This window comes from Nocardioides aequoreus, assembly GCF_000720335.1.
Lineage (GTDB): Bacteria > Actinomycetota > Actinomycetes > Propionibacteriales > Nocardioidaceae > Marmoricola > Marmoricola aequoreus.
In genome coordinates this window covers 671,867-728,723 of record NZ_JOJN01000002.1, presented here as the reverse complement: position 1 = coordinate 728,723, position 56,857 = coordinate 671,867, and the positions used below count along the sequence as shown (strand labels likewise).

The following is a 56,857-nucleotide window of genomic DNA, read 5'->3' as shown; positions in this document are numbered from 1 at the left end:
GCTCCCCGGCCAGCTGCTGCACTCGCGGGGCGTAGTCGTCGGCCAGGACGCCGGGGTTGCGCACGAGCAACTTCTGCACCGGCTGCGAGGCCAGCTCGGCCACGGCCTCCCGGCGTACGTCGGGCGCCAGCTCGTGCTGCGGGCGGTAGGTGTGCTCGACCGCGAAGCCCTCGAGCCGCTCGACGGCGAAGCTCGCGTCGGCGAACTCGGCCCGCACCGCCCGCACGACCGCGGCCACGTCGTCGGGCGCGATGGTGCGCTGCAGCCGGGGCTCGCCGGCGCCGACGTCCCAGACCAGGGCGCCGTTGGCGACGATCACCAGTCCGTGGCGGCCGACGTGCTCGAAGACCTGAGCGGCCCAGCGCAGCGGCCGACCGGTGACGAAGACGACCGGCAGGCCCACCTCGTGGGCCCGGGCCAGGGCGGCGGCGGTGCGCGGCGAGACGGTGCCGTCGTTGCGGAGCAGGGTCCCGTCGAGGTCGGTGGCCACCAGGCGCGGCGTGGCCGCCCGGCCCTGGGCGGGCCGGCGGGCGGGCCGGCGGGCGGGGGCCGGCGGCGGGATCGCGGCGGTGCCCGGGAGCGGCCGGACCATCACCAGCTCGCCGCCCTCGCGCGACCCGCGCAGCCCGGTGAAGCCGGCCCGGCTGACCAGGCGCATCGCGGCCGGGTCGTCGGGACGCACGGCCGCGCGCACGCGCACGCCGAGGCGGTCGGCCTCGGCGAGCAGCCCTGCCAGGGCCTCGCGGGCGGCGCCGTGGCCGCGGGCGTCCTCGACCAGGCGTACGACGGCCTCGACCTCCGTGACGCCGTCCTCGGCGGCCTCGGGCGGGCCGACGAGTCCGGCGCACCCGATCGTCGCGCCGTCACCGGCGCGCACGACGTGGCGCGGGCCCCAGCCGTGGGGCGGGTCGGCGGCGAGCGCGGCGAGGTCGCGGTCGCCGGCGCCGGGGTAGTCGGGGTGCCAGGAGATCCGGCGGCGCCCGGCGAGCATGCCGGCGGCGTCCTCCGGGGTGACGAGCGGCAGCCGCAGCCGGGAGGTGGTGACGCAGTCGACCGGCTCGCCCGCCTCCCCGGTCAGGGGAACCACCGCCGGATCTCGGTGGCCGCGCCGTCCTCGTCGACGGTGCCGGTGGAGGCGTCGGCGCTGTCGTGCACCACCTGCGGAGCCTGGCCCATGGCCACGCCGCGACGCGACCAGCGCAGCATGTCGAGGTCGTTGCGGCCGTCGCCGATGGAGAGCACGTCGTCGGACGTGAGGCCGAGGTGGTCGCAGACCAGCTGCAGCCCGGAGGCCTTGGAGACGCCGGGGGGCTGCAGGTCGAGCCAGGCGGTCCAGCCGATGAAGTACTCCGTGCCCTGCAGCCCGAGCCGCTCGGCGGTGGCGATGAAGTCCTCCACCGACGCCGAGGGGTCGCGGATGATGACGCGGCTGACGGGGTCGCCCACGATCTGCTCGATCGGGGTCTCCAGCATCTCGCCGGAGAGCTCGCCGGGCGGGAAGGGCCGGCTGACCTTGTAGCCGACGCCCCGCTCCTCGACGGCGACGAGCGCCTCCGGGTGCTGCTCGAGCACGGCGTGCACGGTGGCGCTCGCGTCGAAGGTGGTCTCCTCGACCACCTCGAAGGGTGGGTAGCGCGAGACCACCGCGCCGTTGGAGGAGACCAGCCAGAGCGGCTCCTCGCTGCCGGCGGGCAGGTCGAGGAGGTCGGCGACGGGCAGCATGCCGTGGGGGGAGCGCCCGCTGGCCAGCACGATGTGGGCGCCGGCGTCCTGCGCGGCGCGCACCGCGGCGTACACCGCGGGCGAGACGAGCTCGCGCAGCTGGCCCTGGCCCTCAACCCACTGCAGCAGCGTGCCGTCGATGTCGAGCGCGACCAGCCGGGGCTGCCAGGCGTCGGGGAGCGGCGCGGCCTCAGCCAAGGACCGGCTCCAGCAGCTCGCGCCCCTGCAGGTAGGGCTGCAGCGCGGCCGGTACCCGCACCGAGCCGTCGGCCTGCTGGTGGGTCTCGAGCAGCGCGACGATGGTGCGGGGGATGGCGGTCAGGGTGCCGTTGAGCGTGGCGACGGGCTTGACGTCGCCGCCCTCGAAGCGGCCCCGGATGCCGAGGCGGCGGGTCTGGAAGTCGGTGCAGTCGGAGGTCGAGGTCAGCTCGCGGTAGCGGCCCTGCGTGGGGATCCAGGCCTCGCAGTCGTACTTGCGGGCCGCCGAGAGTCCGAGGTCGCCGGCGGCCACGTCGATCACGCGGTAGGCGAGCTCGAGCTTGTCGAGCCACTCCTTCTCCCAGCCCAGCAGGCGCAGGTGCTCCTCGGCGGCGTCCTCGAGGGTGGTGTAGGTGAACATCTCGACCTTGTCGAACCAGTGGACGCGGAAGATCCCCCGCGTGTCCTTGCCGTGCGAGCCTGCCTCCTTGCGGAAGCAGGGGCTGAACGCGACGTAGCGCCGGGGCAACGTCTCGGCGTCGAGGATCTCGTCGGAGTGGTACGCCGCCAGCGGGACCTCCGAGGTGCCCACCAGGTAGGTGTCCTGGCCCTCGATCCGGTAGACGTCGTCGGCCGCCTGCCCGAGGAAGCCGGTGCCCTCCATGGCGCGCGGACGCACCAGCGTGGGGGGCACCATCGTGGTGAAGCCCGCGCCGCGCGCCTGGTCGAGCGCCATGTTGACCAGCGCGAACTCCAGGTCGGCGCCGGCGCCGGTGAGGTAGTAGAAGCGCGAGCCCGACACCTTGGCGCCCCGCTCGATGTCGATGGCGCCGAGGATCTTGCCGAGCTCGACGTGGTCGCGCGGGGTGAAGCCCTCGGCCTCGAAGTCGCGCTTGGTGCCGTGCTCGGAGATGACGGCGTAGTCGTCCTCCCCGCCGGCGGGGGCCTCCTCGGCGGCGGGGTTGGGGATCGCGAGCAGCGCCTGGCGCCACTCCTCGTCGGCCTCGGTCTGCGCGGTCTCGGCGGCGCGCACGTCGGCCGAGAGCGTCTTCGTGCGCGCGAGCAGCTCGGCCCGCTCCTCGCCCTGCGCCTGGGGGATCTGCTTGCCCAGCTGCTTCTGCTCCGCCCGCAGCCGCTCGAAGTCGGCGATGGCCGTGCGCCGCGCGGTGTCGGCCGCGAGCGCCCGGTCGACGGCGTCGCCGGAGAGCCCGCGCTTGGCCTGGGCTGCCTTGACGCGGTCGGGGTCGTCGCGGAGTACTCGTGGGTCGATCACCCGCCGAGCGTATCGAGCGCGCCCGCCCTCGCCGTACCGAGTTGTGCGTGGGGTGGGTCCGGCTGCGCCGCCGCCGGACTTTCCGCGGGGAAAGACCCCCGCGCCCGCGTTTCCGCGCCGAAGGCACCCGACACGCCGACGTACGACGATGCGATCGCGCGGAAACCGTCGTCGAGGTGCTTTCCCCGCGGAAAGCGCGGGGACGGCTCGACACCCGCGCCGCCCCGCGCCGTACGCCGCCCGCGGGGTGACGGTCCTCTCACGCGGGCGCGGGCGTGCGGGGTTTGCTGCGGGGGCTGCGTGATACTCACTGACCGTGAGTGACCAGCAGCAGCGGCGACGCGCGCGTGTGATCGGGGCCGTGACCTGCCTGGCGCTCTTCGGGGTGCTGCTCCTGCTGGTGGTGCTCGAGTGGCCGCCGCTGCGCGAGCTCGACGACGCGGTCGGCGCGGGGCCGCACGGGCTCACCGAGCAGCACGGCTGGCTGGAGGCCTTCTGGCGCGGGGTCAGCGCGACCTTCGACACGCTGCCGCTCACGGCCGCGACGATCGTCACCGCCGCGGCGCTGGTCTGGAAGGGCTATCGCCGGGCGGCGATCTGGACGCTCGGCGTGATGACCACGGTGTGGCTGGCGACCACGGCCATCAAGCTGCTGGTCGCGCGCGAGCGCCCCGACCTGGCGCTGCTGCAGCTGGAGAGCTTCTCCTACCCCTCGGGCCACGCCAGCGGCATCGTCGGTGCGGCCGGCGTCACGGTGGTGCTCACGACCATGCTCGTGCGCCGTGCCAACGTGCGGCGCCTGGTCACCGGCCTCGCCGTCGTCGTGGTGCTGCTCGTGGGGGCCGACCGGCTCTTCCTCGGCGTGCACTTCGTCTCCGACGTGCTGGGCGGCTTCCTGCTCTCCGGGGCGATCGTGCTGGGCTGGCGGGCGGCGTACGACCCGAAGCCGCGGAGCATCGCCGAGAAGGCGGTGCCGCTGCCGCAGGCGCTGCCCACCGAGCGCAAGCGCCTGGCGGTCGTGCTCAACCCGGTCAAGGTCGACGACGTCGGCCGCTTCCGCACGCTGGTGGAGGAGCTGGCGGCCGGCGCGGGCTACAGCTCGGTGCAGTGGTGGGAGACCACGCCGGAGGACACCGGCTACGGCATGGCGCACGAGGCGGCGGTCTCCGGCTGCGACCTGGTGCTCTCGGTGGGCGGCGACGGCACGGTGCGAGCCGTGTGCGAGGAGCTGGCGGGCACCGGCATCCCGGTCGGCATCGTGCCGGCGGGCACCGGCAACCTGCTGGCCCGCAACCTCGACCTGCCGCTCTACCTGCGCTCCGCCGTCGACGTCGGCCTCAACGGCCAGGACCGCGCGATCGACATGGTCGAGGTCTCGGGCGACCAGATGGAGGACACCACCTTCCTCGTCATGGCCGGCATGGGCTTCGACGCCGCGATCATGGAGGGCGTCAACGAGCAGGTGAAGGCCAAGGTCGGCTGGCTGGCCTACGTGTGGTCGGCACTGAAGGCGCTGATGTTCCCCGCCATCCGTGTCGACGTCTCCGTCGACGGCGGCGACTTCACGCGGCACCGCGCCCGCACCGTTGTGGTCGGCAACGTCGGCAGCCTGCAGGCCGGCATGCCGCTGATCCCGGACGCCGCCATCGACGACGGCCAGCTCGACGTGGTGCTGCTCTACCCGCGCCGCTTCCTGTCCTGGATCCCCCTCGCGGCGCGCGTGCTCAGCCGCAGCGCCCGCACCGACGAGACCATCACGCGGATGACCGGCCGCGAGGTCGTCGTCCGCGCCCACGCCGAGGCGCCCCGCCAGCTCGACGGCGACCTGATCCAGCCCGGCCGCGAGATCCGCGCCCGCTGCGTGCACGGCCGCCTGCTGGTGCGCGTACGCCGCTGAGGTCACACCGACCTCACGTCGCCAGGAAGTCTGCCGCTTCGCCAAGCGCACAACCTTGGCGAGGTGGCGAAGTCACTGGTTGACCAGTGACTTTGCCCGCCCACGAGCCGCCCGCAGCCGGCCCGAGGTCAGGGGCGGGCGTGGGAGAGGGCGTCCTGCTCCTCGGGGGAGAGCTGCTGGTCGCACTTCCAGTCGGCGATGCTCTTGGCGTAGGTGCGTGACTCCGCGCGACCCTGGATCGAGGTCAGCAGCACGCCGCTGCCGGCGTCGTCGAGCAGGGCGAGCGACCAGGAGAGCTGCCCGCCGGTGTCGGTGAAGGCGTCGTAGCGCACCACGGCGACGTGCCGCATCGACTGCGCGCCCTCGCGCCGCAGCGCAGCGACCTCGCGGCGCAGGGCCTGGACGTCGGTCGGGAGGTCGCCCTCGTCGACCGGACGGCGCCGCGCGCCACCGCGGCCGCGCCACGCCACGACGAGCGCGGCGACGGCGACCAGCAGGGCGAGCACCGCGAGGAAGGTCTGCACGCGACGAGGGTAGGCAGACCCTCCTTCTCGCCGTACGACGGCACGCCCGGCGGACCGAGGGCGCCGTGGGAAACTCCCCCGGTGACGACCCCCGCCAGCCGGATCGCCTACCAGGGCGAGCCGGGCGCCAACTCCCACCTGGTCTGCCTGGAGCACTACCCCGACCTCGAGGCCGTGCCCTGCGCCTCCTTCGAGGACGCCTTCGCCGCGGCGGCCAGCGGCGAGACCGACCTCGCGATGATCCCGATCGACAACTCGATCGCCGGCCGGGTCGCCGACGTGCACCACTTCCTGCCCGACTCCGGGCTGCACATCGTCGCGGAGCACTTCCTGCGCATCCAGTTCTCGCTGATGGCGCTGCCGGGGGCGACGCTCGACTCGATCCGGACCGTGCACAGCCACGTGCACGCCCTCGGCCAGTGCCGGCGCGTGATCCGCGAGCTCGGCCTGCGACCGATGATCTCCGGCGACACGGCAGGAGCCGCGCGCGAGGTCGCGGAGTCCGGCGACCTGACCCAGGCGGCCATCTCTCCGCCGCTGGCCGCCGACACCTACGGCCTGCAGGTGCTGCGCGACGACGTCGAGGACGAGGACCACAACACCACTCGCTTCGTGGTGCTCTCGCGCGACTTCGTGCAGGCGGAGGCGGGCCGGGGGCCGGTCGTCACGTCGTTCGTCTTCAACGTGCGCAACCTGCCCGCCGCGCTCTACAAGGCCCTGGGCGGCTTCGCGACCAACGGGGTCAACATGACCAAGCTCGAGAGCTACATGGTGGGCGGCCACTTCACCGGCACCCAGTTCCTCGCCGAGGTCGACGGCCACCCCGACGACCTGCCGGTGAAGCGGGCGCTGGAGGAGCTGCGCTTCTTCACCACCGACGTCAAGCTGCTCGGGGTGTACGCCGCCGATGCCTTCCGGGCCCGCTGAGCCCTTGTCGAGGGTCGGTTCGCGGCCATTTGCCGCATCTGCGGCGCCCGGTGATCTAGTCCGCCCGGCGTCGGTGGCGGCGAGGTCGTTGCCAGCGGTGGCGCCGGGGCGCTGACCTAGGGGGCACCACTCGCTCGAAGGGCCCACCGCCATGCACGCTGCCTACAAGGGACTCGCACACGCCATCGCCGGACTCGTCGCCTTCCAGGCCGCGGTCATGGTCTTCGCCATCTCCGGCCTCTACGTCTGGGTCCAGGACGGCAACACCCTCCAGGCCTCCGACATGGGGGAGGACGGCGGCCTGGAGTTCACCGGCGTCATCGGCTTCATGCTCCACGGCATGGTCGGCATGATCCTGATCCCGCTGGTGGCGCTCGTGCTGCTGATCGTCTCCTTCTTCGCCAAGGTCCCCGGCGGCGTCGTGTGGGCGGCCGTGGTGCTCGGGCTGGTCGTGCTCCAGGTCGCCCTCGGACTCTTCGGCCACAGCACGCCGTACGCCGGCCTGCTCCACGGGCTCAACGCGATGGTGCTCTTCGTCGTCGCGCTGCAGGCCGGCCGCCGGGTGCCGAGGTCGCAGCCGGCCGAGGCCGACCGCGTCGCGGCGTGACTCGGCGGCTCTCCCGCCCATGAGGAGCCGGCTCCGGCTGCTCCTCGCCGTCGGGCTCACCCTCGCCCTGGTGCTGCCCCTGGGCTGGATGTGGTGGGACAGCCGGCTGCCGGCGTCGTACTCCGTGGCCGACATGGGCGTGCCCGACTACGGCGGCGGGCCGGGCTTCGCGCACCTGCACGGCGGCGCGGTCGCGCTCGCCGCCGACGACGGCACCCCCACCGTGAGCGTCGACGACCTCGACACCGACGCCTCCGGGGAGCCCGACGTGCGCGTCGACCTCGTCGCCGCGCAGGGCACGGTCGGGCTCGCGAGCGGGGAGGAGGTCGAGGGCTTCACCCTCGACGGAGGCTCGCCCGGGCCGCTGATCGAGGCCACGGAGGGCGACCTCGTGGAGGTGACGCTGCGCAACGACGACGTCGAGGGCGGGATCACGCTGCACTGGCACGGCGTCGACGTGCCCAACGCCCAGGACGGCGTCGCCGGCGTCACCCAGGACGCCGTGATGCCCGGCGCCTCGCACACTCACCGCTGGGTGGCGCCGGCCGCCGGCAGCTACTGGTACCACTCCCACCAGCTCTCCCACGAGCAGGTGCGCGGCGGCCTCTTCGGCCCCCTCCTGGTGCACCCCCGTGCGCGTGACGACGCCCTCGACGTGATCGGGATGGCCCACTCCTACGGCGGCCTCAAGACCGTCAACGGCAGCACCGAGGACACCCGGGTCGAGGCCGAGCCGGGCCGGCGGGTGCGGCTGCGCGCCGTCAACACCGACAGCGACCCGATCCAGGTCTGGTCGAGCGAGACCGCGCGGGCGGTTGCCGTCGACGGCGTCGACGTGCACCGCCCCGGCGATGTCGAGGACCGCGCCGTCACCCTGCCCGCGGGCGGGCGGGTCGACCTGGTGGCCACGGTGCCGAACGACGGCACCGCGCTCCGGCTGGGCTTCGCCAACGGCCTCGGCGTGCTGGTCGGGCCACCCGACGCGTCCCCGCCGGACGACGCGCAGCCGGAGCGGACGCTCGACCTGCTGACGTACGGCGCCCCGGCCGACCTCGGCTTCGACCCCGAGGAGGCCGACCGCACCTTCGACTACTCCATCGGTCGTCGCCCCGGCTTCGTCGACGGGAGGCCCGGGATGTGGTGGAGCGTCAACGGCGAGCTGCTGCCCGACCTGCCGATGATGATGGTGCGCGAGGGCGACGTGGTGCGGGTGCGCTACTCCAACCACAGCGGCGAGGTGCACCCGATGCACCTGCACGGCCACCACGCCGTCAACCTCTCCCGGGACGGGGAGGTGGCCACCGGCAGCCCGTGGTGGTTCGACTCCCTCGACATCGCCCAGGGCGAGAGCTACGAGGTCGCCTTCGTGGCCGACAACCCCGGCCTCTGGATGGACCACTGCCACAAGCTGGTGCACGCGCGCGAGGGTCTGGTGACGCACCTGATGTACGAGGGCGTCACCACGCCCTACCGCCTCGGCGACGACAGCGGCAACGTGCCCGAGTGAGCGCCCGTTAGCGTGCGGGGATGAGCGACGAGCCCCGCACCGCCGACCTGGGCTACGCCCGCGTCGACCTCGACCGCGCCGGTCGCACCGGCGACGCCGAGGTGGTCTACGGCGCGGGCAAGACGCCGTCGCAGGTCGTCGGCATCCTGCGCACCCTGCACGAGCGCCACCCCGACCGGGCGGTGCTCGCGACCCGGGTCTCGCCCGAGGCGCTCGAGCTGGTCGGCCACGAGCTGCCCGAGGCGGTGCGCCACCCGGAGGCGCGTGCCGTCGTGCTCGGCGAGCCGCCGGAGCCACGTGGCCGGGTCGCGGTGGTCAGCGCCGGCACCTCCGACGCCCCGGTGGCCGCGGAGGCGGTGCTCTCGGTGCGGGTGCACGGGGCCGGGGTCGACCGGATCGACGACGTGGGGGTCGCCGGCCTGCACCGCCTGCTCGACGTGCGCGAGCGGCTCGTCGAGGCCGACTGCCTCGTCGTGGTCGCCGGCATGGAGGGCGCGCTGCCCAGCGTCGTCGGCGGGCTCTGCGGCGTCCCCCTGGTCGCCGTGCCCACCAGCGTCGGGTACGGCGCCTCCTTCGGGGGCCTCGCGCCCCTGCTCGCGATGCTCAACTCCTGCGCCCCCGGCGTGACCGTGGTCAACATCGACAACGGCTACGGCGCCGGCGTCTTCGCCGCGCGGGTGGCGCGCAGCGCCCGGGAGCGCGCGTGAGCGGCGCCGGCAGCGTGGTCTGGGTCGACGCGGGTGCCGGGGCGAGCGGCGACATGCTGCTGGGCGCCCTCGTGGGGGCCGGCGTGCCGCTCGGGGTGCTGGCCGACGCGGTCGACAAGGTCGCCCCCGGCCAGGTGCTGCTCCGCGAGGAGCGGGTACGCCGCGGCGGCCTCGCCGCCACCCGCTGCCACGTCGAGGTCGCCGACGACGCCCCCCACCGCAGCTGGCGCGACGTCGCCGCCCTGCTCGCCGCCGCCGGCCTGCACGAGGACGTGCGGGCGCTCGCCCACGACGTCTTCGAGCGGCTCGCCGAGGCCGAGGGACGCGTGCACGGCGTCGATCCCTCCGAGGTGCACTTCCACGAGGTCGGGGCGCTCGACGCGATCGCCGACGTCGTCGGCGTCTGCGCGGGCGTGGCGCACCTGGCGCGCGACGGCGTGTGGCCACGGGTGGTCTGCTCGTCCGTGGCGGTGGGCTCCGGCTCGGTGACCGGCGACCACGGACGGCTGCCCGTGCCCGCGCCCGCGGTCGCCGAGCTGCTGCGCGGCGTGGCGTCGTACGCCGGACCCGGCGGCGGCGAGGCCTGCACCCCCACGGGCGCGGCCCTGCTCACCGCGCTGGCCGACGCGTGGGGACCTCAGCCGGCGATGGTGGTCGACCGCGTCGGGGTCGGCGCGGGGGCGCGCGACCCCGAGGGTCACGCCAACGTCACCCGGGTCCTGGTCGGCACCCCCGTCGCCCTCGACGGCCCGGGTGCTGGCCATGGAGCTGGCACCGTCGTGCTCGAGTGCAACGTCGACGACCTCGACCCGCGGGTCTGGCCGGGCGTGCTGACCGCGCTCCTCGACGCCGGCGCCGACGACGCGTGGCTGACGCCGATCCTGATGAAGAAGGGCCGCCCCGCCCACACGCTGAGCGTGCTCGTGGGTGCCGAGCAGGTCGACCGCGTGCGCCGCGAGGTCTTCCGCCAGACGCCCACGATCGGGCTCCGCGAGGTGGCGGTGGTCAAGGAGGCGCTCGAGCGACGCCTCGTCGCGGTCGACGTGGAGGGGCACCCCGTGGAGGTCAAGGTGGCGCTGCTCGGCGGGGAGGTGGTCAACGTGCAGCCGGAGTTCGAGCACGTGGCCGACGCCGCGCGCGCCCTCGGCCTGCCGGTGCGCACCGTGCTCGCCCGCGCGGCCGCACGGGCGCAGGAGATCTCCTAGGCTCGCGGCATGACCGACACCGTCCGTCCCGGCGTCGACAGCGAGGTCGGGCGGCTGCGCACCGTGCTGCTGCACCGCCCGGGTCCCGAGCTGAAGCGGCTGACGCCCCGCAACAACGACCAGCTGCTCTTCGACGGCATCCCCTGGGTCTCGCGCGCCCAGGAGGAGCACGACGCCTTCGCGGAGGCGCTGCGCTCCCACGACGTGGAGGTGCTCTACCTGACCGGGCTGCTGACCGAGACGCTGGCCCTCGACGAGGCGCGGCACCGCGCCGTCGAGGGCGTGACCGCCTCGCTGCGGCTCGGCGACACCCTCCGGGACCACCTGCGCGGCTGGCTGGGCGAGCTGGCGCCCGAGGCGCTCACCGACGTGCTCACCGCCGGACTGCGCAACGACGAGGTGCGCGGCGGGGCGGGCCTGGTCACCAGCCTGCTGGCCGACGACGACTTCCTGATCGACCCGCTGCCCAACCTGCTCTTCACCCGCGACTCCAGCGTGTGGATCCGCGACCAGGTCGCGGTGACGTCGCTGGCGATGCCGGCGCGGAGCCGGGAGACCCAGCTGACGCAGCTGATCTACGCTCTGCACCCGCGCTTCGCCGGCACCACCACCATCCACGGGTGGCACCGCGAGCACGTGGAGGGCGGTGACGTGCTGCTGCTGGCGCCGGGCGTGCTGGCGGTCGGCGTGGGGGAGCGGACGACGCCCGCCGGCGCCGAGCGGCTGGCCCGGCAGGTCTTCGCCGACGGCAGCGCCCACACCGTGCTGGCGGTGCCGATCGCGCAGGACCGCGCCACGATGCACCTCGACACCGTCTGCACGATGGTCGACGTCGACACCTTCACGATCTACCCAAACCTCGCCGACCACCTGGTGGCGCACACCGTGACCCCGGGCGAGGAGGGGCGGCTCGAGGTGGCCGCGGCCGAGCCCTTCCTCGTCGCGGCCGCCAAGGCGATGGGGCTCGACACCCTGCGCACCATCGACACCGGGCTCGACCCCGTCACCGCCGAGCGCGAGCAGTGGGACGACGGCAACAACACCCTCGCCATCGCGCCCAAGCTCGCGGTGGCCTACGAGCGCAACGTCGAGACCAACGCCCGGCTCGAGGCCGCCGGCATCGAGGTGGTGGCGATCGCGGGCTCCGAGCTCGGGTCGGGACGGGGTGGGCCGCGCTGCATGTCGTGCCCCGTCGCGCGCGACGACCTCGCTCCGGCGTAGCTCGCCAGGACAGCGCCACTGCGGGTCGCCCGGTAGGTTCGTCCCGATCCGTCATCGCGAGACCGGACCCACCTCCGGCCACACCGGAAGGACCACCCATGCGCCGCACCCTCGCCCTCGTCGCCGGCTCGCTGCTCGTGCTCAGCGGCTGCGGCGGTCAGGCCGAAGTCAGCACCGACGACCTCGAGGAGCAGATCACCACGCAGCTCACCGAGAAGGTGGGTCGGGCGCCGGAGAGCGTGACCTGCGAGGACCCGCTGCCGGCTGAGGAGGGCGAACGCGTCCGCTGCCTGCTCAAGGACGGCGAGACCGAGCTCGACGTCGACGTCACTGCCTCGGAGGTCGACGGCGACAACGTCAGGTTCGACATCCAGGTCGAGGAGGCACCCAACTAGTCGGGTGTCGCCCTCACGGATCCGAGGAGACGCGTGCGCTGTGAGTCGACGCGCTGAGCACCGCTAGTCGTGCTGCCAGACCTTGACCGACGACAGGACCAGCAGCGCCGCCAGGAGCGGGACGAGGACGGCGCTCGGGACGACGCCGAGCAGCAGACCTCCGACGACGGTGCCTGCGACGGATCCGCCTGCCATGGCGAGCAGGAAGTGCTTGTTCGCGGCCAGCACGGTGAAGGACTGGTCGCGGCTGTAGCGGGCGAAGGCGACGAGCATCGTGGGGAGCGACACGGCCAGCGACAGGGATCCGGCGATCTTGATGTCGACGGCGTAGAGCATCACGATGGCGGGGATCAGGAGCTCGCCTCCTGCGACGCCCATGAGCGCCGCCACGACGCCGATGGCGACGCCTGCGACGACTCCGGCGACGACTTGCCAGGGGCCGTGGAGGCCGGCGGGCTCGAGGTGTCCGAGGTGGGTGACGACCAGCACGGCGGCGATCCCGACCAGCAGGACGGCGAGCACTCGGTAGAGGGTCCTCGAGCGCATGCGGGTGGCCCAGGTGGCGCCGACCCAGGCGCCGACGAGGCTGCCGAGGAGCAGGTTCGCCACGATGGCCCACTCGTCGACGACTCGGTCGAGGGGGACGCCGAGGAGTCGGGCCGGCAGGGCCGTGGCGACGACGACGAGGCTGAGGGCCTTGTTGAGGATCACGGCCTGCAGGGCGAGGAAGCCGAAGACCCCGATGAGCAGCGGGAGCCGGAGCTCGGCGCCGCCGAGCCCGATCATGCCGCCCAGGACGCCGACCGCGGCGCCCAGCGTCGCGGCGAGCCACAGCGACGGACGGCCGCGTCGCGCGGGGGTGAGGCGTGCGGCCGCGGGATTGGTGTCGTCAGCCTCGCCGGAGGGCTGAGCGGGCTGCGGTGGTCGGGGCCCTGGCACGGGTCGAGAGTAGGACCCCGGCACCCGACGGGCTCTCCGGTCGAGCGCGAGCCCACGGACCACCCGGGAGAGAGGCCGGACACGGGCGAGACCGTCCGCGGGTCGAGACGCCCGGGACATGAGATGCCCGGGACATGAGATGCCCGGCCGGTGTTGACGGGGGGGACAACATCGGCCGGGCACCTAGAAATGTACGGCATCGCGGAGCCCGTCCACAACCTGGACGTGGCAGGACTCCGCACGCGGGTCGTGCGGGCTACCGGACGGTCAGCTGACGGCTCGCCAGACCGGCCCGGGCCGCGCGCTCCTCGGAGGTCAGCGCGGCGTCCTCGGCGAGCGCCTGCTGCAGCCTGCCGGCCAGGGCGTCGAGAGGCTCCTCGATCGCCTCGGCGCCGGTGCCGCGCGGCAGGTCCCACACGGGGACGACGAGCCCGTGGGCGCGGAACATGCCGATCAGGCGGTCGCCCTCGACGAGGGAGTCGGTGCCGGCCGCGTGCAGCCGGGCCAGCGCGGTGAGCACGTCGTCCTCGGGCTCCGGCAGCACCCAGCGCAGGTACTCGCGCTCGCCCATCTCGGTCCAGTACGCCGCCGCCACCGAGGTGAGCCGCACCGTCGGTGAGGCGGCATCGTTGGCCTGCTCGAGCACGGCCGCCATGGTGCCGTCGTCGTCGACGTCGGCCAGCCAGTAGTCGAAGCCCTCGTGCACCTGCACCGTGAGGGGCTCGTCGGCCACCAGGTCCTGCAGCCGCGGCCCGTCGCCAGGAGCCTCCGGCAGGCCGACCAGGCTGCCCGGCTCGGCCTCGAGTGCCCGCTCGAGCACCGCGCCGAGGTCACGGCTGGGGTCGCCGTAGGAGTGCTGCACCTGCATGCCGAGCCACACCGTGCCGTCGTCGCGCACCATCGCCGGCGCGGCGCCGGGCAGCAGCGAGCAGAGCAGCACCGAGCGCTCGTGCTCCTCGCGCAGCGACAGCGGCGCCGTCGCGGCGGGCACGAACTCCTTCAGCGCGACCAGGTCGGTCTCGGCCGCCAGCCCCGCGAAGGGGCGCGCGACGTACGGCGTGGTGCCGTCACCGCTGCCGTGGCAGGCCTTGTAGCGCCGTCCGGAGCCGCAGGGGCACGGCTGGCGGGGGCCGACCGCACCCTCGGGGCCGCCCTGCTCCGTCGGGGTGGCGTCGGACCGCTGACGTCGTGACTTCTTGCCCATGCGCGCAGCCTAGGGTGCGCACCGACGACGTCCTCAGTCGAGCGGCACCTCGGCGTGCACCGTCGTACGGCGACGGTCGGACTCGACCCACCAGCGCCGCGCCAGGATCTCGACGATGGCCATGCCGCGTCCGCTGGTGTCGCCGATGCCGGCGTCGAGCACCTCGGGCGTGGAGTGGGCCCCGCCGTCGGTGACCGCGATGCTCAGCGTCGCCGCCTCGCGCTGACGCCACTCCACGCGCAGCATCTCGTCGTCGAGAGGTCGCGCGTGACGAACGGCGTTGCCGACGAGCTCGCTCAGGAGGAGCCGCGCGTCCTCGCGGCGTTCGTCCTCGGCCTCGATCTCGTCGAGCCACGCCTGCAGGCGGCCGCGAGCGATGCCCGCGCTCTCGGCCGTGAAGGGCAGGTCGATGGAGACAGGGGCTGGGGTCTGTGCCGGTTCGAGCGTCATGGTCATGCGGACCTCCACGTAACCGGGACACGGTGGGGGAGTTCCCGTGTCCTCGCGGCCAGCCTGCCCAGCGCCTCGCGGTGTCAAACTCCGAGGTGTCGACGCATCCGTGCGGGCTCGTCGGTGATGATCGCCTCGATGCCGAGGTCGGCGCAGAGGTCGGCATCGGCGGGGTCGTTGACCACCCAGCAGTGCACCGAGCGGCCCTTGTCGCGGATCCACGACCGCACCAGCCCGGGGTGGCTGCGGACGGTCTCGATGCCCGGACCCAGGATCCAGTGCGGCTCGACGAAGGGCTTGACCCTGGCCCAGTGCTGACGCCGGTCGTCGACCAGCATCACCAGGTCGAGGTCGGGCGTGAGCCGCTGCATCCGCCGCAGCGCCACCCAGGAGAAGGACATCACCTGCACCGGCGCGCCCTTCGCGGTGAAGCCGAAGTCGTCGAGCAGCTCGGCCAGGCGTCGCTCCACGAGCCCGGCGTAGCGGGTGGGGTGCTTGGTCTCGATGGCCATCCGCACCGGCCGGTCGTAGTCGAGGGAGGTCTCGATCAGGCGGCGCAGCGTCAGGATCCGGCCGCGCTCGGGGTCGGTGTCGGGGGCCTCGTCGTCGAGGTCGGCCCAGGGGTTCTTCCAGGTCGCCATGTCGATGCGCTCCAGCTCGGCCAGCTCCATGGCCGAGACCACGCCGCGGCTGGCCGCGGTGCGGCGCAGGTCGCGGTCGTGCACGCAGACCAGGTGACCGTCGGCGGTGAGCCGCACGTCGCACTCCAGGCCGTCGGCGCCGGCGTCGAGTGCGGCGACGTACGCCGCCAGGGTGTGCTCGGCGTGCTCCGAGCTCGCTCCGCGGTGGGCGACCACCAGCGGCGTCTGCCGGGCCATGGGTCGAGTCTGCCCACGCACGCGCCCCGGTGCACGGCCATCCGGCGCGCGTGTCTAGTCCGCGCGCGCCACCGTGACGCCGGTGAGGGTGACGCCGTACGCCGTCTGCAGCGCCGCCGCCTGCTCCTCCACCTCGGCCTTGCGAGGACGTCGCGTGCCGGCGAACCAGCGCACGTCGAGCCGGCGCAGGGTGCCGGAGCCGTCGAGCCGCCACGCGCCGGTGAGCCGGCCGTCGACCATCAGCGGCGCCTGCAGCAGGCCGTTCTTGATGTTCCACAGGTGGGCGAGGTGCTCGGCGGTCACGAAGCGGTCGCGCCGCTTGGAGTCGTAGGCGCACAGGGTCGCGTCGAACTCCGGCAGCAGCCGCACGCCTGGCGGCTCGACGGGCCCGGGGGCGCCGGGCAGCTCGTGGTAGTCGCGGCCGTCGGGACCCTGGTGGGTGACCAGGTCGGCGACGAGGCGCGCCAGCACGGTGTCGACGACGGTCAGGCCGAGCCCGGCCCACCAGGCCAGGTCGTGGCGGCTCGACGGTCCGTGGCACTCCAGGTGGCGACGCACCAGCGCGTCGAGCGAGCCCTCGACGTCGGCGAGCACCTCGGCGCGCGGGCCGAGCAGCGTGGCGGCGGTGCGGTAGCCGGGCCGCCCCTGGCCCTCCCAGCCACCGGTCAGCGGGCGGCGCACGAGGCCGCCGTGGCCGAAGGAGAGCGAGCGACCCGCGGTGTCGTCGATGCGGGCGTCGTGTCCCGCGTCGTGTGCGTCCAGCCAGCCGCGGAGGTGGTCGTGCAGCTCCTGGGCGGTGCGCCACTCCCGCGCCGCGTAGGTCTCGATCGCCTCCCAGACGTCCTCGACGCGGTGCTCGGCCAGCCGCCAGGTGCGCTCGTAGAAGCGGTGCTGCCCGTAGCGGATCGCGACCTCGAGCAGCGCGTGGTCCTCCGGCGTCGACGTGTGCACCGTGCCGCGGAGGTTGCTGCCGCGCACGATCGCCCAGGACTCGTACGTCGCGCTGATCGTGTCGCGGGTGACCCCGGGCAGCCGCGCCGCGAGAGCGACGTACGGCGACCGCGCCGTCTGCGCCTGCACCGGCCCGATGGCGTGGAGCGCGCGGACCACGGCGTCGACGCCGCGGCCCTCAACGTTGGGGAGCTGCCGGGCCAGGGAGCGGGCGCCGAGCTCCTCCCAGGTCACGCTCACTGTCCCTGTCTCCTCAGGAACTTCCCGAAGTGCGGCACCGTGAAGGCGACGGTGCCGCGCTCGCCGGAGTAGACGAGGCCCTTCTTGATCAGCCCGTCGCGGGCGGGGGAGAGCGACTGCGGCTTGCGGCCCAGGGTGCGGGCGACCTCGGCGGTGGCCACGGCGCCGTCGCCCACCTGCTCGCCCAGGTCGGCCATCGCGACCATGTAGTCGCGCTCCGCGGGGGTGGCGCGCTCGTAGCGGGCCCCGAAGAAGCCGACCGCCAGCTCGGCCTCGGCCTCGGGGGCGGCCTGCACGACGTCGGCCCAGGAGATCGGGGAGCCGAGCGCGGTGTCCCACACGACCTTGCCGTAGGCCTGCACGAAGTAGGGGTAGCCGTCGGTGAGCCGGTAGAGCTCCTCGAGGGCCTCCCGCTCGTAGGTCGCGTCCTCCTCGGCCGCGGGGAGCGTCCACGCCCGCTCGGCCATCTCGCGCGGCAGCCGGTCGACCGCGACGTAGCGGAAGAGCCGCTCGGCGTAGGACTTGGAGGCGGCCAACGCGGCCGGCAGGTGGGGCAGCCCGGCGCCGACCACCACCAGGGGGGCGCCCTGCTGGCTGATCTCGTGGCAGGCGCCGCAGAGGGCGGCGAGCTCGTCGGTGGCGACGTCCTGCATCTCGTCGACGAAGAGCGCGATGCCCACCCCCAGGTCGCGGGCGAGCGACCCGGCGTCGGTGAAGAGCTCGACCAGGTCGAGCTCGAGGTCGCCGGAGTCGGCCCGCCCCTTGACCGCGGCGACCTCGGTGGGGGGCTGCCAGCGCGACCCGGTGGCGCGGGCGCCCTTGCGCTCCTCGAGGGTGGCGCGCAGGGCGAAGGCCTTGAGCACGCCCGTCACCTCCTCGACCCGCTCCGGGTCGCGGTGGCGGTGGGCGACCTCCCGCAGCGCCGCGTGCAGCGCCTGGGCGAGCGGCAGCCGCAGCGACTGGTCGGGGCGGGCCTCGAGCTTGCCGGTGCCCCACGCCCGCTGCACGGCGAGGCTGCGCAGCGCGTTGAGCAGCACGGTCTTGCCGACGCCGCGCAGCCCCGAGAGCACCAGGCTGCGGTCCGGACGGCCCGCGGCCACGCGCTCGAGGACCACGCCGAACTGCTGCAGCTCGCGGTCGCGACCCGCCAGCTCGGGAGGTCGCTGGCCGGCGCCGGGGGCGTAGGGGTTGCGCACGGGGTCCACGATCGGACCGTATCGGGGTGTCTAGCCCTGGGGCTAGACATCGCTAGCGTGTCGTAGCGGCGAGTCCGGCGCTGAGCGTCGTCAGCAGCGAGGCGACCTCGTCGCGCGCGAGCCGGAAGGTGCCCAGGCACTCGTTGGCCCGCCACAGCGAGAGAATCACGATGTCGGAGCCCGTCTCGGAGGTCTCCCACCGCACCACCAGCGCACGGTCGTGCCGGTCGGCGTCCAGGAAGCAGGCCGTGCCCTCGGGCATGTGGGCCTGGCGGACGGGCGCGGTCATAGTCGATTCTGACCCGTCGACCCCTCGCTGACCAGGCCTGTCTGGTCCAGCCGCGCAGTACGGTGGGGGGCGTGCCTGAGCTGCCCGAGGTGGAGGCCCTGGTCGGCGACCTGTCGCGTCGCCTGGCCGGCAGGGCCGTCGTACGCGTCGACGTCGTGGCCTTCAGCTGCCTGAAGACCTACGACCCACCCGTCACCGCCCTGTCCGGCGGTCTCATCGAGGGGGTCTTGCGGCACGGCAAGTTCCTCGACCTCGACGTCTCCGGCACCCACCTGGTGCTCCACCTGGCGCGGGCCGGCTGGATCCGGTGGAAGGACGACCCGCCCGCCACCCCGCCACGTCCGAGCAACAAGTCGCCGCTCGCCGCGCGGATCCTGCTCTCGCCGGGACCCGACGGGGGTGGCGAGGCGGCGCTCGACGTGACCGAGGCCGGCACCCGCAAGAGCCTGGCGCTCTACGTCGTGCGCGACCCCGCCGACGTCGAGGGGATCGCCCGGCTCGGGCCCGACCCGCTCGTCGGCGACTTCACCATCGACACGCTCCGCGAGATCCTCGCCGCCGCCGGCCGGGCCCAGATCAAGGGCGTGCTGCGGCACCAGAGCAACATCGCGGGCATCGGCAACGCCTACTCCGACGAGCTGCTCCACGCCGCGCGGATGTCGCCCTTCAAGCCGGCCAACAGCCTCGACGACACCGAGCTCGAGACGCTCTTCGAGGCGATCCGCCGTGTGCTCGGCGACGCGGTCGCCCGCTCCAGCGGCCTGGCCGCCTCGGAGCTGAAGGGCGAGAAGAAGAGCCACATGGCCGTGCACGGCCGGGCCGGCCAGCCGTGCCCGGTGTGCGGCGACACCGTGCGCGAGGTGAGCTTCGCGGACTCCGCGCTGCAGTACTGCCCCACCTGCCAGACGGGCGGCAAGCCGCTGGCCGACCGCCGGATGTCGCGCCTGCTGAAGTGAGCGGCCGCAGCGGGTCCTGCGGTCGGTGCCGCCGCCGGTCGAGGGCGCCCTGGGGGCTGGCGTAGGCTCCGCCCGTGATCGAGGTCCCGACCATCGAGGTCGCCCAGGTGCCCGACCCGCTGCCCGACGGCGTGACCGTCGTCGACGTGCGCGAGCCCGTCGAGTGGGAGCACGGCCGCATCGCGGGCTCCGTGCACGTGCCGCTGCAGCAGCTGCCGGCCCAGCTCGACGAGCTGCCGCGCGACCAGCAGCTGCTCGTGGTCTGCAAGGTCGGGGGCCGCTCGGCCCAGGCCACCGCCTTCCTGCGCGAGAAGGGCTTCGAGGCCGTCAACCTCGCGGGCGGGCTGATCGACTGGGCCGACGCCGGCCGCACGCTCGTGCGCGACGGCGAGGACGCCCCGCTCGTCGTCTGACCCTCACCGACGGGTGAAGACCGCCGGCAGCGGCTGCTCGAGCGCCCGGCGCAGCCGGTCGAGGTAGGTCGCGCGCGGCACCTCGACCACGCCGAGCGTCGCCAGGTGCGGCGTACGCCACTGGGTGTCGAGCAGGCGCGCGTCGGCGTGCTCGTCGCGCAGCAGCTCGACCAGCCCCACCAGCGCGGCCTTCGAGCCGTCGCGCACGCGGGTGAACATCGACTCGCCGGCGAAGAGCCCGCCCACCGCCACGCCGTACAGCCCACCGGCGAGCTCGCCGTCGCGCCAGGCCTCCACCGAGTGCACCCAGCCCAGCCGGTGCAGATCGGCGTACGCCGCCGCGATCTCGTCGTCGATCCAGCTGCCCTCGCGCCCGGGGTCGGCGCAGCCGGCGATCACCTGGTCGAAGGCGGTGTCGACGCGGATCTCGAAGTGCCGCAGCGACTGCCGCAGCGAGCGGCTCACCCGCAGGCCGTCGAGCGGGAGCACCCCGCGCTCCTCCGGCGACCACCAGGCCATGGCGTCGCCGGCCTGCTCCAGCCCCATCGGGAAGAGCCCGCGGCGGTAGGCCTGCAGCAGGGTGCCCGGCTGCAGGTCGGCGCCGAGGCAGACCACGTCGCCGTCGGCGTCGTCGGGGGGAGGGAAGACCCAGGGGCTCGGCGGCGGCTCGACGGGCCAGGGGGTCGGCACGCCCCCATCGTGGCACCCGGCGGTGCGAGGGGGCGCCGTACGCTGGCGACCATGAGCCTCGCCAAGCGCCTCGGGGCGGGCCTCGGGCCCAAGGTGACCGAGGCCGCACCTCACCTGACCGCGTCGTTCGTGCACCAGGCGCTCGACCGCGCGATCCGCGGGGTCGGCCCGCTCGACTCCGCCGCCATGGCCGCCGAGCGGCAGCTCGACGAGCACCACGGCGACGAGAAGGCCGCGGTCAAGGCGCTGATCGAGTCGCACGTGCGGCTCGCGGGCGCCCAGGGCTTCCTGACCAACCTCGGCGGCCTCGCCACCATGCCTGTCGCCGTGCCCGCCAACATCGGCGGCCTCGCCCTGATCCAGTGCCGGCTGGTCGCCGCGATCGCGCACCTGCGCGGCTACGACCTGGCCGAGCCACGGGTGCGCGACGCCGTGCTCACGGCGCTGCTGGGGGAGGAGCGGGTGCACGAGCTGGTACGGCGCACCAAGCTGCCCGGGCCGCCGATGGCGCTGGCCACCGCCCCCGTGCACGACCCCGACCTCGACACCCTCGTGGCCAACGAGGTCGCCGCCGAGCTGATGACCCGCATCGCCGGCAAGCGGCTCGCCTACACCGTCGGACGGCGTACGCCGATCGTCGGCGGGGTCGTCGGCGCCGGCACCGACGGCTACGCCACCTGGCGCATCGGCCGCTACGTCGACGTCGAGCTGCTCCCCCGCCCCCGCCGACGCGTCACCCGCTGACCGCCGAGAGGTCACTCCCTGGCCCGCGAGAGGTCACTGCCTGACGCTCGAGAGGTCACTGCCTGACGCTCGGACCGTCAGGGAGTGACTCCTGGGTGGTCAGGGAGTGACCTCTCGGCGGAGAAGCGGAGGGGGAAGCGGACGGGACCGGTGTTGCCGGAGACGGGCAGCCACTCGCCGGGTCCGTCGGCGACGATGTCGGGCATCCGGCGGGCCAGCAGCGGCAGCGCGACGCTCATGTCGGTGCGGGCGACGAAGTGGCCCAGGCAGTGGTGGACGCCGCCGCCGAAGCCGCTGTGCGGCGGCCGGTCGGTGACGGTGATGTCGAACGACGCGTCCTCGCCCATCGCGCGCGGGTCGGTGCCGGCGGCGTGGGAGAGCACCTGCACGATGCCGCCGCGCGGCACGTGCAGGCCGTCGAGCTCGACGTCCTCGACGGCCTCGCGGGTCACCCACGTGACCGTCGGGTTGACCCGCATCACCTCCTCGACCGCCGCGGCGCCGAGCTCGGGGCGCTCCGCGAGCAGCGCCCACTGGGCGGGGTGGCGCAGGAAGGTCTGCACGGCGAGGCCGATCTGGTTGCGCGTGGTCTCCATGCCCGCGAAGGCGAGGAAGACCAGCCCGTTGCTCAGCTCGCGGGCGCTGAGCCGGTCGTCGTGCTCGTGCGCGGCGAGCAGGGTCGTGACCAGGTCGTCGCGGGGGCGGGCGCGCCGCTCGGCCACCACCTCCTCGACGTACGCCGTGAGGCCGGCGAGCGCCGCCTCGATGCGCGGCAGGTCGCGCCGGAGGTTGACCCCGAAGGACTTGCCGAGGTCGTCGGCCCAGTGCGCCACCTGCGCCCAGTGGTCGTCGGGCAGGCCGAGCAGCAGGCAGAGCACCCGCGCGGAGTAGGGCTCGGCGAACTCGCCGACCAGCTCGACCCGGCCGCGCGGCGCGAAGGCGTCGACCAGCTCGGTGGCGAGGTCCTGGAAGTGCGGCCGCATCGCCTCGATGGCGCGGCTGCGGAAGGCCGGGCCGAGCAGGCGGCGCAGCCGCAGGTGGTCGGGGCCCTCGAGGCTGAGCAGGGTCTCGGCCCACCACTGCGGGAAGGGCCCGTCGTGCACGCCGTTCTGCGCCGGCCAGCGCGCGTTGCCCTGCTGGAAGCGGCGGTCCTTGAGGATCGCCTGGCCCTGCTCGTAGCGCAGCACCGCCCAGCCGTACGGCGTCTCGGCGTACCAGTCCTGCTCGCGGGCCTCGTGCACGGCCGGGGAGGTGACGTCGAAGGCGGGGTTCGCCAGGTCGAGGTGGGTGACGGGCTCGCGCACGGGGTCAGTCTGCCGCCAGCGCCTGCACCACCCGGCTCGGGCTGGGACGCCCGAGGTGGCCGGCCATCCAGCGGCTCGTGGCGACGAGCGCGCCGAGGTCGACGCCGGTCTCGACGCCGAGGCCGTGCAGCATCCACACGAGGTCCTCGGTCGCGAGGTTGCCGGTGGCGCTCTCGGCGTAGGGGCAGCCGCCGAGCCCGCCGGCGCTGGCGTCGAAGGTGGTGACGCCGTGCTGCAGCGCGGCGTAGGCGTTGGCCAGGGCCTGGCCGTAGGTGTCGTGGAAGTGCACGGCGAGCAGGTCGTCGGCGACGCCGGCGTCGTTGAAGGCGGTGAGCAGCTCGCCCACGTGGCCGGCCGTGCCGACGCCGATGGTGTCGCCGAGCGAGAGCTGGGTGGCGCCGAGCTCGAGCAGGCCCACGCCGACCCGCACCACCTGCTCGACCGGGACGGCGCCCTCCCACGGGTCGCCGAAGCACATCGAGACGTAGGCGCGGACGTCGGCGCCGGCCGCGAGCGCGCGGCGTACGACGGGCTCGAACATCGTGAGCTGCTCGCTCACGCTGCGGTTGAGGTTGCGCTGGGCGAAGGTCTCGGTGGCGCTGCCGAAGACCGCGACGTGGCGGCAGCCCAGCTCCAGCGCGCGGTCGAGGCCGCGCTCGTTGGGCACCAGCACCGGCAGCGCGCGCCCCTCGTCGCCCAGGAGGCCGAGCAGCTCCTCGGCGTCGGCCAGCTGCGGCACCCACCGGGGGTGCACGAAGGACGTCGCCTCGACGACCGGCAGCCCCGCCGCGAGCAGCCGTCGGCAGAAGTCGGCCTTCACCTCGGTGGGCACCAGGGCCTTCTCGTTCTGCAGCCCGTCGCGCGGACCGACCTCGTAGACCGTCACGGCCCGGGGGAGGTCACTCATCGGGCACCACGCGGAAGAGGACGGCGCCGAGCTGCACCCGGTCGCCGGCGGCGGCACCGACGAGGTCGACCGTGCCGGCCACGTCGGCGGTGAGCGACAGCTCCATCTTCATCGCCTCCATCACGCCCAGCACCTGACCGGCGCCGACCTGGTCGCCCTCGGCCACCCGGACGTCCAGCACGGTACCCGGCATCGGGGCCAGCACGGTGCCGTCGCCGGCGACGGCCACCGGGTCGGCGAAGGGGTCGGGACGCGGGAAGTCGAAGCGCTGGCCGTGGGCGACCACCTCGACGTGGTCGTCGGTCACGCGCGCGACCACCCCGGCGGGGGCGGGCCCGGCCAGGCGCACCGGCTCGTCGAGGTGCACCACGGGCTCGGCAGGCGGTCCGCCGAGGCGGAAGCCGTCGGAGCGCCACGGGCCGCTCGGCGTGCGCCCGGCGTCGTACGCCGCCCACGCCGCCAGCCGGCGCGCCTCGCCGGGGTCGGGGGCGGGCAGCTCGTGGCGGTCGAGCCAGGCGGTGTCGACGGCCGCGTCGGCGAACTCCTCCGACGCCGCGAGCGCACGCAGGAAGCCGGCGTTGGTGGTCAGGCCCAGCACGGCCGTGCCGTCGAGCGCCTCGACCAGCCGCTGCCGGGCCTGGGCGCGGTCGCGGCCGTGGGCGACCACCTTGCCCAGCATCGGGTCGTATGCCGTCGAGACGACCTGTCCGCTCTCCAGGGCGTGGTCGACCCGCACGCCCGGCCCCTCCGGCCAGCGCACGTGGGTCGCGGTGCCGGCCTGGGGCAGGAAGCCGGCGTAGGCGTCCTCGGCGTACACCCGCGCCTCGATCGCGTGCCCGGTCAGGCGTACGTCGTCCTGCCGCACGGGCAGCGGCTCGCCGGCCGCGACGCGCAGCTGCAGCTCGACCAGGTCGAGCCCGGTGACCATCTCGGTCACGGGGTGCTCGACCTGGAGGCGGGTGTTCATCTCCAGGAAGTAGAAGTCGCCGGAGTCGGCGTCGAGCAGCAGCTCGACGGTGCCGGCGCCGGTGTAGCCGACGTGGGCGGCGAGGTCGACGGCCGACTGCCGCACCTGCTGCCGGGTCGCCTCGTCGAGCGTGGGGGCGGGTGCCTCCTCGAGCACCTTCTGGTGGCGGCGCTGCGGGGAGCAGTCGCGCTCCCCGAGGTGGATCACGGTGCCGTGGGTGTCGCCGACGACCTGCACCTCGACGTGACGGCCGCGCTCGACGTACCTCTCCACCAGCAGGGTGTCGTCGCCGAAGGCGCTCGCGGCCTCGCGTCGCGCCGCCGCGACGGCCTCGGCGAGCCCGTCGGCCGAGCGCACGACGCGCATCCCCTTGCCGCCACCCCCGGCCGCGGCCTTGACGAGCACCGGGAAGGTCCACGACGCGGGGTCGTCGTCGAGGTCGTACGCCGGCACGACCGGGACCCCCGCGGCGACCGCCAGCTCGCGGGCGGCGTCCTTGCGGCCCATCTGCTCCATCACCGCGGCGGTCGGCCCGACGAGGGTGACGCCGGCCGCCTCCAGCGCCGTGGCGAAGGCGGCGCGCTCGGAGAGGAAGCCGTAGCCGGGGTGCACGGCGTCGGCGCCGGCCGCGACCGCCGCCGCGACCATCTCCTCGACGTCGAGGTAGCTCTCGACGCGTAGGGCCGCGTCGGCCTCCCGCACGTGGGGGGCCTCGGCGTCGAGGTCGGTGTGCACCGCGACCGTGCGGAGGCCCATCCGGCGGCACGTGCGGAAGACCCGCCGCGCGATCTCGCCGCGGTTGGCGACCATGACAGTGGAGAACACGGGTCTCACGTTGCCTCTCGTCTCACTGGGTCTCGACGCGCCCGTCGCGACCTCGTCCCTCGGTCGCGGGGCTTGCTCGACCTGGCCGCGCCCACGCGCCGAGCTCGTTCCTCGCTCGTCACTGCGCGTCTCACATCCGGAAGACGCCGTAGGACGGTGGCGGCGCGGGCTCGGTGTCCAGCGAGAGCGCCATGCCGAGCACCCTGCGGGTGTCGGCGGGGTCGATGACGCCGTCGTCCCAGAGCCGTGCGGTGGAGTAGTAGGGCGAGCCCTGCTCCTCGTACTGCGCGCGGATCGGGGCCTTGAAGTCCTCGTCGTCCTCGCGGCCGGCGACGGTGGCCAGGACGCTCGCGGCCTGCTCGCCCCCCATCACCGAGATCCGCGCGTTGGGCCACATCCACAGGAAGCGCGGGTCGTAGGCGCGGCCGCACATGCCATAGTTGCCGGCCCCGAAGGAGCCGCCGATGACCACGGTGTACTTCGGCACCACCGAGCAGGCGACGGCCGTGACGAGCTTGGCGCCGTCGCGCGCGATGCCGGCGTTCTCGTACTCCTTGCCGACCATGAAGCCCGAGATGTTCTGCAGGAAGACGAGCGGGATGCCGCGCTGGTTGCACAGCTGCACGAAGTGCGCGCCCTTGCGGGCCGACTCGCTGAAGAGGATGCCGTTGTTGGCGACGATGCCGACCTCGTGGCCCCAGATGCGGGCGAAGCCGGTCACCAGCGTCTCGGCGTAGAGCGGCTTGAACTCGTGGAAGCGGCTGGCGTCGACGACGCGGCGGATCACCTCGCGCACGTCGTACGGCGTGCGGCTGTCGGTGGGCACGACGTCGTACAGGCCGGCGGGGTCCTCGACCGGCTCGACGACCGGCTCGGCGTGCGGGGGCGCCGAGCGGGGGAGGGTGTCGACCACCGAGCGCAGGATGCGCAGGGCGTGGGCGTCGTCGTCGGCGAGGTGGTCGACGACCCCGGAGGTGCGGGCGTGCACCTCGCCGCCGCCGAGCTCCTCCGCGGTGACGACCTCGCCGGTGGCGGCCTTCACCAGCGGCGGGCCGCCGAGGAAGATCGTGCCCTGGTCGCGCACGATCACGGTCTCGTCGCTCATCGCCGGCACGTAGGCGCCGCCCGCGGTGCACGAGCCCATCACCGCGGCGAGCTGGGGGATGCCCTGGGCCGAGAGGTTGGCCTGGTGGAAGAAGATCCGGCCGAAGTGGTCGCGGTCGGGGAAGACGTCGTCCTGCATCGGCAGGAAGGCGCCGCCGGAGTCGACGAGGTAGACGCACGGCAGCCGGTGGGCGCGGGCGACCTCCTGGGCCCGCAGGTGCTTCTTGACCGTCATTGGGTAGTAGGTGCCGCCCTTGACGGTGGCGTCGTTGGCCACGACGAGCACCGGACGACCGTGCACGGTGCCGATGCCGGTGACGATGCCGGCGCTCGGCACCGCGTGGTCGTCGCCGTCGGCGTACATCCCGTAGGCGGCGAGGGGGCTCAGCTCGAGGAAGGGGCTGCCGGGGTCGAGCAGCCCGTCGACCCGGTCGCGGACGAGCAGCTTGCCGCGCGCGGTGTGCTTGGCGCGGGCCCGCTCCGACCCGCCCTGCCGGACGCGCGCGAGGCGCTCGCGGAGCTGGTCGACGAGGTCGCGCATCGTGGGGGTGGCGGCCGCTGTGGTCACGCGGCGATGTTAGCGATCGTTAACACGCGGGGCCAGTCCAGCTGACGGACCGCAAACATAAGTAGGGCGAGTGACTTTAGTGTCTGAAGGGTCCGTCCCCCACCGTCGAGAGCGACCGCCATGACCTACCGCCCCGAGACCCTCGCCGTCCACGCCGGTCAGGAGGAGGCCGACCCGGCGACCAACGCCCGGGCCGTGCCGATCTACCAGACGACCTCCTACGTCTTCGACGACACCGAGCACGCGGCCAACCTCTTCGCGCTCGCCGAGCCCGGCAACATCTACACGCGCATCATGAACCCGACCCAGTCGGTCTTCGAGGAGCGCATCACCCGGCTCGAGGGCGGCGTCGGCGCGCTCGCCGTGGCCTCGGGCTCGAGCGCGACGACCTACGCGGTGCTCAACCTGACCTACGCCGGCGACAACATCGTCGCGCTCTCGACGCTGTACGGCGGCACCTACGCGCTCTTCGCCCACACGCTCCCGCAGTTCGGCATCGAGGTGCGCTTCGTCGACCCCGCCAAGCCCGAGGAGCTGGCCGCCGCCGTGGACGAGAGGACCAAGCTGGTCTTCGGCGAGACCATCGGCAACCCGCGGCTCAACGTCGTCGACCTGCAGGCCTGGTCGGACGCGGCGCACGCCCACGGCCTCCCCTTCATCGTCGACAACACCACGCCGACGCCCTACCTCTCGCGGCCCTTCGAGCACGGGGTCGACGTCGTGGTGCACTCGGCGACGAAGTACATCGGGGGCCACGGCACCTCCATCGGCGGCGTCATCGTCGACTCCGGCAACTTCGCGTGGGCCGAGCACCCCGAGCGCTTCCCGGGGCTCACGCAGCCCGACGCGGCGTACCACGGCGTGGTGTGGACCGAGGCGGTGGCCGAGCTGGCCTACATCGTCCGCGCGCGGACGGTGCTGCTGCGCAACACCGGCGCCGCGATCACCCCGCTGAACTCCTGGCTCTTCCTCCAGGGCCTGGAGACCCTGCACCTGCGGCTGGAGCGCCACAGCAGCAACGCCCTGCGGGTCGCGGAGCACCTCCAGGCCCACGAGGCGGTCTCCTGGGTGAGCTACCCCGGACTCCCGGGCGACCCCTCCAAGGAGGTCGCCGACCGGGTCTTCACCGGCCGCGGCTACGGCGGTCTGGTCAGCTTCGGCCTGCGGTCCGGCCGCGACGGCGGCAGGCGCTTCGTCGAGGCGCTCGAGCTCTTCAGCCACCTGGCCAACATCGGCGATGCCAAGTCCTTGGCCATCCACAACGCCACCACCACCCACAGCCAGCTCACGCCCGAGGAGCTCGAGGCCGCCGGCGTGCCGGAGGACCTGGTGCGGCTCTCGGTCGGGATCGAGAACGTCGAGGACCTGATCGCCGACCTCGACCAGGCGCTCGCCGCGGCGAAGTAGTGGGGGTCGGCCTCGTCGCCACCCAGCGGGTCGGGGTCGCGACCGACGCCGACCCGCTGGTGCTCGAGCGCGGCGCGGCGCTGGCGCCGGTCGAGATCGCCTACGAGACGTACGGCGCGCTGAGCGCGGCGCGCGACAACGTCGTGGTCGTCTGCCACGCCCTCACCGGCGACGCGCACGCGGCCGGCCACCACGGCGACCCCGCTCGCCGCGGCTGGTGGGACAACCTCATCGGGCCCGGCCGCGCGCTCGACACCGACCGCTTCCACGTCGTGTGCGCCAACCTCCTCGGCGGCTGCCGGGGCACGACGGGGCCGTCGTCGACCGATCCCGCCACGGGGGCGGCGTACGGGCTGGACTTCCCGCTGCTCACCATGGGCGACCTGGTGACGGGGCACCGCGCCGTGCTCGCCCACCTCGGCGTCGAGCGGGTGCACGCGGTCGTCGGCGGCTCGCTGGGCGGCATGCAGGCACTGGAGTGGGCCCTCGCGCACCCCGGCGAGGTGGAGCGTGCCGTGCTGGTGGCGGCGTCGTCGCGGCTCACGGCCGACAGCATCGCGCTCTCGGCGGTCGCGCGGCACGCGATCATGGCGGACCCCGACTTCTGCGGGGGCCAGTACGCCGCGCACGGCCGCCGTCCGGATCACGGGCTGTCGGTCGCGCGCCGGATGGCGCACATCACCTACGTCAGCGAGGAGCTGCTGGAGCAGAAGTTCGGGCGCGAGCAGGTCGACGACGGACCGCCGCGCCTCGGCACGCACTTCCAGGTCGAGTCCTACCTCGACCACCAGGCCCAGATCTTCCTCGAGCGGTTCGACGCGCTCAGCTACCTCTACCTGACCCGCGTCATGGACTACTTCGACCCCTTCGCGGTGCCCGACCGCCTCGCCCGGTTGCGCGGCGCCGGCACCGAGGTCACCCTGGTCAGCTTCGACTCCGACCGGCGCTTCGGGACCCCGCACTCACGACGCATCCACGAGCACCTGCGGGCGGCCGGCGTGCCGAGCGAGCACACCGAGCTGGCCTCGCCGTACGGCCACGACTCCTTCCTGCTCACCCCGCCCGGCTACCACGACCTCGTGGCCGCGGCGCTCGCGCGCTGAGGGTCAGGCGCGGGGCAGCGCGGCCGCCTGGCCGACCAGGGCGCGGCCCGCCATCTCGGTCAGCAGCGCCCGCATGGCGTCACGGTCGAGGAAGGTGCTGTGGGGCGTGGAGTTGAGCAGCCCGAAGGTCGCGTGCACGGCCGCCCGGGCGCCCTCGGGGGTGCTCTCGGGCAGGTGGGCGCGCAGCTGCTCGACCCAGACCTCGACGTAGGCGCGCTGGGTGCGGCGCACCCGCTCCCGTGCTTCGTGCGAGAGCGCCGACCAGTCGCGGTCCTGCACCACGATCAGGGCGGGGTGGTCGAGCGCGAAGTCGGTGTGCCAGCCGATCAGCGCCTCGAGGGCGTCCGCGGGCGACCCGGCGGCGGCGACGCGCTCGCGGCCGACGGTCAGCAGCTCCTCGCTGATGCCGACGAGCATGGCGGCGAGCACGGCGTCCTTGGAGCGGAAGTGGCGGTAGATCGCCGGACCGGAGAAGCCGCAGGCCGCGCCGAGCTCGGCGATCGAGACGCCGTGGAAGCCGCGCTGGGCGAAGAGGTCGGCCGCGACCGCCAGGATCTGCGCCTTGCGGTCCTGGGGACGCTCGCTCGCGGGCTCACTCACGTCGGAGAAGGCTAGCCATCACCCGGGGGCGGGGACGAGCCGGGCCACCGCCTCGTCGTACGCCGCCACGGCCGGGTCGGCCAGTCCGTGCCCGCGCGGGGCGTCCTCGGCGAGGGCCAGCACCTGCGCGGCCCGGCCGCGTGCCTCCTCGCGCTCCTCCGCGCCGGGGGTCGGCAGTCCGGCGGCCAGCGCGCCGATCTCGTCGAGCAGGGCCTCGCGGGTGCGGCCCCGCAGGAGCAGCAGCACGTAGGGGTCGCGGTCGACGTGCCAGGCGAGCTGGTACAGCAGCCCGAGGGCGTGCACGCACGGCTGCGCCCAGGCGTCGCACTCGCACGCCGTCTCGAGCTCGGCCGGGCCCGGCAGCAGCTCGGCGCCGGCCTCGTCGGCGTGCTCGACCAGGTCGACGGGGAGCTGGCCGCTCTCGAGCGCCGCGGTGAAGCCGGCCTCGCGCGCGGCCTCCCGGGCGAGGGTGCGCCAGCCGTCGTCGTCGAGCCGCTCGACCTTGAGCTGGGCCATCAGCGGGAGCTCGCTGCCCGGGTCGACCACCACCGAGGCCATCGCCTCGAGCACCACGACGGCGCCCAGGCGTCCGGAGCGCGCGAGCGCCCGCGCCGCGACGAGGTCGCCGGCGTCGACGGCGGTCTCCTCGGCGGAGCGCACCAGCGCTCGCCCCCACCACGTGTCGCTGCGCGCCGCGGCCCCCCGGCGCCGGGCCACCCGGGTCAGCACCATCGGGTCAGGCATCCGGGAGGTCCCCGGTGCGGCGCAGGTGCACCAGGTCGTCGAGCTCGTCGTCGCTCAGCTCGGTCAGCGCCACCTCGGAGCCGCCGAGCACCGCCGCGGCGACCGACCGCTTGCGCTCCAGCAGCCGCCCGATGCGCTCCTCGATGGTGCCCTCGGTCATGAGTCGGTGCACCTGCACCGCGCGCGTCTGCCCGATCCGGTGGGCGCGGTCGGTGGCCTGGTCCTCCACCGCGGGGTTCCACCAGCGGTCGAGGTGGACGACGTGGTCGGCCCGGGTCAGCGTGAGCCCGGTGCCGCCGGCCTTCAGCGAGAGCAGGAAGACGGGCACCGTGCCCGCCTGGAAGTCGCGCACCATGCGCTCGCGCTCGCGCACGGGCGTGCCGCCGTGCAGCAGCATCGTGGGCACGCCGGCCGCGGCGAGGTGGCGCTCCAGCAGGCGCGCCATCTCGACGTACTGGGTGAAGACGAGCATGGCGCTGCCGTCGGGACCGTCGTCGGCCAGCACCGTGGCGAGCAGCTCGTCGAAGAGCTCGAGCTTGCCCGAGCGGCCGCGGAGCCGCCCGCTCGGCTGGCGCAGGTAGTGGGCGGGGTGGTTGCAGATCTGCTTCAGGCCGGTGAGCAGCGCCAGCACCAGGCCGCGGCGGGTCTCCTCGTCGGCCTCGCGGATGCGCCGCATCGACTCGCGCACCAGCGTCTCGTAGAGCACCACCTGCTCCTGGGTCAGGCCCACGACGTGGTCGGTCTCGGTCTTCGCGGGCAGCTCGGGGGCGATGCCGGGGTCGGACTTGCGCCGACGCAGCAGGAAGGGCCCCACGAGCTGGGCGAAGCGCCGGGCCACCGCCGGGTCGACCCCGGCCTCGATGGGGGCGGCCCACGCCTTGCGGAAGGCGGCGCGCGAGCCGAGCAGGCCGGGGGTGGCCCAGTCGAGGATGGCCCACAGGTCGACCAGGTTGTTCTCCACGGGCGTGCCGGTGAGAGCGACCCGGCAGCGGGAGCGCAGCGCCCGCAGGTGGCGCGCGGTGGCGGAGCGGGGGTTCTTCACGTGCTGGGCCTCGTCGGCGACCACCAGGTCCCACGTGACCCCGGCCAGGGCGGCCGCACCGGCGGCGTCGCTGCGCATCGTGCCGTAGGTGGTGAGCACGAAGCCGTCGTCGAGGTCGGCCAGCGAGCGCGAGGAGCCGTGGAAGCGGCGTACGGCGACGTCGGGCGCGAAGCGACGCAGCTCGCCCTCCCAGGTGCCGAGCAGGCTCGCCGGGCAGACCACGAGCGTCGGCCCGCCGAGGAGGCCGCGGCTGCGACGGTGCAGGTGCAGCGCGATGAGCGTGACCGTCTTGCCCAGGCCCATGTCGTCGGCCAGGCAGGCGCCCACTCCGACGCCGGTGAGCTCGGCCAACCAGGTCAGGCCCCGGCGCTGGTAGTCGCGCAGCGTCGCCCGCAGCCCCGGGGGGTCGGCCAGCGGCGCCACCTGCGCGGCGTCGACGATGCGCTCGCGGACCCGCTCGAGGGTGGCGCCGGGGTGCACCTCGACCGTGGCGCCGTCGACCTCGAGGGAGCCCGTGAGCGCGGCCTGCAGCGCGGTCCCGGCCCCCACCTCGCGCTCGGGCTGGTCGAGGCCCGCGCGCACCCGCTTGCGGGCGCGCCGGGCGACGGCGGGGTCGACGACCCACCAGTGGTCGCGCAGCCGCACCACCGGGGTGGTCGCCGCGGCGAGCGCGTGCATCTCCTCGTCGGTCAGCGGCAGGTCGCCCGACGCGTCGCGCAGGGCGAGCCGCCAGTCGAAGCCGAAGAGCGCGTCGGGGGCGAGCAGACTGTCCTGCAGCGGCGTCTCGCGCGTGCCCTGGCGCACCTCGACGCGCCCCTGCGGCACCAGCTCGGCGCGCAGCGAGCGCGGCCACAGCACGTCGACGCCCACGGCGTCGAGGGCCTCCACGCCGTGCTCGAGCAGGTCGGCGAGCTCGTCGGCGTCGAGCACCATCCGGTCGGGCACCTGCTGCCGCTGCAGCCGGTCGAGGGGCGTCCAGGCGGTGGCCGCCTCGCGCAGCGCCACGCCGGCCGCGACCCGGGCGCGCGGGTGGAAGCGGTGCACGTCGGGTGGATCGACCCAGAGCCGCTCGACGTCGACGAAGTGGGTCTCGTCGTCGAGGGCGTGCGCCTGCAGCGCCACCGCGACCCCGCCCCCGACGAGCACCTCCTCGGGGGCCTCGACGCGCACCACGAGACGCACCTGCTCGGGGAGGTCGGCGTGCTCGGGGGCGACCTCGGCGGGCGGCCGGTGCCGCACGACCTGGCGCCGCGGCTGGGCCACCGCGCCCGGTGAGCGGAGCATGCTGTCGGCCACGGCGTCGAGCAGCTCGCGCACCAGGTCCTCCGCCTCCTCGGGCGGGACCTCCTCGTGGGCGCGGGCCACGGCCAGCGCGCGCACCCGGGCGTCGTCGTCGCTGCTGAGCGGGCCGGCGCGCCACGCCTCGGCGTCGTCGTCGAGCCGCACCGAGCCGCGCGCCACCAGCTGCATCGCCAGCAGCGTCGCGCCCCCGAGCAGTCCCACCGAGGGGTGCGCGTCGTCGGCCCGCACGGCCCGCGTCAGCACCGGGATGGCGCTCGCGACCCGCAGCCGCACCTGGCGGCCGCGGCCGCTGAACTCGACCTCGCTCTCCCGCGGCGGCTGGCGCGGCACCCAGACGGCCGGGCCGGACAGCGGGACGAAGCTCACCCGGGCGAACCTAGCCGCCCCGACCGACAGGGCGGTGCCCCAGGCTCGGGTCCCGGCATGTGAACAAGAGGGGGAAACGCCTGGATGTCGGACTCGAGACGTCGATGGTGACTCACGTGACCTCCTCGGTACGGTTCCGCACCGCGATGACCCGTGCGCTGGTGCGGCCGCTCGCCGTCGCGCTCGGCGCGGGCGTGGTCGTGGTCGGCGGCCTCGCGTGGACGGGCTCGGGCGCCGGCGACCTGCGGCTCGACGGGGCCGAGCAGGGCGGCACGCTGGCCCCCGTCACCTCCGAGCAGCGGCGCCAGCAGCGGGCGACGGCGCTGCTCGAGCGGCACGTCTGCTGGTCGGGCGAGGCGCCCCCCGACATGCGGGGCGTGCTGCCGGGCCACACCGTGGTCAGCCACCGGGTCGGCGGCGGGGTGCGCACGTCCTACGCCGGCTCCCGGCTCGTGGGCGAGGCCCTCGAGGAGCTCTTCGGCGAGGGCTCGCGCGAGGTCGTCGCGGTGCACGGCTTCTGCCGCTGACTCCCGCGGGCGACGCCTCAGGCGTCGGTGCCGCGGATCGCCCGCGCCACCGCCTTGGGCACCTGGGCGTCGAAGACGCTGGGCATGATGAAGCTCGCGTTGAGCTCCTCGTCGGTCACGACGTGCGCGATCGCGTCGGCCGCGCGGATCAGCATCTCGGTCGTGACGTCGGACGCGCGTGCGTCGAGCAGCCCGCGGAAGACGCCCGGGAAGGCGAGCACGTTGTTGATCTGGTTGGGGTAGTCGCTGCGACCGCTGGCGACCACGGCGGCGTACGGGATCGCCTCGGCGGGGTCGATCTCGGGGTCGGGGTTGGCCAGCGCGAAGACGATCGGCTGGTCGGCCATCTCGGTGATCCACTCGGCGTGCAGCACGTTGGGGGCGCTGACGCCGATGAAGACGTCGGCGCCCTGCAGGCCGTCGCGCAGGTCGCCGGTGACCTTGCGGGGGTTGGTGCGCCGCGCCAGCTCGAGCTTGGCCTCGGGCAGCGACTCGTCGTCGCCGGAAAGGCAGCCCTCCCGGTCCCACACCACGACGTCGGTCGCGCCCGCCGCCAGCAGCAGCGTGACGATCGCGGTGCCGGCCGCACCGGCGCCCGCGACGACGATGCGGGTGTGGGCGAGCTTCTTGTCGACGCATCGCAGGGCGTTGGTGAGCGCGGCGAGCACCACGATCGCGGTGCCGTGCTGGTCGTCGTGGAAGACGGGGATGTCGAGGCGCTCGCGCAGGCGGCGCTCGATCTCGAAGCAGCGAGGCGCGGCGATGTCCTCGAGGTTGATGCCGCCGAAGCCCGGGGCGATGGCCTCGACGACGTCGACGATGCGGTCGGTGTCCTGGGTGTCGAGGCAGATCGGCCAGGCGTCGATGTCGGCGAAGCGCTTGAAGAGGGCGGCCTTGCCCTCCATCACCGGGAGCGCCGCTCCGGGGCCGATGTTGCCCAGGCCGAGGACCGCGGAGCCGTCGGTCACCACGGCGACGCTGTTGCCCTTGACCGTCAGCCGCGGGACGTCCTCGGGCTTGTCGGCGAGCGCCTTGCTGACGCGCCCGACGCCCGGCGTGTACGCCATCGAGAGGTCGTCGCGGGTGCGCAGCGGGACCTTGGAGCTGACCTCGATCTTGCCGCCGATGTGCAGCAGGAAGGTGCGGTCGGAGACCTTGTGCACCGTGATGCCCTCGAGCCCGCGGATCTGCTCGACGATCTCCTCCGCGTGGTCGGAGTCGGTGGCCGAGCAGGTGACGTCGACCACCAGGCGGTCGTGACGCGACTCGGTCACGTCGAGCGCGGTGACGATGCCGCCCTCGTCGGCGATGCACGACGCCACGTGCCCGATCAGCTGTGGTCGGACGTCGGTGTGCAGCCGCACCGTGATCGAGTAGGACCCACTGGTCGCCATCCGGCGCTTGCGCTGCGGCTGCTCACTCATGGCCCGCATCCTCCGCCATCGGCCCGGTTACCGGCGAGTCCGTGACCCCGGTCACCCGAGAACACTACGAACTCAATCCCGGCCGACGCCGCTCGGCACCGCTCGGGGGCGGCCGCCCCCGCGGGTCACGGACGCGTGCTTGGCGCGGGTGAGGGACCCTGCCGCCGGTGGTGGCAGGGCCCCTCGGCCCGGTCAGGCCTCGATCGCGGTGCGGTCGTCGCCACCGGTGGTGCTGATGGCGATCTTGCGCGGCTTGGCCTTCTCGGCCACGGGGATGGCCAGCCGGAGCACGCCCGCGTCGTAGGACGCCTCGAGCCGCTCGAGGTCGAGGTTGTCGCCGAGCACGAGCTGACGGCTGAAGCGGCCCCGTGGGCGCTCGCCGGCCAGCAGCTCCCAGTCGCCGTTGCGGGGCAGTCGCTCCGCGGCGACCGAGAGCACGTTGCGCTCGACCTGGATGTCGATGCTCTCGACGCTCACGCCGGGCAGGTCGAGCTCGAGCACGAGCTGGTCGCCCTCGCGCCAGGCGTCCATCGGCATCGCCACGGGCCGGGTGGAGGTGCCCAGCAGGTGCTGGGTGAGACGGTCGAAGTCGCGGAACGGGTCGGTGGTGCGCAGCAGCATGATGTCCTCCTCACGAGTTGACCCTGTATCAGCGGATACAGGTTTCTTATACTCCAGCGAACAGCACGGTGCAAGCCCTTGTTCCCGGTCCGCAGGAGGTCCCGTGTCCGAGCGCCACGTCGGCGTCTACGCCATCTCGGTGGCCGCCGACCGCCTCTCGATGCAGGTGCAGAACCTGCGCGTCTACGAGCGCCACGGACTGGTCTCGCCAGCACGCACGGCGGGTGGCACCCGGCTCTACAGCGAGGCCGACCTCGAGCGCCTCGCCCGGGTCCGCGACCTGCTCGCCGAGGGCCTCAACCTCGCGGGGATCGTCAAGGTGATGCTGCTCGAGGACGAGCTCCGGCGGGTCAGGTCTGGGTGGCGAGGGTGACCGGGAGGACCGGGCCGGCGCCGGCGGCGACGAGGGCCTGGGCGGCCAGCGTGAGGCACCAGCCCGTGACGACGACGTCGTCGACGAGCAGGACCGGACCGCCGTCGAGCGGCTGGTGCTCCTCCAGGGCGAAGCGGCGACGTACGGCGGCCACGCGCTGCGCGGAGTTGGCGGCGCCGGCGTCGGGCGGCACCGAGGGGTCGGCGAGCGCCCAGGTGGCCACGACGGGCAGCCGCATGGTGCGGGCCAGGCCGTCGGCGAGGTCGGCGACGAGCTGGGGACGCCGTGCGGAGGCAACCCGCACCACGCCGGTCGGGCGCTGCTCCCAGGTGGCCGACCAGTCCTTCATCACCGCCATCAGGGCCTCGACGAGCTCGGGGGGGACGCCGCCGTCGGCGGCGTCGGGGGCGAGCAGTCGACGCAGCTGCTGGCCGTAGCCGAGGTCGGTGAGCCGGGCGACCGCGCGGCCCTCCTGCGAGGGGGTCCTGATCTTGCCGGTGAGGTCGATGCCCATGCCGGCGAGCGCAGTGGGCCACATCTTGCGCGGCGCGAGGCCCACGCCCGGTCGCTGCAGCCGCTGCGAGGCCGCGGCGAGGGCGTCGTCGGAGACGCCGCCCGGGAGGGTGAGCCCCCCGCAGTTGTCGCAGCGGCCGCAGTCGGCCGCACCGGGGTCGTCGAGCTGCTCGCGCAGGAAGCGCATCCGGCAGCCGTCGGTGGCGACGTAGGCCAGCACCGCGTCCTGCTCGGTCTGCCGGGCGGCGCGCACTCGCTCGTAGCGCTCGGCGTCGTAGTGCCAGGGCCGGCCGGTGCTCACCCAGCCGCGCTGCACCCGGCGCACGGCGCCGTCGACGTCGAGCACCTTGAGCATCGTCTCGAGCCGGTTGCGGGAGAGCTCGACCTGCGTCTCGAGCGCGGGCGTGCCCCGCGGCTCCTCGGGGTCGAGCGCGGCGAGGGTGGCGCGCACCTTGTCCTCGGGTGGGAAGGCCAGCGAGGCGAAGTAGCGCCAGATCTCGCGGTCCTCCCACGCCGGCAGCAGGACGACGGTCGCGTCGTCGGTGCCGCGCCCGGCGCGGCCCACCTGCTGGTAGTAGGCGACCGGCGAGGCCGGGGCGCCGACGTTGACCACGAAGCCCAGCCGCGCGTCGAAGCCCATGCCGAGCGCGCTGGTGGCGACCAGCGCCTTGAGCCGCCCGGCCAGCAGGTCCTGCTCGAGCGCCTGCCGCTCGCCCGCCTCCGTCTGCCCGGAGTACGCCGCCACGGCGTGGCCGCGGGCCCGCAGGACGTCGGCGATCTCCTGGGTGGCCGCGACCGTGAGGGTGTAGACGATCCCGGTGCCCGGCAGCTCGTCGAGGTGCTCGGCCAGCCACGCGATCCGCTCCTCGGGACGCTCGAGCTGCACGACGCCCAGGTGGAGCGACTCGCGGTCGAGGGAGCCGCGCAGGACCAGGACGTCGTCGCCGAGCTGCTCGGCGACGTCGGTGGTCACCCGCTCGTTGGCGGTCGCGGTGGTCGCGAGCACGGGGATGCCGGGGGGCAGCGTGGTGAGCACCTGCCGGATGCGGCGGTAGTCGGGGCGGAAGTCGTGGCCCCAGTCGGAGATGCAGTGGGCCTCGTCGATGACGAGCAGGCCGGCGGTCTCGGTGAGGCTGGGGAGCACCTGGTCGCGGAAGGTGGGGTTGTTGAGCCGCTCGGGGCTCACCAGCAGCACGTCGACCTCGCCCGCGGCCACCTGGTCCTGGATCTGCTGCCAGGCCTCGATGTTGGTGGAGTTGATGGTGGCGGCGTGGATGCCGGCGCGCTCGGCGGCCTCGATCTGGTTGCGCATCAGCGCCAGCAGCGGGCTCACGATGACCGTCGGCCCCGCCCCCATGCCGCGCAGCAGCGCGGTGGCCACGAAGTAGACCGCCGACTTGCCCCACCCGGTGCGCTGCACGACGAGCGAGCGCGCCTGCCTGACGACCAGCGCCTCGATGGCGGCCCACTGGTCGTCGTGGAGCCGGGCCTCCTCCGAGCCGACCAGGGCGCGGAGGTGGCTCTCGGCCTGCTCACGGGTGCTCATGGGTCAACCCCACCACGGGGGGCCGACAGCCGCCGCGGCAGTCCACAGGCGCGCGGTCAGCGTCGTACGACGACCGCCCCCGTGTTGGTCGCCACGGCCAGCAGCCCGGGCGGCGCGACCGCTCGGTAGGGCCAGTACGTCGTCGCGACGCCGTCGGTGGGCAGCGGCGTCGCGCGACGGCGTCCGGTGCGCAGGTCGAGACGGAGCAGCGCGTCGGTGGCGGGCACCAGCAGCGTGTCGGCGTCGAGCGAGGGCATCGCGTCGAGCACCGCGCCGTACGGGAGCAGCTGGCGCTCGCCCGGCACCGCGAAGCGCCACAGCCGCGCGCCGTCCGCCGCGTCGTACGCCGTCCACGTGCTGCCGGCGCGCACCACGACGCGGTCGCCCCGCACCGTGGCGTCGAAGGCCGTGCCCGCCGCGGGGGTGGTCGCCCACACCTCGCGACCCTCGTGGTCCAGCGCGACGAGCGTGGGCTGGGCGTCGTCGGCCGAGGCGCGCGTGAGCAGCACCCGGGAGCCCGTCGTGCCCACCACGTGCACGTCGGTGCCCGCGGGCTCCTCGAGCGACCAGGCGGGGCGGCCGTCGAGCCCGCGCGCCTGCAGCCGCACGCCGCCCGCGAGGCCCTCCAGGGCCGCCGGGTCGAGCAGGTCGGGCAGCGGGCTGCCCCCCACCAGCACGCGGTCGTCGTCGAGGAGACCGAGGTGGTCGCCGCGACCGGCGGCGACCTGCTGCTCCGACTCCCGGCCGGAGGCGTCGGCGCGGAGCAGGCGGGTGCCGTCGAGCAGCGCCACCACCGACCCGTCGTCGAGCAGCAGGGTGGCCACCTCGGTCGCGGGGTCCGTCTCCAGCGACCGGCACCACCGCCGCTCGCCGTCGGCGAGGTCGAGGGCCACCAGCTCGGGGGCGTCGTCCTCGGGCAGCGTCACCACCAGGTAGGTCTCCTCGTCGGCGTCGAAGGCCGAGGCGGCGGTGCCCACCGCGACGCTCCAGCGCGGGACGAGGTCGCCGGCGCCGTCGAGGCCGAGCAGGGTGAAGCGGTTGCTGTCGCGCAGCCGGACCCCCAGCCCCGCGTCGTACGCCGAGAGCTGCACCTCCTGCTCGTAGTCGTAGCCGCGCGAGCCGAGCACCTCGGCGTCGCGCCCCAGGGCGTCGAGGAGCGGCCGGGGAGCGCTGCCGTCGAGGGGGGAGGGCGAGTCGCCCGCGGCGTACGACGTGACGGTCGCGCCGCACGCTCGCTCGCCGTCACGCCAGGCGACGCCGACGCCCAGGCCGCTGAGCGCGACCACGAGCACCACTCCGGCCAGCAGCCACCTGCGTCTCACGCCGGCAGTGTCGCCGACGGCAGCCGCACCGTCACGGTCGTCCCCTCGCCCAGCGCCGACTCGACCTCGATGCTGCCCTGGTGCTCGGCCACGATGCGCTGCGCCACCGGCAGCCCGAGCCCGGACCCGGCGATCTGCTCGTCGTGGGCCTGGGGTGCGCGCCAGAAGCGCTCGAAGACCCGGCCCAGGTCCTCGGTCGGGATCCCCATGCCCGTGTCGGAGACGGCCAGCACGGCCTCGGTGGCCGCGGTCCTCGCCGAGCAGGTCACGCGGCCCCCGTCGGGGGTGAACTTCACGGCGTTGCCCGCGAGGTTGAGCACCAGCCGCTCGAGCACGAGCGGGTCACCGGTGACCACCACCGGCTCGCGGGGGAGGTCGAGGCGGAGGTCGAGCCGCCGGTCGGCGGCGAGCTGCTCCACGGTGCTCCACGCGTCGGTGACGACCTCGCGCAGGTCGAGCGGCGTCGCCCGTCCGCTCGGCCCGGCGTCGGGCCCGCGCGCGACGTAGAGCAGGTCGTCGACCAGCGCACGGAGCCGGGTGACGTTGCGGTCGACCTTCTCCAGCGCCTCCGACTGCCGGGGGTCGACCGGGCCGTAGGCGCCGTCGACGATCAGCTCGGTGTAGCCCTGGATGCTGGTGATGGGGGTCCGCAGCTCGTGGCTGATCGTGGAGACCAGCTCGTCCTTGACTGCGTCGGCCTCCTCGAGGCGGCGTACGGACTCCTGCTCGCGGCGCAGCGCCTCGGCCTGCACCTGCTCGGCCCGCGCCCGCTCGGTGACGTCCTCACCGGTGGCCAGGTAGCCGATCAGCACACCGTCGCTGCGGATCTCGTTGACGCTCAGCGAGAGCACCACCTCCGCGCCCGACTTGTCGCGGTAGTGCGCGTCGCGGTGGACCCCGTCGGAGAGGCCCCGCCACGTCGACGTGGTCTCGTCGCGGGGGACGCCGCGCACGTGGCCGTCGGGCGTCACCCCGTCGGCGTGCCGCAGGATCTCGGGCGTCCGGCCCAGCACCTCGGCCTCGGTGTAGCCGAAGAGCAGCTCGGCGCCGCGGTTGAAGCGGGTGATCCGGAAGTCGGGGTCGAGCGTGACCAGGGCGGTGCCGGTCGCGGCGTCGAGGATGCGCTGCACCGTCGCCTGGGCCCGGCCGGCGAGCCGCTCGGTGGCGTCGAGGCGGTCCAGGAGCGGGTCGCGCGAGAGCGCCGCCAGCTGCCGCACGGGGATCGGCGTGGCCTCGAAGCGCTCGACCAGGCCCCGGTGGAAGACCACGAAGCCGAGCAGCGGGACGGCGTACACGCCCGCGAGCAGCAGCTTGCCGAGCACCCCCTCGACCACCGCCGCGCCCAGGCCGGGCGTCGGTGCCTGCGCCACCACCGGGAAGAGCAGCCCGTCGATGGTCAGGACGCCGACGAAGGCGAGCACGTAGACCATCGTCATGCTGCGACCCGAGCGCCGTGCCTTGGCCCGCTCGAGCAGCGAGGTGAGCAGCACGATCAGCACCACCGTGAGCACCCCGCCGGTGACGACGGGGCGCAGCACCGTGGCGAAGGTCGCCTCCGGCACCCCGAAGGGGTCGTTGATGTTGGGTGCGTCGACGGCGTACCCGGTGAGCGCGAAGGAGGCCAGCACCAGCACGTCGACCGCGATCGTCACCGCCACCACGTTGCGCAGCACCTGCAGGTCGCGTCCCGCGATCAGGGTCACGATCGCGGTGAACATGAGGCCGGCGTAGGCCACCTGGCCGGCCGGGATCGTCAGGCCGGCGAGCTCGAGCTGGTAGACGCCGCTCAGCAGACCGGCGAAGACCAGCAGCGCCGCGAGGTGGGCGTAGAGCAGCACGAAGCGGAAGGGGGTCCGCCAGGCCACGAAGACCAGGGGCAGCCCTGCGTAGACGAGCACCGAGAGGCCGAAGACCGCAGTGTTCGACATGGCGCCACCATCCCCGTTCCCACTCCGGATAGTGGCAGGGGTGCGCCGTCCTCGGCTACTGCCTGGTCGGACCTGCGCCCTGCAGCCGCAGGAACTCCAGGTGCCGCTCGTACTGGTCGAGCACGTCGTCGATGAGCTGGCCCGGCACGTAGCCCATCACGTCGTAGCCGAGCCCGCCCTGCGCGAGGTGTACCTCGACCCGGCCGTAGCGGTCCTGCCCGCTGGGCACGCGACCGCCGTACGCCGGCACGGGCGCCGTCGCCGGCCACATCTGGTAGCGGAAGGGGTGCTCGGCCTCGGGGTCCGCGAGCAGGTCCACGCACCCCTCCTCCAGGCGCCTGGCCTCGGCGGTGACGCCGCGCCGCTCGAGCTCGACCGCGACCTCCTGCAGCGCCGGCAGCGCCACGTCCGTGAGGTAGGCCTCCGCCTGCTGCGGCGTGGGGAAGTCCAGGGCGTGGGAGAGCCGCTGCCGCCAGGGGCGTGCGCGGTGCGCCGCGACGTCGTGCCGCAGCGCGTCGGCGCGCCAGGTCTCGACCCGCAGCGCCCGCAGCAGCCCCCACATGACGCCGACGAGCACGAAGGCGAAGGGCAGGCCGACGATGACGGTGGCGTACTGCAGCGCGAAGATGTTGCCGGCGCCGAGGATGGCCAGCGTCAGCGCGCCGGTGGCCGTCGCCCAGAAGATGCGCAGCCACGGCTTGCCGTCGTGCAGCGGGGTGGGCAGCCGGGAGGAGAGGTTGGCCATCACCAGCGCGCCGGAGTCGGCCGAGGTCACGTAGAAGAGCAGGCCGACCACGATCGCCAGGCCGGCGACGAAGGTGAAGCCGGGATAGGCCTGCAGCAGCGCCCACAGGCCCTGGTCGGGACCGGTGGCCGAGGAGACGACCTCGAGGAAGTCCTGGTTGCCCGAGCGCACCTCGTCGAGGGCGGCGTTGCCGAAGATCGCGATCCACATCACGATGTAGCAGAAGGGGATGATCAGCGTGCCGGCGACGAACTGACGGATCGTGCGGCCCCGCGAGATCCGGGCCAGGAAGAGCCCGACGAAGGCCGCCCAGGCGACCCACCAGGCCCAGAAGAAGAGCGTCCAGAGACTCATCCAGTCGCCGACGTCCTCGAAGGGGAAGGTCTGCATCGTCATGTCGGGGAAGAGCCGCGCGTAGTCGCCGACGTTGAGCACCAGCGCGTTGAGCAGGTACGACGTCCGGCCGGTGACGAGCACGAAGAGCGCCAGACCGATGGCGAGCAGCACGTTGACCTGCGAGATCACCTTGATGCCCTTGTCGACGCCGCTGACCGCCGAGACGGTGGCGATCGCCACGGCGACGATGATCAGCGCCGACTGCGCCGCCAGCCCCTGGGGCACGCCGAAGACGAGGTCGAGGCCGACGTTGAGGCTGACGACCCCGATGCCGAGGCTGGTCGCGACGCCGAAGATGGTGCCGAGCACGGCGGCGACGTCGACCGCGTGGCCCGCCGCCCCCTCGACCCGCTTGCCGAGGATCGGGGAGAGCGCCGAGCGGACCGCCAGCGGCAGGCCGGCGCGGTAGGAGAAGTAGGCCAGCGCCATGCCCATCAGGCAGTACATGCCCCAGCCGGAGATGCCGTAGTGGAAGAGCGTCCAGACGGTGCCCTCGCGGGCCGCCTCGACGGTCTCGCCCTCACCCGAGGGCGGCGTGAGGTACTGCGTGACCGGCTCGTAGACGGAGTAGAACATCAGGTCGGTGCCAATGCCCGCGGCGAAGAGCATCGCGGCCCAGGCGCCGGTGCCGAACTCCGGCCGCGAGTGCTCCGGGCCCAGCCGCACGTGGCCGTAGCGCGAGAGGCCGAGGTAGGTCACGAAGCCGAGCACCGAGGTCGCCAGGGCGATGTAGTACCAGCCGAACCAGGTCGAGACCCAGCCGACCACCTGCTCGAGCACGCCGTACGCGTGGTCGGGCGCCGCGACGCACCAGACGGTCACGGCGAGCGTCACGACCGCCGCCGTGCCGAAGACGGGCCAGTTGACCCGTACCTGCTCGTCGGTCTCCGCCTGTGCTGCCTGCCGCTCGTCCAGGTCCGCCATGCAGGACAAGGTAGTCCGCCCGGCGCCGCTGCGGGACTGTCGTCGAGCCGGCGTCAGCCTCGGCGCGCGCGGATCTCCTGCACGATCGCCGGGACGACCTCGTGCATGTCGCCGACCACCGAGTAGGTGGCCTTGGTCATCATCGGGGCGTCCGGGTCGGTGTTGATCGCCACGATGGTCTTGGAGGAGGCGCAGCCGGCCCAGTGCTGGATGGCGCCGGAGATGCCGCAGGGCACGTAGAGCTCGGGGGCGATCCGGCTGCCCGTCTGGCCGACCTGCTCGTGGTGCGGGCGCCAGCCCAGCGAGGTGACCACCCGGGAGACGCCGAGCTGGCCGCCGAGCAGCTCGGCGAGCTCGACGACGTCGCCGAAGCCCTCCGGTCCACCGGCGCCGCGACCCGCCCCGACCACGACCCGCGCCGACTTCAGCGAGCCTGCGGCCTTGGTGTCGACGGGCTCGACGGAGACCGCGCGCACGGCCAGGTCGTCGTCGGTCAGCTGTAGCGGCAGGGCCACCACGTCGCCCGACCCCGCACCCTCGGCCGGGGTCGCCTCCACGGCGTGGCCCGCGACCGTGAAGACCGCGGGGCGCTTCGGCAGCACCAGCTCCTCCATCGCCGCGCCGCCGACGACCTGCCGGGTGACGGTGAAGGGCGAGAGCGAGGAGAAGGCGACCACGTTGGCGGCCATCGCGGCGTCGAGCCGGGTGGCGACCCGCGCCATCACCTCGTTGCCGCGGTTGGTGCCGCCCGCCATCAGGACGACGGCCTTCTGCTGGGCCCGCGCGGCGAGCACGGCGCTGGCCGCCGCCGCGCCGGAGAAGGTCGCGAGCTTCGGGGAGTCGGCGTGCAGCACCGTGCGCACCCCGTGCTCCGCCAGCTCCTTGGGCACGGCGTCGCCCATCGGCCCCACGACGACCGCGTCGACGGGGATGCCGCCACCGGCCGCGGCCAGCGAGCGGGCGAAGGTCACGGCCTCCAGCGACACCTCGGTCGCCTGGCCGCCCGCCGTCTCGACGTACACCAAGATCATCGGGTCACTCCCAGCTGCTCGAAGAGGTCGACGACCGCGCCGGCCGCCTCCGGTCCCTCGCCGAGCACGGTCGCCGAGGACCCCGCGACCGCGGGGAGCGTGAGCCGCAGCCGGCCGCTGCCGGTCGCGGCACCGGCCGCCGCCCGCATCTCGACGGGGACCTTCTTGGCCTTCATCCGGCCGGTGATGGTGGGGTAGCGCGGCTCGACGCCGCCCTCCAGCACCGTCACCACGGCGGGGGCGGGCACCCGGAAGGTCTCGCGGCCCTCGGGGCCGTCGCCCTCCAGCCGCAGCGCGTCGCCGTCGACCGCCACCGTCTTGATGCCGGTGACCACGGGGCGGCCGAGCTCGTGGGCGAGCCGGATGCCGACCTGGAAGTCACCGGAGTCGGCGGCGTCGTTGCCCAGCAGCACCAGGTCGTACGCCGCCGCGGCCGCCTCGTGGTCCCGCACGACCGCCGCGATCTCGCGCGCCACGTCGGCGGGGCCGAGCGCGACCGGGTCGGCCTCGACCAGGGTGGCCGCCGTGCAGCCGACGCCTAGCGCCGTGCGCAGCTGCTCGACCGACTCGGCCTCGCCGACGGTGAGCACCGTGGCCTCGCCGCCGGTGGCCGCCGCGAGCTGCACGGCGGTCTCGACCGCGCAGAGGTCGTGGTTGGAGAGCGTGTAGCCGACGAAGCGAGCGTCGGCCGCCTGCGCGTCGTCGCGCAGCAGCACCTCGCCGGAGAAGTCCGGGACCCGCTTGACGCAGACGAGGACCCTCACGTCACCGCATCCTCTCGTTGGCCGGGTCGAGCAGCGGGGTGGAGTCGACCGATCCGACGGTGACGGGGTAGAGCTCCTCCATGTAGGACACGGCGAGCTGGTTGCCGACCACGGCCTGGTCCGGCGGCAGGAAGGCCATCAGCACGTGCTTGCCGAGCGAGGGCGCGGAGCCCGCGCTCGTGACGTAGGGGTGGTGGCCGTGGCCGTCGGTCAGCAGCTCGCCGTCGCGGGTGAGGATCGGCTCCCCGCCCAGCATGTAGCGCTTCACGCCGCTCGCCGAGGTGTGGTCGTCGACGGTCATGGTGCACAGCACCGTCAGGGGCTCGGCCTCGCGCTGTGCGACGTACGCCTCCTTGCCGACGAAGTCGGCGGCCTTGACCTTGGGCCGCTGCATCGCGACCTCGACGATCGAGCGCTCGGAGTCGAGCTCGGCCCCGAAGGCGCGGTAGCCCTTCTCGATGCGCCCCGTGGTGCCGTAGACGCCGATGCCGACGGGCACCGCGCCGTGGTCGGCGCCGGCCGAGAGCAGCGTGTCCCAGAGCGCGGCGGCGGCCTCGAAGGGCACGTAGAGCTCCCAGCCCAGGTCGCCGACGTAGGAGATCCGGCTGGCGAGCACCGGGGCGTCGACCCCCTTGACCGAGATCTCGCGGCAGCTGAGCATCCCGAAGCCGTCGTGGCTGACGTCGTCGCCGGTGAGCGAGGCGAGGACGTCGCGGGCGCGGGGACCCCACAGGCCGATGGTCGAGAGCTCGGTGGTGAGGTCGCTGAGCGTGGCGCCGTCGGCCAGGTGGTCCTTGAACCACTTGCGGTCGGCCATCCCGTGGGCGCCGCCGGTGACGACGCGGAAGTGGTCGTCGCCGAGCCGCATCACCGTGAGGTCGGAGACGAAGCCGCCGCGGGCGTCGAGCACGGGCGTGTAGATCACCTTGCCGACCGCGACGTCGCACTGCGCGACGCAGGTCTGCTGCACCGAGGCGAGCGCGCCCGGGCCGGTGATGTCGAAGATGCAGAAGGCGGTGAGGTCGATGACCCCGGCCCCCTCGCGCATGGCGAGGTGCTCGGCGTTGATGATCGGGCTCCACCACCGCGCGTCCCACTCGTGCTCGCGGGGCATCACGGCGTCGCCGTACTTCTCCACGAGGGGGGCGTTGGACTCGTACCACCACGGCCGCTCCCAGCCGACGGTCTCGTGGAAGACGGCGCCGGCGGCCTCCTGCGCCTCCTTCATCGGCGACCAGCGCACGCCGCGGTCGGAGGCGTACTGCTCGCCGGGGTGCACGATGCCGTAGGTCTTGATGAAGGCCTCGCTGGTGCGGGCCCGGGTGTGCTCGCGGGTGGTCTCGTGGTCGTGGAAGCGCGCGATGTTGCTGTGGCTGACGTCGATCTCGCTGTAGCCGTGGGTCATCCACTCCGCGATGGCGCGGCCCGTGCCCGGGCCCTCCTTGATCCAGACCGCGGCGGAGACCCACAGGCCCTTGACGTCGGACTCGCCGAGGATCGGGTTGCCGTCGGCGGTGAGCGAGAGCAGCCCGTTGATGGCGTAGCGGATCTCGGCGCCCTCGGCCCCGAGCAGCTCGGGCATCAGCTCGAGCGCCTGCTCCAGCTGCGGGTCGAAGTCGTCCTCGGTGAAGGGCATCTCCGTGGGCGAGAGCCGTGCCTGCTCGATCGAGGGGATGTCCTCGGGCTCGTGGATGATCGAGCGGTGGGCGTAGGAGCCGACCTCCATGTCGGCGCCGTGCTGGCGCTCGTAGCAGAGCGTGTCCATGTCGCGGATGATCGGGAAGGAGATCTCGCCGTCGGTCTCGGCCAGCTGCGGGCACGGGCCGACCGAGATCATCTGGTGCACCATCGGGTTGAGCGCGATGCGCACCCCCGCCATGTCGCCGATCTTGGGGCTCCAGACGCCCGCGGCGATCACGACGTACGACGCCTCGATGGTGCCCTGGTCGGTGACGACCGCCCGGATGCGATCGTCCTCGACGGTCAGGTCGGTGACCTCGACGCCGGGCACGACAGTGAGCTCGCCGGTCTCGAGCGCCCGCTCGCGCATGATCGTGCCCGCGCGCAGCGAGTCGACGACGCCGACGGTGGGGCACCAGAAGGCCCCGACGATCTGGTCGGCGTCGAGGAAGGGCACCTTCTCCTGCACGAACTCCGGGCTCACCAGCTCGGCCTCGATGCCCCACGCCTTGGCGCTGCTCATCCGGCGCCGCAGCTCCTCCATGCGCTCCTCGGTTCGGGCCACCTCGAAGCCGCCCGACTGGGTGAAGACGCCCATCTCGCGGTACTGCGCCACCGAGTCCATCGTGATGTGCGCGTTCTCCCGGGAGTGGTCGACCGGGAAGATGAAGTTGGACGCGTGACCGGTCGAGCCGCCCGGGTTGGGCAGCGCTCCCTTGTCGAGCTGGACGACGTCCTTCCACCCCAGCCGCGTGAGGTGGTGGACGATGCTGTTGCCGACGATGCCGGCACCGATCACGACGACGTTCGCGGTGGTGGGGACGGTGGCCACGGGCACTCCTGAGTTCGAACCGTTGTTGCGAATCATGCAACGCAGTGCGCGATGCGAAACGTGACTCAATCCTCACCCCGCCCCCTGGAGGGTGTCAAGGAGTGCGCCGACCCGCCCGAGATGTACGCCGACCCGCCCGAGATGTACGCCGACCCGCCCGAGATGACGTCATCTCAGGCGGATGGGCGTGCATCTCAGGCGGATGGGCGCTGAGCGGGGGAGCACGACCGGCTGCCGTCCACAGGTCCGCAGAGCCAGGTGTCGTCCACAGCCCTCGGCAGGGGCGTGGCGCGGCAAGTCAACCCGGAGCACCGTCGCCCGGCATGACACCTCCACTGCGGCACGACCTTCCGCTGCCGGCCGACCTCCCCTTCACGTACGCCGCCGCGGTCGGCGCCGGCGTACCGCGACACGTGCTCGGCGACCTGCTCCTCTCCGGGCGGCTCCGGCGCCAGCTGCACGGGGTGTACGTCGACGCGTCGGCCCCCGACAGCCCCCTGCTGCGGGCGCAGGCGCTGCGGCTGGTGGTGCCGGAGGACTACGTCGTGACCGACGAGACCGCCGGGTGGCTCGCCGGCGCGGCGATGGTGCTCCGACCCGGGTCGCACCTGGCCGTTCCGCCCGTCACCGTCTTCTCGCGACGCACGGGCTACCGCCTGCGCAACCAGCTCGCGGTCAGCGGGGAGAGACGCCTCCTCGAGCGCGATGTGCACGAGGTGCACGGGGTGCTCGCGACCACGCCGCTGCGCACGTGCCTCGACCTGGCGCGCCTGCGTCCGGCCCGCCTCGCGATCGGGGCGGTCGACCAGCTGCTCCGGACTCGGAGCTTCGACGTCGAGGAGGCCTGCGAGGAGCTGGGCCGCTTCCGCGGGATGCGCTGGGTCCGCCAGGCCCGCGAGCTCGTGCCGCTCGGCGACGCCCGCGCGGAGTCCCCGCCGGAGAGCGCGCTGCGCCTGGTCATGTGGCGCGCCGGCATGCCGGACCCCGTGCCGCAGCTGGAGGTGTACGACGACGAGGGCCGCTTCCTCGCCAGGGCCGACCTCGCCATCCCCGCGCTGAGGGTCCTCGTCGAGTACGACGGGGAGGAGTTCCACGGCGCCTCGCAGCAGCCGTACGACGACGCACGCCGAGAGACCCTGGCCGCCGAGGGGTGGCTGGTCCTGGTGCTGCGCCGGCACCACGTCTACGGCGAGCGTCGCAGCTGCGAGGAGCTGATGTGGGCCGTGATCGCTGAAGCGCGCCGTACCCCGCACCGGGTCGTCGGCCGCGTGGTGCGGGGATGAGGAACGCCGATCCGCCTCATATGCCGGCATACGAGGCGGATCGGCGTGCATCTCAGGCGGGTCGGCGGACAGACGCGCCGGGTGGGTCAGGCGTCAGCCCATCCAGGCGTCGACCTTGTCCTGGTTCTCCTCGATCCACTTCTCGGCGGCGGCCTTGGGGTCCATGCCCTCGCCGGCGATGTACTCGGCGACCTGGTTCTGGTCGTCGTTGGTCCACTGGAAGTTCTTGACCAGGTCGACGGCGGGGCCGCCCTCGTCGACCCACGAGGTCGAGGCGATCTTCTTCAGCTCGGTCTCGGGATAGTCGCAGGCGACCTCGGCCGGGTCGTCCTGGCAGCCGTCCTCGTACGGCGGCAGCGCGACCTTCTCCAGCGGCACCTCGGCGAAGAGCCACTGCGGCTCGTAGAAGTAGCCGATCAGCCACTCCTTGTTCTCCTCGGCCTTGCGGAAGGCCTCGATGCTGGCGGCCTCCGAGCCGGAGAAGACGACCTTGAAGTCGAGGTCGAGGTTGCTCACGATCGCCTCGTCGAACTGCACGTACGACGGGTCGGCGCCGAGGAACTGTCCCTTGCCGCCCGACTCGGAGGTGGCGAACTCCGAGGCGTACTCGTTGAGGTTCTCGTAGTCGAGGATGTCGGGGTGCTCCTCGGCGAGCCACGGCGGCACGTACCAGCCGATGATGCCGGTGTTGCCGGTCGGACCGAGGTCCATGCCGGAGCCGTCGCCCTCCTCGGCGAAGAACTTCTTCTCCAGGTCGGGGTGGCCCCAGTCCTCGATCACGACGTCGACCTCGCCGGTGCCGAAGCCCTGCCAGGAGACGTCCTCCTTGAGGTCCTTGTAGTTGACCTTGCAGCCGAGCGACTCGGCGACGGTGCCGACCACGTAGGCGTCGGCCTCGTAGCCGACCCACGGGTTGACCGCCATGTTGAGCTCGCCGCAGTCGCCCGACGCGGCGTTCTCCTCGTTCTCGGCGGTCTGCGCGTCGATGTCGCCTCCGCCGCTGCCGCAGGCGGAGAGGGCCAGGGCGGTGCACGCCACCAGAGCGGCGATCCTCCCGGCCCGGTTCGGGGTCGTCCTCATGTGTGTCTCCCAAGGTGGTTGTGGTGGTGGGTGCTGTGCGGCGTACGGCGCCGCGCCGGGTCGGGGGTCATCAGGCCGCCCTGCGGGTCCCGCCACGCGCACGCGCGAGCAGGCTCTGCCGCTTGGAGACGCCCTGGCGGGCGGCCGCGGCCTGGGCGATCCGGTCGAGCATGATGCCGAGGAGCACGATGGTGATGCCGGCGGCGGCACCAAGTCCCCACTCCTCGCTGCGGGCGAAGCCGAGCACGACGTCGTAGCCGAGCGCCCCGGCGCCGACGAGGCCGCCGATGACGATCATCGCGAGCACGTAGAGCAGGCCCTGGTTGGCGGCCAGCACCAGGGACCCGCGGGCGATCGGCAGCTGCACCTGGGTGATCTCCTGCCAGGCGTTGGTGCCGGTGGACCGCGAGGCCTCCAGCGTGGTCTCGGGCACCGCCTTGACGCCGTCGGCCACGAGCTTGATCGCCGGCGGAGCGGCGTACACGACGGCGGCGAAGATCGCGGTGAAGCGGGTGGGGTCGAAGAGCGCCAGCACGGGGATCAGGTAGCAGAAGGCGGGGATGGTCTGGCCGGCGTCGAGGAGCGGCCGCAGCAGCAGGTCGACCCGCGGACGACGCGCCATCCACACACCCACGACCACGGCGATCGCCATCACCAGCAGGGTCGCGACCAGGACCATGGTGAGCGTCAGCATGGTGTCGTTCCACAGCCCGAAGAAGAGGATGCCGGCGAGGCAGAGCACCGTGGAGACCACCGCGCGCACGCCGCCGAGCGCGAGCGCGATCAGCGTGATCGCCCCCGCCGCGAGCCACCAGGGGGAGTCGGCGAGCAGGTTCTGCAGCGGGTTGAGCAGGCCGTAGGAGACGGCGTTCTTGAAGACCTCGGCGGGCGCGGAGAGGAAGCCGACGACGGCGTCGGTGAGGCTGCCGAGCGCCTCCGAGAGCCGCGGGCCCCAGCCGGTGTCGGGGAACTGCGCCAGCGAGAAGTACGTGCGCGAGAGGTAGACGCAGACCAGTGCCACGACGCCGGTGACGGCCAGCACGACCTGCCGCTGCCGCCCCCGCAGCCCGACGCCGCGGGCGGCGCTCTCGGCGCGCTGGCTGGCGGCGGTCGTGGTGCGGTCGAGCATGATCGCGGTCAGCACGATCAGCAGGCCCGGCACCAGCGAGGAGCCGACGTCGTTGCGGATCAGCGCCGAGAGCACCGGCTCGCCGAGCCCGGGGCCGTCGACGTACGACGCGATGATCGCCATCGAGAGCGCGGCCATCGTGCTCTGGTTGAGACCCACCACCAGCGTCTTGCGCGCCATCGGGAGCTGCACCTTGACCAGCCGCTGCCAGCGCGTCTGGCCGGTGGAGTCGGTGGCCTCGATCGCGGTGGGGGAGACCGAGCGGATGCCGTGGCCGCCGATGCGGATCAGCGGCGGCAGCGCGTAGATCAGGGTGCACACGACGGCCCCCGAGACGCCGATGCCGAAGAAGAGCACGATCGGCAGCAGGTAGACGAAGGTCGGCATCGTCTGCATCGCGTCGAGCACCGGGGTGATCACGGCGCGGGCCCGGGGGCTGGTGCCCATGGCCACGGCCAGGGGGAGTCCGAGCAGGACCACCACCCCGACGGAGAGCCCGGTGACGAGCAGCAGGTCGATGCCCTCCTCCCAGAAGCCCAGCACCCCGAAGGAGACGAAGGTGGCGGCGACGAGCAGCGCCATCCGGACGCCGGCCACCGCGAGACCGACCCACGCGGCGAGGGCGGTGACGCCGAGCCAGCCGACCTGCGGCACCGGTCGGGGGAAGGCCGGCACCGAGACCAGCTCCTGCAGCCAGCCGAAGACGCTGCGGATCACCTCGCCGACGCCGTTGGTGAAGGCGACGACCGGGTTGGTCGAGCGGCTCGCGATGACGCCGTCGCGGAAGTCGCCGAGCCAGCGCATCACGTCGGTGCGCTCGCGCCCGGCGAGCGCGAGCGTGTCCTGCCCGCGGAGGAGCGCCCACAGGGCGATCCAGCCGACGAGGATCGCGAGCACCGGGACCCAGCGCGGGAGCCCGTCGCGCTCCGGGGCGTCGGGCTGCGCCTCCTTGCTGGGGGCCGGTGCCCTGGTCGTCACGCGGGTGACTCCTCCGCCACGACGACGCGGAGGATCTCCTCGTCGTCGACCACGCCGACCAGGCGGTCGCCGTCCATGACGCGCACCGGCTTGTCGGAGGCCAGCACCGCCTGGGCGGCCTTGCGCACGATGGTGTCCTGGCTCATCGCGGTGCCGTCGAGGTCGTCGTCGGGTCGCGGGTCGCGCATCACCCACTTCAGCGTGAGCACGTGGGAGCGGGGCACCTCGGAGGTGAAGTCGGCGACGTAGTCGTCGGCCGGGGCGCCCACCACCTCGTCGGGCGTGCCGACCTGCACCACCTCGCCGTCGCGCAGGATCATGATGCGGTCGCCCAGCTTGAGCGCCTCCGCGAGGTCGTGGGTGATGAAGACCATCGTCTTGCCGACCTCGTGGTGCAGCCGGATGACCTCGTTCTGCATGTCGCGCCGGATCAGCGGGTCGAGCGCCGAGAAGGGCTCGTCGAAGAGCAGCATCTGCGGGTCACCGGCGAGGGCGCGGGCGAGCCCGACGCGCTGCTGCATGCCGCCGGAGAGCTGGTCGGGGTAGTTCTGCTCGTAGCCGGAGAGCCCCACCAGGTCGACGATCTCGCCGGCCTTGGCGCGGCGCTCCTTCTTGCCCATGCCGCGCACCTCGAGGCCGTAGGCGACGTTGTCGATGACCTGCTTGTGCGGCAGCAGCCCGAAGTGCTGGAAGACCATCGAGACCTGGGTGCGCCGCAGCTCGCGCAGCTGCGACTCCGAGCACCCGGTGACGTCCTGGTCGCCGATGCGCACCGTGCCGGCGGTGGGCTCGATCAGCCGGGTCAGGCAGCGCACCAGCGTCGACTTGCCGGACCCGGAGAGCCCCATCACGACGAAGACCTCGCCCGGCGCGACGTCGAACGAGACGTCCTTGACGCCCACCACGCTCCCGGTCCTGGCCTTGAGGTCGGCGCGCGAGAGCTCGGCGTCGGGGGTGCCGATGATCCGGTCGGCCGCAGGGCCGAAGATCTTCCACAGGTTGCGGACCTCGAGCCCGGCCCCGGTGCGTGCCGGGCCGGTCGTCTCCGTGGTGGTGGTGGCCGTCATGGTGTCCTCGCTGTCAGGTCCGGCTGTTCCTGGGGTCGCCGGGCGGGTAGAGCGGTGAGTCGTCGCGGTGGCGGTAGTACGGCGCGTCGTCGGCGGCCAGCGGCGTGTTGCCGAGGATGAGGTCGGCGGCCTTCTCGGCGACCATCATCACGGGGGCGTAGATGTTGCCGTTGGTGACGAAGGGGAAGACGCTCGCGTCGACCACCCGCAGGCCCTCGGTGCCGTGCACCTGCATCGAGGACGGGTCGGTCACCGACAGGTCGTCGGTGCCCATCCGCGCCGTGCAGGACGGGTGCAGCGCGGTCTCGGCGTCGGCCCGGACCCAGTCGAGGATCTCCTCGTCGGTCTCCACCGAGGGGCCGGGCGAGAGCTCGCCGGCGTTGAAGGGCGCGAAGGCCGGCTGGTTGAGGATGTCGCGCGCCACCCGCACCGCCTCGACCCACTCGCGGCGGTCGTTGGGCGTGGTCAGGTAGTTGAAGAGCATCTTCGGCTTGGCCCGCGGGTCGGTGCTAGCGATCCGCACCCAGCCGCGGGTGTCGGCGTACATCGGGCCGATGTGGACCTGGTAGCCGTGGCCCTGCGTCGGAGCCGACCCGTCGTACCGGATGGCCACGGGGAGGAAGTGGAACATCAGGTTGGGCCAGTCGACGTCGTCGTTGCTCCGCGCGAAGCCGCCGCCCTCGAAGTGGTTGGTCGCGCCGAGCCCGTCCTTGTGGAAGAGCCAGCGGTAGCCGATGCCGGGACGCCGGTGCATCGCGAGCCCGGGGGCGATCGAGACCGGCTGCTTGGAGGCGTACTGGATGTAGACCTCGAGGTGGTCCTGGAGGTTCTCCCCGACGCCGGGCAGGTCGTGCACGACGTCGATGCCGAGCGGCTGGAGCAGCGAGGAGGGACCGACGCCGGAGAGCTGCAGCAGCTGCGGGGTGTTGATCGCGCCGCCGCACAGGATCACCTCGCCCGCGCGGACGCTGCGGCGGGAGCGGCCGTAGCGCAGGTAGTCGACCCCGACGGCCCGCTTGCCCTCGAAGAGCACCTTCGTGGCGTGGGCGAGCGTCTCGACGCGGAGGTTCTTGCGCTCCCTCATCACCGGGTGCAGGTAGGCGCGTGCGGCGGAGAGGCGGCGGCTGTCGTGCACGTTGCGGTCGAAGCGCGCGAAGCCCTCCTGGCGGTAGCCGTTGACGTCGTCGGTCAGCGGGTAGCCGGCCTGCTGCGCGGCCTCGAAGAAGGCGCCGAAGAGCGGGTTGGTCGCCGGGCCGCGCTCCAGCACCAGCGGACCGCTGCCGCCGCGCCAGCGGTCGGCGGCCACGCGGCCGTCGACCATCAGCGTCTCCATGCGCTTGAAGTACGGCAGGCAGTGGCGGTAATCCCACTGCTCGAGGCCCGGCTCGGCGGCCCAGCGCTCGTAGTCCATCGGGTTGCCGCGCTGGAAGATCATGCCGTTGATCGAGCTCGAGCCGCCGAGCACCTTGCCGCGGGCGTGGAAGATGCGGCGGCCGCCCATCTCCGGCTCCGGCTCCGACTCGTACTTCCAGTCGTAGAGCCGGTTGCCGATCGGGATGGGCAGCGCCGCCGGCATGTGGACCAGCGGGTCGAGGCGCCAGTCGGAGTGGCCGGCCTCGAGCACCAGCACCGTGGTGCCGGGGTCGGCGCTGAGCCGGTTGGCGATCGCGCTCCCCGCCGAGCCGCCGCCGACGACGACGTAGTCGTAGTGGTCGCGCCGGCTCATCGTGCGCCTCCGAACCACTCCGAGGGGGCGGGGGCGATGTTGTGCCACACGTGCTTGGTCTCCTGGTACTCCGCCAGGCCGTGCTCGCCGAGCTCGCGTCCGATGCCGGACTGCTTGTAGCCGCCCCACTCGGCCTGGGCCACGTAGGGGTGGAAGTCGTTGATCCACACCGTGCCCATGCGCAGCCGCGCGGCGACCCGCTGGCCGCGCCCGGCGTCGGAGGTCCACACCGCCCCGGCGAGGCCGTAGATCGAGTCGTTGGCCAGGCGCACGGCGTCGTCGTCGTCGGTGAAGGTCTCGACCGTCATCACCGGCCCGAAGGACTCGTCCTGCGCGACGCTCATCGACGAGGTGACCCCACCGAGGATCGTCGGGGCGAAGAAGTAGCCGTCGGCCAGGTCGCCGTCGGTCACCCGGCCACCGCCCACCAGCACCTGCGCGCCCTCGGCGACGCCGGCCTCGACGTACGCCGTCACCTTGTCGAGGTGGGCCTGCGAGATCAGGGCCCCGGTCTCGGCGTCGTCGTCGAAAGGACCGCCGAGCCGGATCCCGGAGGCGCGGCGCACGAGCTCGGCGACGAACTCCTCGGCGATCGACTCCTGGACGAGCAGCCTCGCGCCGGCGGAGCACACCTGGCCGGAGTGGAGGAAGACGGCCGTCAGCGCGTTGTCGAGCGCGGCCTCGCGGTCGGCGTCGGCGAAGACGATGTTGGGGTTCTTGCCGCCCAGCTCGAGGGCGATCTTCTTCACCGTGCCCGAGGCGGCGGCCATGATCCGCTTGCCGGTCTCGAGCCCGCCGGTGAAGGAGACGAGGTCGACGCGCGGGTCGGTCGACAGCGAGGCGCCGGCGTCGGCCCCGGCGCCGAGCACCAGGTTGCCGGCACCCGCGGGGAGCCCGGCCTCCTCCAGGAGCCGCATCAGGTGCACGGCGCTGTGGGGCGAGAGCTCACTGGGCTTGAGCACGAATGTGCACCCGGCGGCCAGGGCGGGCGCGACCTTCCAGGAGACCTGCAGCAGCGGGTAGTTCCACGGCGTGATCAGGCCGCAGACGCCCACGGGCTCGTGCACCACGCGGCTGACCACGGTGTCCTGGCCGGTGTCGACGACGCGCCCGCCGTGGCTGTCGGCGACCAGGCCGTAGTGGCGGAAGACGCTGGTGACGTCGTCGACGTCGAGCTCGCTCTCGGCGAGCCGCTTGCCGGTGTCGAGCGACTCCATCCGCGCGATCTCGGCCTTGTCGCGCTGCAGCAGGTCGGCGACGCGGAGCAGCAGGTCGCCCCGCTCCCGGGCGCTGGTCCCGGGCCACGGGCCGTGGTCGAAGGCCTCCCGGGCGGCGGCGATGGCCGCCTCGGTGTCGACGGCCGTGGACTCGTCGACCTCGGCGACCAGCGTGCCGTCGGCCGGGCAGCGGATCTCCCGGCGCCCGCCCTCCGCGGCGGACACCCAGCGGCCCCCGATGTAGTTCTCCGGCATGTACATCCGTCCCCGCCCCGTTGCGTCATGTGCAACGTGGGGCGTATAGCGAAACACTGTGGTCAGGGATGGCGAGCCCGTCAAGGGTCGTCACCAGATGGATACACGCCGTTGTAGACCACTC

At 73.7% G+C, this 56,857-nt stretch carries 49 protein-coding genes (1 of these 49 only partly in view); 16 read left to right on the top strand and 33 right to left on the bottom strand.

Going from position 1 to position 56,857, the window contains the following annotated elements; genetic code table 11:
• The 3 genes in view from IG63_RS23505 to serS are tightly spaced (each overlapping or abutting the next) and all read right to left on the bottom strand, a layout consistent with a single transcriptional unit that may run on beyond the window.
• Positions 1-1,087, bottom strand: the 5' portion of a protein-coding gene (locus IG63_RS23505) for a Cof-type HAD-IIB family hydrolase (RefSeq protein ID WP_084596697.1). Its footprint begins 323 nt before the window's first position; the window shows 1,087 of its 1,410 coding nt (coding positions 1-1,087); its start codon is at positions 1,085-1,087; its stop codon lies off the left edge, out of view.
• Entirely contained in the window at positions 1,075-1,920 is an 846-nt protein-coding gene (locus IG63_RS0106045; RefSeq protein WP_030483483.1) for an HAD family hydrolase, read from the bottom strand. The genes IG63_RS23505 and IG63_RS0106045 overlap by 13 nt, the downstream gene beginning before the upstream one ends.
• Positions 1,913-3,193 (bottom strand): serine--tRNA ligase, encoded by a 1,281-nt coding sequence (gene serS, locus IG63_RS0106040; RefSeq protein WP_030483482.1) that lies wholly within the window; start codon positions 3,191-3,193, stop codon positions 1,913-1,915. The genes IG63_RS0106045 and serS overlap by 8 nt, the downstream gene beginning before the upstream one ends.
• 316 nt (positions 3,194-3,509) lie before the next feature.
• Here serS and IG63_RS0106035 point away from each other — a divergent pair, with 316 nt between their 5' ends.
• Positions 3,510-5,090, top strand: a complete 1,581-nt coding sequence (locus IG63_RS0106035; protein WP_051706192.1) for a bifunctional phosphatase PAP2/diacylglycerol kinase family protein — start codon at positions 3,510-3,512, stop codon at positions 5,088-5,090.
• Positions 5,091-5,218: 128 nt separating this feature from the next.
• Here IG63_RS0106035 and IG63_RS0106030 read toward each other — a convergent pair whose 3' ends face one another.
• Complete coding sequence (locus IG63_RS0106030; protein WP_030483480.1) at positions 5,219-5,614, bottom strand: DUF4446 family protein; 396 nt, start codon at positions 5,612-5,614, stop codon at positions 5,219-5,221.
• 81 nt (positions 5,615-5,695) lie between these two features.
• Here IG63_RS0106030 and IG63_RS0106025 point away from each other — a divergent pair, with 81 nt between their 5' ends.
• The 7 genes from IG63_RS0106025 (at position 5,696) to IG63_RS0105995 (ending at position 12,183) form a co-directional block, all read left to right on the top strand.
• On the top strand, positions 5,696-6,541 hold the full coding sequence (locus tag IG63_RS0106025) for a prephenate dehydratase (protein ID WP_030483479.1): 846 nt from the start codon (positions 5,696-5,698) through the stop codon (positions 6,539-6,541).
• A 151-nt stretch (positions 6,542-6,692) separates the two neighbouring features.
• Positions 6,693-7,148 carry a DUF6220 domain-containing protein gene (locus IG63_RS0106020; protein WP_030483478.1) on the top strand — a complete coding sequence of 152 codons (456 nt, stop codon included), beginning with the start codon at positions 6,693-6,695 and terminating at the stop codon, positions 7,146-7,148.
• 19 nt (positions 7,149-7,167) lie between these two features.
• Positions 7,168-8,655: a multicopper oxidase family protein gene (locus tag IG63_RS0106015; RefSeq protein ID WP_030483477.1), complete on the top strand. Its 1,488-nt coding sequence runs from the start codon at positions 7,168-7,170 to the stop codon at positions 8,653-8,655.
• Between the two features lie 20 nt (positions 8,656-8,675).
• Positions 8,676-9,362: a nickel pincer cofactor biosynthesis protein LarB gene (gene larB / locus IG63_RS0106010; protein ID WP_030483476.1), complete on the top strand. Its 687-nt coding sequence runs from the start codon at positions 8,676-8,678 to the stop codon at positions 9,360-9,362.
• Positions 9,359-10,567: a nickel pincer cofactor biosynthesis protein LarC gene (gene larC, locus IG63_RS0106005; RefSeq protein ID WP_030483475.1), complete on the top strand. Its 1,209-nt coding sequence runs from the start codon at positions 9,359-9,361 to the stop codon at positions 10,565-10,567. The genes larB and larC overlap by 4 nt, the downstream gene beginning before the upstream one ends.
• 9 nt (positions 10,568-10,576) lie before the next feature.
• Positions 10,577-11,788, top strand: coding sequence for an arginine deiminase (locus IG63_RS0106000; RefSeq protein WP_030483474.1), 1,212 nt, complete (start codon positions 10,577-10,579; stop codon positions 11,786-11,788).
• Between the two features lie 98 nt (positions 11,789-11,886).
• Complete coding sequence (locus IG63_RS0105995; protein ID WP_030483473.1) at positions 11,887-12,183, top strand: DUF4333 domain-containing protein; 297 nt, start codon at positions 11,887-11,889, stop codon at positions 12,181-12,183.
• Between the two features lie 63 nt (positions 12,184-12,246).
• Here the strand turns inward: IG63_RS0105995 and IG63_RS0105990 are convergent, their stop codons facing one another.
• The 7 genes from IG63_RS0105990 to IG63_RS0105960 form a co-directional block, all read right to left on the bottom strand.
• Positions 12,247-13,122: a sulfite exporter TauE/SafE family protein gene (locus IG63_RS0105990; protein ID WP_245604341.1), complete on the bottom strand. Its 876-nt coding sequence runs from the start codon at positions 13,120-13,122 to the stop codon at positions 12,247-12,249.
• Between the two features lie 256 nt (positions 13,123-13,378).
• Positions 13,379-14,326 carry a DUF5926 family protein gene (locus tag IG63_RS0105985; protein WP_030483471.1) on the bottom strand — a complete coding sequence of 316 codons (948 nt, stop codon included), beginning with the start codon at positions 14,324-14,326 and terminating at the stop codon, positions 13,379-13,381.
• A gap of 33 nt (positions 14,327-14,359) precedes the next feature.
• Positions 14,360-14,782, bottom strand: coding sequence for an ATP-binding protein (locus IG63_RS0105980; RefSeq protein WP_157210044.1), 423 nt, complete (start codon positions 14,780-14,782; stop codon positions 14,360-14,362).
• A gap of 77 nt (positions 14,783-14,859) precedes the next feature.
• On the bottom strand, positions 14,860-15,654 hold the full coding sequence (locus tag IG63_RS0105975) for a glycerophosphodiester phosphodiesterase (protein ID WP_030483469.1): 795 nt from the start codon (positions 15,652-15,654) through the stop codon (positions 14,860-14,862).
• A gap of 54 nt (positions 15,655-15,708) precedes the next feature.
• The gene (locus IG63_RS0105970) at positions 15,709-16,845 is read right to left on the bottom strand and encodes a winged helix DNA-binding domain-containing protein (protein WP_030483468.1); all 1,137 of its coding nucleotides are present in this window, start codon (positions 16,843-16,845) and stop codon (positions 15,709-15,711) included.
• Positions 16,842-18,050, bottom strand: a complete 1,209-nt coding sequence (locus tag IG63_RS0105965) for an ATP-binding protein (RefSeq protein ID WP_030483467.1) — start codon at positions 18,048-18,050, stop codon at positions 16,842-16,844. Before IG63_RS0105965 ends, IG63_RS0105970 begins: the two co-directional genes overlap by 4 nt.
• Before the next feature lie 43 nt (positions 18,051-18,093).
• The gene (locus tag IG63_RS0105960) at positions 18,094-18,330 is read right to left on the bottom strand and encodes a hypothetical protein (protein WP_030483466.1); all 237 of its coding nucleotides are present in this window, start codon (positions 18,328-18,330) and stop codon (positions 18,094-18,096) included.
• Positions 18,331-18,401: 71 nt separating this feature from the next.
• Here IG63_RS0105960 and IG63_RS0105955 point away from each other — a divergent pair, with 71 nt between their 5' ends.
• Entirely contained in the window at positions 18,402-19,286 is an 885-nt protein-coding gene (locus tag IG63_RS0105955; RefSeq protein ID WP_030483465.1) for a DNA-formamidopyrimidine glycosylase family protein, read from the top strand.
• A gap of 74 nt (positions 19,287-19,360) precedes the next feature.
• Positions 19,361-19,699, top strand: a complete 339-nt coding sequence (locus IG63_RS0105950; RefSeq protein WP_030483464.1) for a rhodanese-like domain-containing protein — start codon at positions 19,361-19,363, stop codon at positions 19,697-19,699.
• A 3-nt stretch (positions 19,700-19,702) separates the two neighbouring features.
• On the opposite strand, the gene aat is transcribed toward IG63_RS0105950, so the two are convergent.
• A complete protein-coding gene (aat, locus tag IG63_RS0105945) occupies positions 19,703-20,389 on the bottom strand; it encodes a leucyl/phenylalanyl-tRNA--protein transferase (protein ID WP_030483463.1) in 687 nt (228 codons plus the stop codon).
• Positions 20,390-20,440: 51 nt separating this feature from the next.
• Between aat and IG63_RS0105940 the strand changes: the two genes are divergently transcribed.
• The gene (locus tag IG63_RS0105940) at positions 20,441-21,133 is read left to right on the top strand and encodes an EcsC family protein (RefSeq protein WP_030483462.1); all 693 of its coding nucleotides are present in this window, start codon (positions 20,441-20,443) and stop codon (positions 21,131-21,133) included.
• 77 nt (positions 21,134-21,210) lie between these two features.
• On the opposite strand, the gene IG63_RS0105935 is transcribed toward IG63_RS0105940, so the two are convergent.
• The 4 genes from IG63_RS0105935 to IG63_RS0105920 all read right to left on the bottom strand — a co-directional run bounded on the left by IG63_RS0105935 (position 21,211) and on the right by IG63_RS0105920 (position 26,781).
• Complete coding sequence (locus IG63_RS0105935) at positions 21,211-22,437, bottom strand: cytochrome P450 (RefSeq protein WP_030483461.1); 1,227 nt, start codon at positions 22,435-22,437, stop codon at positions 21,211-21,213.
• 4 nt (positions 22,438-22,441) lie between these two features.
• Positions 22,442-23,344, bottom strand: coding sequence for a hydroxymethylglutaryl-CoA lyase (locus IG63_RS0105930; protein ID WP_030483460.1), 903 nt, complete (start codon positions 23,342-23,344; stop codon positions 22,442-22,444).
• Complete coding sequence (locus IG63_RS0105925) at positions 23,337-25,136, bottom strand: acetyl/propionyl/methylcrotonyl-CoA carboxylase subunit alpha (RefSeq protein ID WP_030483459.1); 1,800 nt, start codon at positions 25,134-25,136, stop codon at positions 23,337-23,339. Before IG63_RS0105925 ends, IG63_RS0105930 begins: the two co-directional genes overlap by 8 nt.
• 130 nt (positions 25,137-25,266) lie before the next feature.
• A complete protein-coding gene (locus tag IG63_RS0105920; RefSeq protein WP_030483458.1) occupies positions 25,267-26,781 on the bottom strand; it encodes a carboxyl transferase domain-containing protein in 1,515 nt (504 codons plus the stop codon).
• A gap of 147 nt (positions 26,782-26,928) precedes the next feature.
• Between IG63_RS0105920 and IG63_RS0105915 the strand changes: the two genes are divergently transcribed.
• Together IG63_RS0105915 and metX are read left to right on the top strand one after the other, a co-directional pair.
• Positions 26,929-28,215 (top strand): O-acetylhomoserine aminocarboxypropyltransferase/cysteine synthase family protein, encoded by a 1,287-nt coding sequence (locus tag IG63_RS0105915; protein ID WP_030483457.1) that lies wholly within the window; start codon positions 26,929-26,931, stop codon positions 28,213-28,215.
• Positions 28,215-29,318, top strand: a complete 1,104-nt coding sequence (gene metX / locus IG63_RS0105910; RefSeq protein ID WP_030483456.1) for a homoserine O-acetyltransferase MetX — start codon at positions 28,215-28,217, stop codon at positions 29,316-29,318. The genes IG63_RS0105915 and metX overlap by 1 nt, the downstream gene beginning before the upstream one ends.
• A 3-nt stretch (positions 29,319-29,321) precedes the next feature.
• Here the strand turns inward: metX and IG63_RS0105905 are convergent, their stop codons facing one another.
• From IG63_RS0105905 to IG63_RS0105895, 3 genes are read right to left on the bottom strand one after another with little or no spacing between them, the layout of a single operon-like run.
• A complete protein-coding gene (locus IG63_RS0105905) occupies positions 29,322-29,918 on the bottom strand; it encodes an SACE_7040 family transcriptional regulator (protein WP_030483455.1) in 597 nt (198 codons plus the stop codon).
• Positions 29,919-29,936: 18 nt separating this feature from the next.
• A complete protein-coding gene (locus tag IG63_RS0105900; RefSeq protein WP_051706188.1) occupies positions 29,937-30,662 on the bottom strand; it encodes an SWIM zinc finger family protein in 726 nt (241 codons plus the stop codon).
• Complete coding sequence (locus IG63_RS0105895) at positions 30,655-33,372, bottom strand: DEAD/DEAH box helicase (protein WP_030483453.1); 2,718 nt, start codon at positions 33,370-33,372, stop codon at positions 30,655-30,657. Before IG63_RS0105895 ends, IG63_RS0105900 begins: the two co-directional genes overlap by 8 nt.
• Before the next feature lie 116 nt (positions 33,373-33,488).
• Here IG63_RS0105895 and IG63_RS0105890 point away from each other — a divergent pair, with 116 nt between their 5' ends.
• Positions 33,489-33,899: a hypothetical protein gene (locus IG63_RS0105890; protein WP_169741761.1), complete on the top strand. Its 411-nt coding sequence runs from the start codon at positions 33,489-33,491 to the stop codon at positions 33,897-33,899.
• A gap of 17 nt (positions 33,900-33,916) precedes the next feature.
• Here the strand turns inward: IG63_RS0105890 and IG63_RS0105885 are convergent, their stop codons facing one another.
• Complete coding sequence (locus tag IG63_RS0105885; RefSeq protein ID WP_030483451.1) at positions 33,917-35,323, bottom strand: NAD-dependent malic enzyme; 1,407 nt, start codon at positions 35,321-35,323, stop codon at positions 33,917-33,919.
• 192 nt (positions 35,324-35,515) lie between these two features.
• Complete coding sequence (locus IG63_RS0105880) at positions 35,516-35,944, bottom strand: Hsp20/alpha crystallin family protein (RefSeq protein WP_030483450.1); 429 nt, start codon at positions 35,942-35,944, stop codon at positions 35,516-35,518.
• 103 nt (positions 35,945-36,047) lie between these two features.
• On the opposite strand from IG63_RS0105880, the gene IG63_RS0105875 reads away from it, so the two are divergent.
• On the top strand, positions 36,048-36,317 hold the full coding sequence (locus IG63_RS0105875) for a MerR family transcriptional regulator (RefSeq protein WP_030483449.1): 270 nt from the start codon (positions 36,048-36,050) through the stop codon (positions 36,315-36,317).
• Here IG63_RS0105875 and IG63_RS0105870 read toward each other — a convergent pair.
• The 7 genes from IG63_RS0105870 to IG63_RS0105835 are packed head-to-tail and all read right to left on the bottom strand — an operon-like array spanning position 36,295 to position 47,998.
• Positions 36,295-38,376: a RecQ family ATP-dependent DNA helicase gene (locus IG63_RS0105870; protein ID WP_030483448.1), complete on the bottom strand. Its 2,082-nt coding sequence runs from the start codon at positions 38,374-38,376 to the stop codon at positions 36,295-36,297. The two genes, IG63_RS0105875 and IG63_RS0105870, sit on opposite strands and share 23 nt — an antisense overlap.
• 56 nt (positions 38,377-38,432) lie before the next feature.
• Positions 38,433-39,698: an outer membrane protein assembly factor BamB family protein gene (locus IG63_RS0105865; RefSeq protein WP_084596691.1), complete on the bottom strand. Its 1,266-nt coding sequence runs from the start codon at positions 39,696-39,698 to the stop codon at positions 38,433-38,435.
• The gene (locus IG63_RS21350; RefSeq protein WP_051706186.1) at positions 39,695-41,626 is read right to left on the bottom strand and encodes a sensor histidine kinase; all 1,932 of its coding nucleotides are present in this window, start codon (positions 41,624-41,626) and stop codon (positions 39,695-39,697) included. Before IG63_RS21350 ends, IG63_RS0105865 begins: the two co-directional genes overlap by 4 nt.
• Positions 41,627-41,681: 55 nt before the next feature.
• Positions 41,682-43,691, bottom strand: coding sequence for a choline BCCT transporter BetT (gene betT / locus IG63_RS0105850; RefSeq protein ID WP_051706185.1), 2,010 nt, complete (start codon positions 43,689-43,691; stop codon positions 41,682-41,684).
• A gap of 53 nt (positions 43,692-43,744) precedes the next feature.
• Positions 43,745-44,722: an electron transfer flavoprotein subunit alpha/FixB family protein gene (locus IG63_RS0105845; protein WP_030483444.1), complete on the bottom strand. Its 978-nt coding sequence runs from the start codon at positions 44,720-44,722 to the stop codon at positions 43,745-43,747.
• Positions 44,719-45,486 carry an electron transfer flavoprotein subunit beta/FixA family protein gene (locus IG63_RS0105840; RefSeq protein ID WP_030483443.1) on the bottom strand — a complete coding sequence of 256 codons (768 nt, stop codon included), beginning with the start codon at positions 45,484-45,486 and terminating at the stop codon, positions 44,719-44,721. Before IG63_RS0105840 ends, IG63_RS0105845 begins: the two co-directional genes overlap by 4 nt.
• Position 45,487: 1 nt before the next feature.
• Positions 45,488-47,998, bottom strand: coding sequence for a GcvT family protein (locus IG63_RS0105835; RefSeq protein ID WP_030483442.1), 2,511 nt, complete (start codon positions 47,996-47,998; stop codon positions 45,488-45,490).
• Positions 47,999-48,321: 323 nt separating this feature from the next.
• Between IG63_RS0105835 and IG63_RS0105830 the strand changes: the two genes are divergently transcribed.
• A complete protein-coding gene (locus tag IG63_RS0105830; protein WP_030483441.1) occupies positions 48,322-49,281 on the top strand; it encodes a DUF559 domain-containing protein in 960 nt (319 codons plus the stop codon).
• A 93-nt stretch (positions 49,282-49,374) separates the two neighbouring features.
• Here the strand turns inward: IG63_RS0105830 and IG63_RS0105825 are convergent, their stop codons facing one another.
• From IG63_RS0105825 to IG63_RS0105805, 5 genes are all read right to left on the bottom strand, one after another.
• A complete protein-coding gene (locus tag IG63_RS0105825) occupies positions 49,375-50,361 on the bottom strand; it encodes an ABC transporter substrate-binding protein (RefSeq protein ID WP_030483440.1) in 987 nt (328 codons plus the stop codon).
• Positions 50,362-50,431: 70 nt separating this feature from the next.
• Entirely contained in the window at positions 50,432-52,468 is a 2,037-nt protein-coding gene (locus tag IG63_RS0105820) for an ABC transporter permease (protein ID WP_051706184.1), read from the bottom strand.
• Positions 52,465-53,535 carry a quaternary amine ABC transporter ATP-binding protein gene (locus tag IG63_RS0105815; protein WP_030483438.1) on the bottom strand — a complete coding sequence of 357 codons (1,071 nt, stop codon included), beginning with the start codon at positions 53,533-53,535 and terminating at the stop codon, positions 52,465-52,467. Before IG63_RS0105815 ends, IG63_RS0105820 begins: the two co-directional genes overlap by 4 nt.
• A 13-nt stretch (positions 53,536-53,548) precedes the next feature.
• Positions 53,549-55,261 (bottom strand): choline dehydrogenase, encoded by a 1,713-nt coding sequence (betA, locus tag IG63_RS0105810; protein ID WP_036194428.1) that lies wholly within the window; start codon positions 55,259-55,261, stop codon positions 53,549-53,551.
• Entirely contained in the window at positions 55,258-56,739 is a 1,482-nt protein-coding gene (locus tag IG63_RS0105805; protein WP_245604340.1) for an aldehyde dehydrogenase family protein, read from the bottom strand. The genes betA and IG63_RS0105805 overlap by 4 nt, the downstream gene beginning before the upstream one ends.
• Between the last annotated feature and the right edge of the window lie 118 nt (positions 56,740-56,857).

What these genes read in the sequence shown, in the direction of transcription:
- IG63_RS0106020 (WP_030483478.1), top strand. Translation starts at nt 6,693, where the DNA reads ATGCACGCTGCCTACAAGGGACTCGCACACGCCATCGCCGGACTCGTC.
- IG63_RS0106015 (WP_030483477.1), top strand. Translation starts at nt 7,168, where the DNA reads ATGAGGAGCCGGCTCCGGCTGCTCCTCGCCGTCGGGCTCACCCTCGCC.
- larB (WP_030483476.1), top strand. Translation starts at nt 8,676, where the DNA reads ATGAGCGACGAGCCCCGCACCGCCGACCTGGGCTACGCCCGCGTCGAC.
- IG63_RS0106000 (WP_030483474.1), top strand. Translation starts at nt 10,577, where the DNA reads ATGACCGACACCGTCCGTCCCGGCGTCGACAGCGAGGTCGGGCGGCTG.
- IG63_RS0105995 (WP_030483473.1), top strand. Translation starts at nt 11,887, where the DNA reads ATGCGCCGCACCCTCGCCCTCGTCGCCGGCTCGCTGCTCGTGCTCAGC.
- IG63_RS0105985 (WP_030483471.1), bottom strand. Translation starts at nt 14,326, where the DNA reads ATGGGCAAGAAGTCACGACGTCAGCGGTCCGACGCCACCCCGACGGAG.
- IG63_RS0105980 (WP_157210044.1), bottom strand. Translation starts at nt 14,782, where the DNA reads ATGACCATGACGCTCGAACCGGCACAGACCCCAGCCCCTGTCTCCATC.
- IG63_RS0105975 (WP_030483469.1), bottom strand. Translation starts at nt 15,654, where the DNA reads ATGGCCCGGCAGACGCCGCTGGTGGTCGCCCACCGCGGAGCGAGCTCG.
- IG63_RS0105960 (WP_030483466.1), bottom strand. Translation starts at nt 18,330, where the DNA reads ATGACCGCGCCCGTCCGCCAGGCCCACATGCCCGAGGGCACGGCCTGC.
- IG63_RS0105940 (WP_030483462.1), top strand. Translation starts at nt 20,441, where the DNA reads ATGAGCCTCGCCAAGCGCCTCGGGGCGGGCCTCGGGCCCAAGGTGACC.
- IG63_RS0105930 (WP_030483460.1), bottom strand. Translation starts at nt 23,344, where the DNA reads ATGAGTGACCTCCCCCGGGCCGTGACGGTCTACGAGGTCGGTCCGCGC.
- IG63_RS0105920 (WP_030483458.1), bottom strand. Translation starts at nt 26,781, where the DNA reads ATGCGCGACCTCGTCGACCAGCTCCGCGAGCGCCTCGCGCGCGTCCGG.
- IG63_RS0105915 (WP_030483457.1), top strand. Translation starts at nt 26,929, where the DNA reads ATGACCTACCGCCCCGAGACCCTCGCCGTCCACGCCGGTCAGGAGGAG.
- IG63_RS0105900 (WP_051706188.1), bottom strand. Translation starts at nt 30,662, where the DNA reads ATGCCTGACCCGATGGTGCTGACCCGGGTGGCCCGGCGCCGGGGGGCC.
- IG63_RS0105885 (WP_030483451.1), bottom strand. Translation starts at nt 35,323, where the DNA reads ATGAGTGAGCAGCCGCAGCGCAAGCGCCGGATGGCGACCAGTGGGTCC.
- IG63_RS0105880 (WP_030483450.1), bottom strand. Translation starts at nt 35,944, where the DNA reads ATGCTGCTGCGCACCACCGACCCGTTCCGCGACTTCGACCGTCTCACC.
- IG63_RS0105870 (WP_030483448.1), bottom strand. Translation starts at nt 38,376, where the DNA reads ATGAGCACCCGTGAGCAGGCCGAGAGCCACCTCCGCGCCCTGGTCGGC.
- IG63_RS21350 (WP_051706186.1), bottom strand. Translation starts at nt 41,626, where the DNA reads ATGTCGAACACTGCGGTCTTCGGCCTCTCGGTGCTCGTCTACGCAGGG.
- betT (WP_051706185.1), bottom strand. Translation starts at nt 43,691, where the DNA reads ATGGCGGACCTGGACGAGCGGCAGGCAGCACAGGCGGAGACCGACGAG.
- IG63_RS0105845 (WP_030483444.1), bottom strand. Translation starts at nt 44,722, where the DNA reads ATGATCTTGGTGTACGTCGAGACGGCGGGCGGCCAGGCGACCGAGGTG.
- IG63_RS0105830 (WP_030483441.1), top strand. Translation starts at nt 48,322, where the DNA reads ATGACACCTCCACTGCGGCACGACCTTCCGCTGCCGGCCGACCTCCCC.
- IG63_RS0105825 (WP_030483440.1), bottom strand. Translation starts at nt 50,361, where the DNA reads ATGAGGACGACCCCGAACCGGGCCGGGAGGATCGCCGCTCTGGTGGCG.
- IG63_RS0105815 (WP_030483438.1), bottom strand. Translation starts at nt 53,535, where the DNA reads ATGACGGCCACCACCACCACGGAGACGACCGGCCCGGCACGCACCGGG.
- betA (WP_036194428.1), bottom strand. Translation starts at nt 55,261, where the DNA reads ATGAGCCGGCGCGACCACTACGACTACGTCGTCGTCGGCGGCGGCTCG.
- IG63_RS0105805 (WP_245604340.1), bottom strand. Translation starts at nt 56,739, where the DNA reads ATGTACATGCCGGAGAACTACATCGGGGGCCGCTGGGTGTCCGCCGCG.